The organism is Aphanothece hegewaldii CCALA 016, assembly GCF_003007785.1.
In the GTDB taxonomy this organism is placed as follows: Bacteria; Cyanobacteriota; Cyanobacteriia; order Cyanobacteriales; family Microcystaceae; genus Chroococcus; species Chroococcus hegewaldii.
On sequence record NZ_PXOH01000021.1, the window covers coordinates 1 to 57,671 of the forward strand.

Here is a 57,671-nt window from a genome sequence, read left to right on the forward strand (position 1 = left end):
CTTTGTTTCTCAGGACGGTCTCCTTTCCATTTTTTGACAGGTTAATTAATTTTCTATCCTCAAGTGACAGAAGAGGGCTAAACTCCAGCCCCTTACAAAGTGGGGAATTTAGTCAGCGCAACCTAATATTAATTCTTCAAAGTATGGCTACAATTTGCTCGATAATCTTTTCAGGTGATAAAGAAATATCAATCACTAAAGCGTTTTTCGGTTCTTCAAGGGTGGCAAACTGCGATCGCAACATCTGGGGTTTCATAAAATGATTTGTCCTGTGTTGCATTCGTTCTAAAATCTCTTCGTAACTCCCTTTAAGATAAATCCAAACGAGATCGCTACGATCGCCTTGTAGAAATTCTCGATAACTTTCTTTGAGACTAGAACAAGCAATAATCCCGTTTTGGTGTTGTTCAATGAGCGATCGTAATGTAGATAGCCAAGAATGACGATCTTCATCAGTTAAAGGAATTCCTTGACGCATTTTAGCAACATTTTCGGGAGGATGGAAATCATCGCCATCATAGAAAGGCCAACCGAGTTTTTTACTCAAAAGTTGGCCAATAGTTGATTTACCTGAACCTGAAACACCCATTAGAATACAGATCATAGTTAGAATCTTAATTGTCGGGCAGTTCCATCATCGGTAAAACGTTGTTCCCCTTTATCTACAACATCCACAATGATTTCACGTTCGCTTAGGACTAAAGAACCTTCACGGGGACTAATATCAACAATAACATTGTCTCCTTCTATTGAAACCCGATATTGTGTCGTAGCCCATGCTTGCTGTTGATATTCAAATGTATGACCATCATCTTCATACAAAGTCAACTCACCTTCACCAGGGAAGACTTTTAGGGTCAATTCTGAGGGAATTTCTTCATCAATGTATTGTCTGACAGGATATAGCGGAATAATAGAACCTGCTTTGACATAAAGTGGCATTGTTTCTAAAGGTGCAGCCGCTAGAATATGACTATTACCTTCATAGGATGTACCCGTCCACCAATCATACCAAACACCATCAGGTAGATAGACTGCTCGATATTCTACCCCAGGACGATAGACTGGTGCAGCCATCAAAGAAGAACCTAACAAAATTTGATCGTGTAATTGATAAGTTTTCGGATCATTAGGATAATCATACAGAAGTGGGCGGAAAATCGGCGCACCCGTTTGGGTCGTTTGCCAAAACAGCGTATATAAATAAGGGATTAAACGATATCGTAGGTTTAGATATTCTCGACAGATATCTTCAATACGTTGACCATAAACCCAAGGTTCACGACGGGCTGTAGACATAGCCGAATGCGCCCGCATAAAGGGATACAGCATACCGACTTGTAGCCAACGGGTGAATAATTCTGCGTTACCATTTCCCGCAAACCCACCAATATCGCACCCAACAAACGGAACACCCGATAAACCCATATTAAACAGCATCGGTAAAGATAGTTCCAGATGTTCCCAAGTTGCCTGGTTATCACCCATCCAAACTGAAGACCATCTTTGTATCCCTGCATAACCCGAACGAGTCAGCAAAAATGGGCGTTCATTCGGACGTAAATGTAACAACCCATCATAACAAGCTTGCACCATCATCAAACCGTAAATATTATGGGTTTCTGCATGGGTGACTTGTTCATCTGCAGGCCCCTGTAAACTCTCTAATGGAAACCATACTTTTTGACCTTTATCACCAAAAGGACGGTCTGACATAGAAGGTTCATTCATATCATTCCAGATCCCTGCAACCCCCGCATCGGTTAAAATTTTCTGACTTTCTCCCCACCATTTTCGGACTTCAGGGTTAATAAAATCGGGAAAGAGGGCTTTATCAGGCCACACATAGCCATGAAATAGTTGTCCATCTGGTTTACGGACAAAATAATCGTTTTTCATCCCTTCATCAAATGGGGCGTAGTCTGCTTCTGGTTCGTATTTTACGCCAGGATCAACAATGGGAACGACTTTAAACCCTTCTGTTTTTAATTGACTTAACAGTTGTTCTGCATGGGGAAAACGTTTCGGACTCCAAGTAAAGACCCGAAACCCGCGCATATAATCAATATCTAGGTGAATGACATCGCAGGGTAGCTGACGGTTACGAAATTCTTGTGCGATCTCATGCACCACATCTTCTGAGTCATAACCCCAACGTGACTGATGATAACCTAATGACCAACGCGGCGGTAAGGTCATTCGTCCAGTTAGTTCCGTGTACGTTTGTATTACTTGTGAGGGTTCTGTCCCATAAATGATGTAATAATCTAATTCTGGGCTGCGGGTTTCCATTTTCCAGATCCCCGGTTTAGTGACACCGATATCAAATTGACTCCAATAGGTACTATTTAAGAAAATCCCATAGCACAAATTGGGACGTAATGCCATAAAAAAGGGAATAGCGGGATACATTTCATCGGTGAGAGAATTGTAATCTATACAATCTACTGTCCAATTGGTTTTAATTTCACTGCGTTGGTCAAGTAGTCCTGTCCGTTCCCCAAACCCGTAGAAATGTTCGTCGGGTTCAATCATTTTCCATCCTGCAACAGCCCCAGTATGCCAACCCATCCCAATTTCGGCATCACGGGCAAATGGCTGACCAAGAAGATTGCTACATTCGATCCGCCCTTGGTTGCGTTCAATGGTAACTTTAATCTGTTCGGTTTGAATACTAATATTTTCGGGCGTTTCTGTCACTTCAAAAGGCGTTTTATCCCAGTCGCCATCCTTTTTAGCAACCGCCCAAGAACGTCGCGGCTGAAATTCGCCAGTAGGGGCTAAACGAACTCGAATTAAATTGGGTGCAAGTATACTAATTTTAAACAGTGATTTACCGCAATGGAAATCGATAGAGCGATCTCGAAGAGATCCGCTTCGCGGCGCGCTTTTTTCAATTCCTTTAATGGGTTCGATGACTGACCAAGGTTGTTCGTTTGTTTGTAATTTTCCGAAATATTGTGGCATAAGATCCGTGACTGAATAATAAATTTTTTAAAATGTAATTATTTTACTTGACAAAATACCCTTTTTACCCTTCTAGTAAAGATTGTCCTCCATCGATCCAAACTTCCGTACCTGTAATATGACTGGCATTATCAGAAAGCAGAAATAAAACTAATTGGGCGACTTGTTCTGACTTACCTGGATTTTTTCCAGTTAAAGGGATCTCTCCTTCGGGAAATTCGACGGGTATTTCGACTTTTTCTAAATTTTGCTGTTCGGTATTATCATCGATCTCAGTGTCGATCGCACCTGGACAAATGACGTTAATTCTAATTTTTTTACGGGCTAATTCAACCGCCAACATTTTTGCCATCGCCACTTGTGCAGCTTTTGTACTAGAATAAGCCGTTGCACCCGTATTGCTAAACATCCGCGTCCCATTAACCGACGAATTAATAACAATAGCCCCACCTTGCTGTTTTAAGTAAGGAACTGCATACTTAATTGTTAAAAACGTTCCCGTAAGATTAATAGATATTGTTTTATTCCATTCTTGCGGATCTAAATCTTCAATTGGAGCCCAAACGCCATTAATTCCCGCATTAGCAAAAACAAGATTAATGTGTCCCCATTTTTGATAGATTTGTTCGTAAGCTTGTTGTAATTTTTCGGGTTGAGAAATATCAGCCTCTACCGTTATCGCCTCTCCTCCTTGTTGTTGAATTTGATTAACAGTTTCTTGACTATTTTTGGGAGTGCGATCGATGGTTGCAACCTTAGCCCCTTCAGATGCTAACAATAAGGCTGTAGCACGTCCAATTCCTGATCCAGCCCCACTAATTACAGCGACTTTCCCTTCAAGCTGCATATTGATAAAAGCCCTCCCATTAAATAAGTAGAAACGTGCAATGGCGCGTCTTTACATAGTTTCTGGCTAAACCCTCATTTATGCCTCTATCTTGGGAGGTTTATCGAGATCTACTTTCAGATAGAAACAAAAGTTTTGTAATTCAATTTAGAAAGAATATTAGATAATATTGTGTAATTCCCGATTAAAATAATATTAATGTACTGGACAAAACGCGTTTTTTGGTGAATTCGATACAATTTAGATAGAGTAATGCTTTTTTGGGGAGATTATGACGATCGCAAAACCGATACAATTATCAGAAGAAACCTCATCAGAAAAAATTATATTACCTCTAGATGAGATAGAAAGCGACGAACCCGAATTGGAATCATCCTTACACTTACAACAAATTATTCTGTTACTTCAATGTCTTGAGTGGTTATGGCAAGACAGAAATAATTTCTTTGCGGCGGGCAATCTCTCCATTTACTATATCTATAATAGCCCTGAGCAGCCGACTAAATTGCGAGACTTTTGCGGGCCTGATTTTTTCGTAGTCTTAGATACCGTTAGAAAAAACCGGAAAAGTTGGATGGTTTGGAAAGAAGGGGGAAAATATCCTAATGTGATTGTCGAAATTCTTTCCGATAGTACCGCTAAAGTAGATCGCAATGAGAAAAAGCAACTCTATCAAGATATTTTCCGTTTACCAGATTATTTCTATTTTGACCCTGTAACATTAGAATTTGAAGGATTTACTTTAGTTAGTGGACAATATCAACCGCTAGTACCCAATGAGCAAGAATGGTTATGGAGTGAGCAATTAAAGCTATATTTAGGAGTATACGAATCAAAATTACGTTATTTTACACCTTCTGGCGAATTAGTCCCAACACCCGAAGAAGCGGCTAAACAAGCTCAACAACAACTCGACGCAGAAAGACAAGCGAAAGAACAAGCTCAACAACAACTTGAACAACTTAAAGCACAACTAAAAGCATTAGGCGTAGAACCCAATCTGTAAATGTAAAGTAAAATGAAGTAAAAGTTATCTTATTCTCTTTTTATGCAACAGACCGCCTTGAACCTAATTGCGATCGGTGTCTTTCTCATGACGCTATCAGTGTTTCTCGTGCCTTTACTAAATATTTCGCCGTTTATTCCCGCAGCAGCAACATTAGGGATAATGGGACTCGCTACACTAGATACATTCACGTTTCAGGGGCGCGGTGTAACCTTATTATTAGATCGTTTTGCACCGACTGAGTATCGTCAAAGAGTGATTCATCATGAAGCAGGACATTTTTTAGCAGCTTATTTACTCGGAATACCGATCGCTAACTATAGCATAACGGCTTGGGACGCTCTCAAACAAGGACAACCCGGACTCGGTGGGGTACAATTTGATCGTGCAGCAATAGAAGAAAAAATTCAAGATCCGCTCCAATTTTCTTTACTCATTGAGCGACTGTGTACTGTATGGATGGCGGGAATAGCAGCAGAAAAACTAACCTATGGTTCTTCATTCGGTGGAGAGGATGACACGCAACAATTACAGATGGCTCTAAAATTAGCAGGTGTACCACAATATAGTTATCCTCAGAAAAAAAATTGGGGACTTGTACAAGCAAAAAATCTCATAGAACGTAATCAAACCGCTTATAATGCTTTAGTTCAAGCAATGAGTCAACGCAGTACAGTAGAAGAATGTATAAATGTGATCAAGCAAGTCTAGAATGCAAAATATAACGAACCCGCGTCAACTTACTTTAGTTGTGCTTCGGGAAATTTATCGACGAAATGTTTATACAGATCTTGCATTAGATCTTGGGTTAAAAAAAGCTAATCTAGTGAATGTCGATCGCAATTTAGCCACAGAATTAGTTTATGGTATTGTCAGAAGACAGCGAACCTTAGATGCGTTAATCGATCAACTCGGCAAAAAAAAAGCCATTCAGCAACCGCCAGATCTAAGAATTATCCTGCACATTGGATTATATCAACTACGCTATCTTACGCAAATTCCCGAATCTGCAGCCGTTAATACAACAGTTGATTTAGCGAAAAAAAACGGTTTTACTCAACTATCTGGGGTCGTTAATGGATTATTGCGAGCTTATGCACGTTTAGCAAAACAAGAAGATCCTTTAATTTTACCAGTCGCTCCAGTGCAAAGATTAGGGATATTGTATAGTTTTCCTGATTGGATCATAAAACTATGGCTCGCTCAATTTGGTAATGAAACAACAGAAAGCTTATGTGAGTGGTTTAATCAGTCTCCGTTGATTGATCTTAGAATTAATCCCCTCAAAACGACACGAGAAGAAGTTCAAAGGGCTTTTTTAGCAGATGGAATAAAAGTATCACCGGTTGCCCCTCTTGCACAAGCATTACGATTGATTAGTGGTTCGCGTGGCATTTCTAATTTACCCGGTTTTGAGCAAGGATGGTTTACAGTACAAGATAGTAGCGCACAATTAGTGAGTCATTTACTCGATCCGCAACCAGGAGAGACAATTATTGATGCTTGTGCGGCACCAGGGGGAAAAACAACACATATTGCTGAATTAATGCAAGATAAAGGGATTATATGGGCTTGCGATCGCTCCTCATCTCGTTTAAAAAAGTTACAAGAAAACCAAGAACGATTAAATCTTAAATCAATTCGGATATTAGCCGGAGATAGTCGAGAGTTTACTCAATTTTACGAAATTGCTGACCGAGTGTTACTAGATGCGCCATGTTCAGGGTTAGGTACACTACACAAACGCCCTGATATCCGCTTATTTCAAACAGACGATCGTATTCAGGAACTTTCTGTACTCCAACAAGAACTCTTAGAACAGACAGCCACTTGGGTAAAACCGAAGGGAATCTTAGTTTATGCCACCTGTACCCTAAATGTGATCGAGAATGAAAGAGTTGTCGAAAACTTTTTAGATAAACATCCAAATTGGACAATACATCCTCCGTCTGTTGATTCTCCTTTTGCTGTCTTTGCTACTCAACAAGGTTGGCTAAAAGTTTTGCCTAATCAACATCAGATGGATGGCTTTTTTATCGTTAAGCTAGTAAAAGGACTTGCTTGTGATGAATGACTCAACAAAAACAAAACAACTTTTAAAAATCTTGGTTGGTGTAGCTTGGATTGATGGTTTAATTCAGCCCGAAGAACGAAAATATTTACACAAAAAAGCTGAAGAATATGGATTAGCCGATGATCCTGACCTAAAATCATTACTTTCTGAACTCTTACCCGTACAACCTCAAGAATGCTATCAATGGCTAGAAGAGTATTTAGGTAGTCATCCGAGTATCGATGATTATCAGAAATTACTCGAAGCTATGGGCGCAATGATTTATAGCGATGGAGATGTTCAAACCTCAGAAGCTCAACTATTAACTAAGATACAGCTTCTCGATCCCGCTAATGACACTCCCCAAACTGGTTTTGATAAACTGCTGAAAACGATTCAGAAAGTCTATCGTAAAGCAGTCAGTCAACAACTTTAGTAACAACAGCATCAAAGGATTTAAGGGAATCTAAGCAAAATCAACCCGCTTTCCTTAAGTCCTGCTTATATATATTTAAATCTATCACTATATATATAAATATTGACTATTGTCTATAAATGATTTAGAATTGAAAAAATAAAATAATGTATATTGATTAGGGGGAAAAAGAAATTGATTCAGGCAACCCTACATCAGCTTAAAGTATTCGAGGCAACAGCCCGCCATAGTAGCTTTACGAAAGCAGCAGAAGAACTCTATATAACTCAACCTACTGTTTCTACCCAAATAAAGCAACTTACCAAAGCTGTCGGTTTACCCTTATTTGAACAAATCGGTAAACGTCTCTATCTGACTGAAGCTGGAAAGGAATTATTAAACACTTGTCAGGAAATTTTTGACAAGTTGGACAATTTCGAGATGAAAATAGCCGATTTAAAAGGAACCAAACAAGGTCGTTTACAATTAGGCGTAATTACAACAACTAAATATTTTATTCCTAGGATATTAGGTTCATTTTGTCAACAGTATCCAGGTATAGATATTGCTTTACAAGTAACCAATCATCAGAAATTACAGGAACGGATGAGCAGTAATGAGGACGACTTATATATCCTTAGCCAACTGCCAGAAGATATCGATCTTTATCATCAAGCATTTTTAGAAAATCCGCTAGTTGTTGTAGCCAGAAAAGATCATCCTTTAGCAAATCAGAAAAATTTACCAATTTCCTGTTTACAAGATGAACCTTTTATAATGCGCGAGTCGGGCTCAGGTACTCGCCAAGCTATCCAAAAACTCTTAATTCAAAACGATGTTTCTGTGAAAGTTCGCCTAGAATTGGGAAGCAATGAAGCGATTAAACAAGCAATTAGCGGAGGCTTAGGTATTTCGATACTATCTAAACATACATTAAGTACAGAATCCGCACATGGAGAATTAACGATTTTAGATGTTGAACATTTCCCAATTCAACGAAATTGGTATGTTGCTCATTTAGCTGGAAAACAATTATCAATTATTGCCCAAGCATTTTTGAGTTATTTATTGGAAGCGAGTCAACATATTCCGATTCCCGATCCAACTAAAGCAAGTAATACAAATGGTGTTAGTCAATTAAATCCACCTAACTCATTACTTTTAACTCGTTAATTTTAACCATTACAAATGATGTAGGAATTTGGTCTCTTTTAACCTGAACCAAAGAGGGTTTGGAAACCAAAACCCTACATTTTATCTATTCCCTACTAATCGATTAACATCCAAAATAAAAACAGTCATTGTCTCCGTTTCATGGGAAATTAACATTACATGACTTGCCGCGCCTAAAGTATCACTACGACGGTAAGAATCTGGTAAAACACGAATTTGAGATAAAGCAACATCAATTAAAGTAGGTGTTTGGGCAACCCATAAAGCAAAAGTTTCACCCATTGTTGATGAGACAAGAATCAAATATCCTTTTTGCCCTGGATTCATCGTTTGACTGATTTTAAAAAACTGTTGATGTAAATCAATCACCGTAATTTCTTGATCACCAATGTGAGCGACTCCAAAAGCACCTAAGCCACTCCCAAAAACGGGTGTATAGTTAATAACTTTTTGAATCAGATCAACCGATAATGCTAAAGACAATTTTCCTACTTGAAATAGGAGAAATTTACTTAAAGATTTCGGGCTTTTACTGGCGATAAAATTTATATTACTGATTTCTGACGATTCGTTAGTTGTAAATGTATCCATAATATTAAATATAGGGGTTTAGTCTCCAATAAGTGTAGGGGTTTGGTTTCCAAACCCAAAAGATTGAAATTATAATTTAGTGAAAAGATAAGTTTAAATCCGCCGTTGTTTGAGCAATTAGATTTTTAACAGATGCTAAAAATTGTTGCTCAATATAAGGCTTAGTAAAATAGGCACTCGCTCCTAATTGAAGTGCTAATTGACGATGTTTTTCACTACTACGAGAAGTCAGCATCGCTACAGGAATTTGCATTAATTGATCATCACGGCGACGTTGCCCCAGAAACTCAAACCCATTCATATTCGGCATTTCAACATCACAAATCACTAAATGAATACCAACATTTTGTTGTAATTGTTCGAGTGCTTCTCGCCCATCTCTAGCTTGTAAAACCCGATATCCTGCTTTTTGGAGCGTGAGGGCTAATGTTCGTCGTAAAGCAGCAGAGTCATCCACCACTAATACTGTAGGTGTTTGAGAATAAGAACTAGGTACAGATGCAACGGGAGGAAGATCCGTACTCACTTCGCGTAACTCTAAAGATGCTCCGGGTATAGCCGGGCTAACATCTAAGAATTGTTCAATAAGAGTAATGGCATTCACGACGGGTAATAAAGTACCATCTCCAAGAATCGTACAACCATAAGTATAAAGGGGCGCAGCGATCGCACTACCAAAAGGTTTAATCACAAGTTCTTGCTCACTGACTAACCGACTCACTTCCAGCGCACATAATTGTTGTCCACGACGTAAAATTAATAAAGGAAGTCCCCAATCTTCAGGAGAAGGAACCGTTGCCGCTAAAGCTTTACTGCTCATACTTTCGGGCAAAGGACAACGATACTCGAATAACTCCCCAAGAACATAAATTGGTATAAGATGACCCGCAAACTGTAAAAATCGTTGTTGACCCGATAATTTAATTTGATCATTCTGTGGGACGATAATTTCTTCAATGCTATCTGAGGGAATAGCCACCGCCGTCGAAATATTGCGGGTACTACTTGCATTAATCATACAAACTAATAACTTAGCGATCGTTAGAGTTAAAGGTAAACGTAAGGTAAAAATCGTTCCTTGACCTAGGTTAGACGCTACTGTAACATTTCCTTTAAGAGCTTGTAACTGCGCCCGCACAATATCTAAACCGACTCCTCTACCCGATAATTCGCTCACTTGTTCCGCCGTCGAGAAACCGGGTTCAAAAATCAGATTAGAAATTTTTTCCTTGGATAAAACTGCCGCTTGTTCTTTAGAAATTAAATCCCGCTTGAGAGCCTGTTCTAAAATCTTGTCATAATTTAAGCCACCGCCATCGTCTTTTACTTCAATAATCGTTTGATTTCCTTGATGATAAGCGCGAATTTCAATTAAACCCTCTGCGATTTTATTTCGGACTTGACGAACTTCTGGCAATTCGATCCCGTGATCAAACGCATTGCGGAGTAAGTGCAAAAGAGGATCATACAGTTTTTCAAGAGCAACTTTATCTACTAAAACCCCTGTTCCCGTTAACTTAAGTCGGACATTTTTGTGATATTTCGCCGATAAATCCCGTAAAACACGGGGAAAACGATTTAATACTTCACCTAACGGTAACATTCTCGCCCACATTAACTCATCCCGTAATTGAGTGAGCATTTGTCGTTGAGATTCTAGTGTTTGGTTAGAACCTCTGGCAAAGAGAACAATATCATCAACGGATTCTTCTAACTGGATCATTTCTTCTAATAATCCTTGAACCGTAGAATACAACTTCCCGTAGCGATCCATCTCTAAAGCATCAAAATCCGATTTTTCTGGAGTAATAAAGCCTTTTTCGTTGATTCCTCGACGTTCTGTCCCCGACCATCCCCCATAACGAGTCGTATCAATTAACATTTGATCAGAAACATCTCTGAGTTTTTCCGTAATTTTGCTAAATCGTGCAAACCTGTTTAGCAGTTCTTTCACCGATCCTTGAAGTTGCTCATTTTGTAGCGATAGACTATTACGGTTAATCGCTAACTCACCGACTAAGTTATTCATCCGTTCTAAACGATTAAAATCAACCCTTACCGAAAGGGCTGCGGGTGCTGGCGTTGCATCGGTTTTAACCGTCGATCGATTAGTTGGTGTCTCTTGATTAGATGCGTTAACTTGGACTTTGGGAAGTTCCTTAACGGGTGGCAACTGAGCAAAATCTTGGGCGATCGCAGATATAGCCTCTGTGAGAGATTCGATCGATTCTGCGGTGTCTGCTGTATTTATCCCCAAGAGAGCATCAAGGTTAGGTGAATTTTCTTCGTCGGCAACGGTGACAAAAATCTCTTCTATAACCTGTGTTTCTGGGGTTTCTAGAGGTGTTTCTGGTGGTATTCCAAGAAAAACCTCATCAAGTGAAGGAACTTCTAAGAGGCTTTGAGATGAGCCGAAGACATCTTCTAAACTAAAACTTGCAGAAACAGGGTTAATTAATTCTTGATTTTCGTGATTAGAACCAAAAACATCATCTATAGATATATCTAAAATGGGCTGACTAGAGAAGTTCAGTAAATCGGCCGAAACTTGACCCCCTACGGTGTAATCTCCCGCTAAAATTTCGGCTTGGGCTTGTTGCCAGTTCAAGAGTGCAAGTTCTGTAATGCGATACAATTCTTCTGGATGAGCATTTAAGGCATTCCGAACCGCCTCACCAATGGTGTTAAAACCCGTTAAATTAAATATTTGGGCAAAACCTTCAAAAAGTTCTATAGACCCGTGTAGATGCTCAATTAATTCTTGTTCTGAGCCTTTTTCTAAGACGGATGCAAGGCTATCTAAACGTTGTCTGACATCCACATCAAAAAGAGAAGCGATCAGATCAACGCCTAAATCCGCCGAACTCGGTAAATATTCATCGTTTTGATTTAAAGCATCTCCTAGACGTTCTTCAATTTGGGATAATATGGGTTGGGCAAGAGCGAGTACGCTTTCAGGGTTATGTGTTCCCGTATTGATTTGCTCAATTAAAGGCTCTTTAAGACAATCAAAACCTCTTAAAAGCAAGGTTTCGAGTTCTTCATCTAAAATAACTTCGTCACGATATAAAGCTTTAAAATAATCTTCTAAACGATGGGATAGGGTACGAATGGCCTCAAAGCCAATGCTTGCCGAACCGCCTTTTATTGAATGGGCTGCACGCATGATTTCATGAACTTTCGCGGGTGTGCGGGAATGTCTTAGAGAAAGTAAACCCATTTCAATGACTTGTAATAAATCGGTTGCTTCTTCGATAAAAAAGCGATAGGCCTGATCTCGAAACTCTGGATCTAAAATTGATTCTACTGGCTGTGGTTCCGTGATGGGTGAAATAACTTCTTGGAAGGCTAACAGTTCGTTACTGGGGCTGCCACCTGAATGACGATCGCCACCTAAGACGAGTTGCTGTGCTTCTTGCCAATTAGCGATCGCTACTTCTGTAATAAGTTCTGCTTGTTCGGGATTATTTTTTAAGGCGATTAAAACGGCTTGACCAATACTAGCAAATCCAGGAAGATTGAGTAACTCGGCTAATCCGGCGAACATTCCGACAGTAACTTGTACTTCTCGCCAAATTTCTAAGCCTTTTTGTTCTCCTAAAACCGTTTTGAGGCGTTCTAATTCTTGCGGTACATCTATTTCAAAAATCGAAGCCGTTATATCAATTCCTAATTCAGCCGAACTAGGTAAATAATTTTCCGATTGTTCGAGGGCATCTTTTAAGCGAAGATCGAGGGCGGCAAAAATGGGAGATGCTTTGTCCAGCGCTGCACTTGAATCAAACTGACCCTGATTTATTTGTGCAGTCAGTGGCTCTTTTAGACAATCAAACCCTTGTAATAAAAGGCTTTCTAGTTCCTCATCAATTTCGACACGATCAGGAGACAAAGCCTTAAAATAATCTTCTAAACGATGGGCGATCGTTTTAATCGTGTCTAGTTCTAGACTAGCCGATCCCCCTTTAATCGAGTGTGCCGCCCGCATAATTTCATGTATTTTAGCCTTAGAATAATCTTGTCGGAGATTGAGCAGTTCAAATTCTATAATTTGTAATAATTCGGCTGCTTCTTCCACAAAAAAACGATAAGCTTGGTCACGAATGTCAGAATTAATCATAATTAATATAGATGTCTGAAGAAGAAAGGATTAAATCTTAAATTGACCGATACTACTCGAAAGGGTTTGAGTTGTTTGTAGTAAATGTTCAATGGAAGTAGCTACAGTTTGGGCATAAGACAGAGTTTGGTGAGAGATCGACGCAACATCATTCATTGTCATTCTGACGCTGCCTCCCGTTTCACTTTGTTGTTGTGCCGATGAAGCGATCGCCCCGACTAATTCACCAATCTGTTGATTAGCGGCCATAATTTGGCTCAAAGTGCGGCGTGTTTCATCTAATAACTGACTACCGACGGCTACTTGTTTGGTTCCCGTTTCCATCGTTGCCGCTACTTCGCGGGTTTCGGTTTGAATACTATCAACGATCGCCTCAATTTCGGCGGATGCTTCGGCAGATTGAGCGGCAAGCATTCTAACTTCATCGGCGATCACCGCAAATCCTCGGCCTTCTTCTCCGGCTCGTGCGGCTTCAATTGAGGCTTTCAGTGCTAATAAATGAGTTTGAGCAGCAAAACGACTGATTAAACTGACAACTTTAGAAATCTTTTTCGATGATTCTCCTAAATGTGAGACTTTTTCGGCTGTTTGAGTTACGGTTTCCTGAATCGCCATCATCCCGTCTACGGTTTGATTCATCACTTCTTCGGAGACTTCGACAGTATTTAAGGTTTCTTTGACAGCAAGAAGCGCCAATTGAGCATTATTCGTTACCTCATTGATTGCACCCATCATACTTTCGACACGTTTTACGGTAGACTCGATTTCATTAACCTGTTGATCAGCTTGTTCCGACAAAGCAGAAATCGACTGCTCGGAATCATTAGTCGTTGTAGCTAATTGATGAGTCGTTGATTGAACTTGCGTAACGATTCGCCGTAAGTTTTCGACAATCGCATTATAAGAATCTGCGATCGTACCAATTTCATCTTCAGTTACGGTAGCTCGAATCGTCAGATCACCTTGTCGCACGGGATCGACTTCGAGTAATAATTCAATCGCTCGTTGTTGTAATTGTTCTTTCGCTTTGCGTTGTTCAATGGCTGTTTTTTCTTGTGCTTCGAGTAAATTTGATCGTTCTAAAGCGGCTCCGACTTGAGTCGCAATTTGACTGAGAAAGTCTATTTCGGCATTTTCCCAGTATTTGATCGATCGACACTGATGGGCAATTAATAACCCAAATAATTCATTACCAAAGATAATAGGTGTAACAAGGTTCGCTTTGACGGCAAAAGGTTCTAACTGTTGTAGATGGCAATTCGTCAAACCCGCGTCATAAATATTTGGTGTGGCAACAACACGCCCTTGTCGATATTTTTCGACATATCTTTCGGCAAAACAAGGATCGCCAATTCGTGCATTTAGAGCAACGGGAAAACGCGACTCAACAGATTCGGCGATCACGGTTCCTACCCAGTTCGCATCAAAGCGGTAAACAATAAGTCGATCGACCTGCATCGCTCGTCTACATTCACTCACCACTGTTTGAAAAAGTTCTTCGTTTTCTTGACTCCGCACAATTTTTCGGGTAATGTCTTTTAAACGCTCCGAAAGACGAGTATTTAGGCTGTTTCTGCGCCGTGAGTTTACTCGTTCGAGAATGACTTGTAAATGATTACTCAATTGTTTAAGAAAGTTAATTTCGGTTTCTTGCCATTCTTTAGGTGCATCACATTGATGAACAATTAATAAGCCAAATAAATCTTCTTCGTTCATCACTGGTAATATTACACTCGATTTAACTTGTAATTGTTGCAGTAATCGAGTATGGGCGGGATGAAGTTTTAGATTAGCCACATTGGGCATAACAATCAGACGATCTTGACGATAACCCGCGATAATTTCTTCTGGTATACAAGGATCGTCGATCCGTTTGGTTAGGGTACTTGCCCAAGGTGAGGCGAGGGCTTCATGGGTGACACTGCCTTGACCATCGCGGTAAATTTGATAAATCAAGATCCGACTTGCACCGATAATCTGACGCGCTTCTTTGAGAGCTTGAGTAAATAATTTATCTAAACTGGTTTCGTCTAGTTGTTCGGGTAAGGACAAACGAGACAAAAAGCGGAACATTTCGGCTTGTTCTTCAAGATATTGGTTGTGCTGTTGGATGTTATTAGCCATTTCATTAAAGTTACTGGCTAACTGACCGACTTCATCGGATGAATCAATGTTTGCTCTAGCTTGGTAGTTTCCTGCGGCAAATTCGGCGGTAACCTGTTGTAAGCGTTTAATAGGTCGCGTGATGGCTTGACTAATGCCCCAAGCTAACAGAGGCACTAAACAAAGCATTAGACCCGATAATAGTCCTTGAGTTAATAAACTCGCATTAATGATCCGTTTTAAGGCAATTTCTGGATCACCATAGACTAAAACGGCGACGGTTTCACCTTTTGAGTTTGGTAATGCTTTGGCGGCTACGGTATAGGTATGTTTACCAATTTTTTCGGTTCCTGAAACGACTTTCCCTTTAGCGGCAACGGCTTGATTTAGTAAGGATTGATCCACCAATGGAATATTAGTATTTGAGGAACGCATTTCGTTTTTTTCTAATGAGGTTGCTAGGGCAAATTTTCCCGAACCATAACGCTGATAAACTGCACTATATCCCTCGTCTGTGTAGGTATTTAAGGTTTTTTTAACGATTTCTTCTTTTCCGTTGACGATGTTTCCTGCGACTAATACGCCGATGATTTTGTTGTCCTCTCCTTTGACTGGAGTAAGAGTATAGCGGATCAGTGCGTCTTGATTAGCTAAAGCTTTGGCACGTTCTGGGTTTTCTTTTTGCCATTCCCGCGCTTGTAAGATTTCACTGGTACTCAGTTGTTTGGGTTGTTTGAGGACTTTACTAACGAGTTGATTGGGATTGAATTTTTCCGAGGTACGATCGCTTTTGTTGCCATTGGCTATAATCTTTAAATTTTTGCCGACCAGGGTGGCATAATCAATGTTTTGTATTTTAAGTTCTTGGCGTAAAATTTCTTTTAAGTTTTGTTGTAAATTGGGCGGGAGCGTTTGTCCATTGGCGTTATATTTCGCCGCTTCGATGACGGTGGGATTATTTGCCACTGCCGCAAAACTATACTCCATCGTTTCGATTTGGTTGTTATAGTTAAGTTCTGTAACGGCGAGTTGGGATTTGATTTGGTTTTGCAGTTGCGATCGTAAACTACTATCTAAGACTTTCCATCCTAAAAGGGGAATTCCCGCTAGTGAGAGAAACACCAACAAGGTAATCAGTTGTGTTTTTCGAGTGATGGGCAGATCATGAAATTGCTGGAGCAAAGAGTGATTAGCTGGCTTTGATTTGTCTGGAAATCGAGTCGGATGAGATTGGGGTTTTGAGATGTTCATAGTTAACTAATGGCATTCGGGGGATTGATTATTCTTCAATGGGTAAGTTAATTAAAATACCGCCCATGACATCGCCGACTTGAAAAACTTTGTCGGGGTAGCGTTGTTTATGGACTGGATGGTTATTATGGCAATCGACGCAAGCTTGGGTTACTGCTTTATCGGGATATATAACAGAAAAATATTTTTGACCATCTTTGGTTTGATATCCTTTGTAAAGCAGTTTGGTTTCTAAAACGGTAGCCATTGCTTTTTGTTCAAATTCAGTTTTTGGGGCTTGATTCTCATTGAGATTCCAGGGAGAAATTAAGCCGTAATTAAATGAGCCTTTTTGGGAGGAAAGTTCAGCCCCCATGCGAAAGACTTGGGCGGGTAAGGGAAGCGCGTTATCTCGTTCCCAGTTTTCTGAAGATTGGATCGAATGGGTTTCGCTTAGGCGTTGTACGACATATTTTCCGTAAATCTCTCGCTCTGATTTGAGAATACGGTAAATATAGTCGGCCATCAAATCGGGCGAAAAAAGGGCGGTTTGGCTGACTTTGGGTTCGCCTGAACAAGCTATGACGAGCCAACAAACCGAGAGAGCTACAGCAATTAGAGAAACTATTTTTAAAGCCACTTTCATAAAGTTTTCTCTCACTTGTTGACTTTGAACTGACGTACGCTTTCTTGTAGGGCTAAAGAAACCGAAAGCAGTTTTTTAAAGGAGTCGGAAACCTGAGCCGCTTCTAGTGAGGTTTTATCGGAAACGGAGGCAATTTGAGTCATGGTTTGGGTAACGGATTGGGAGGTGAGTGATTGTTCGATCGCTGCTTTGGCAATGGCTTCGACTAATTCGTTAATCTGTATACTGACGGCGGTGATTTGATTGAGACTTTTTCGGGTTTCATCGACGAGTTTTGTTCCGAGTACGACTTGTTCGGTTCCGGATTCCATTGCGGCTACTACATCGTTGGTTTCTGCTTGAATGCTGGCCACAAGGCTTTCAATTTCGGCGGTGGCTTGGGCGGATTGACGGGCAAGCGATCGTACTTCGTCGGCTACCACAGCGAAGCCTCGACCTTCTTCCCCTGCGTGGGCGGCTTCAATTGAGGCATTCAAGGCGAGTAGGTTTGTCTGATCGGCAAAACTACCAATTAGGTTGACGACTTTAGAAATTTTCTGAGAAGATTCTCCCAAACGCTTGACTTTTTTCGCAGTTTCTGCTACTGTTTCTCGAATTGCCATAATCCCATCAACGGTACGGTTCATGGCGATTTCTCCGGCTTCTACGGTTTGGGTTGCTTGTTGTACGGCGATTTCGGCTTGTCCAGCATTGGTGGCGACGGCTTGGATCGAATCGGTCATCAGTTGAATTCGTCCTAAAGCATCGGCGATATTATGGGCTTGTAGGCTTGCGTCTTCACTGAGGGATTTTACGGAAATTTGGTTATCATTGGTGGTGGTGGCTAATTCTTGTGCGGCTGTTTGCACCTGAGAAACGATTTTCCGTAAGTTTTCGATGGTGGCGTTATAAGAGTCGGCAATCGTACCAATTTCGTCTTCAGTCACATTAGCCCGAATGGTTAGATCGCCTCGACTCACGGGATCAACTTCCATCAAAAGTTCTAAAGCTCGTTTTTGCATTTGTTCTTTAGCCAGACGTTGTTCGACTTCAGCTTGTCTTTGTTGTTCGAGTAATACAGTTCTTTCGAGCGCTAGTCCGACTTGAGTGGCAACTTGAGCAAAAAAGTCGATCTCGCTTTGCTGCCATTTGCGAGGGGCTGAACATTGATGGGTCACTAATAATCCGAGTAGTTCGCCTTTGTGTAAAATGGGTGCAACCATGTTAGCTTTTACTTCAAAGGGTTCTAATTGTCCTATGTGACATTGGGTTAAACCCGCTTGATAAATATTGGTTGTGGCTTGCACTCGCCCTTTACGGTATTTTTCGACGTATCTTTCGGCAAAACAAGGATCGTTGATTTCTGCATTGATGGCAGGGGGAAACCGAGGATCAACAGACTCGGCGATGATTTGTCCGCCCCATTTTGGATCAAAACGATAGACGATCGCGCGATCGCTTTCTAGGGCTTTTCGTAGTTCTTTGACGACGAGATCAAGGACTCCCTCTGAGTTTAAAGCTGTGGCAATTTTCAGGGTAATGTCTTTGAGCATTTGGGAACGTCGGGCATCTTCGCGGCGGGCGATTTGGATTTTTAGACGATCTAGGTTAATACTTAATTGTTCGACGACTTGCTGAGTAAATTTTAGTTCTCTGACTGTCCATTGATGGGGTTCTCGACAATAATGTACGACAAGCAGCCCATATAATTCACGTGAATAGACAATTGGAACTACTAAATTAGCTAAAACTTGCAAACGTGCTAATAATTGTTTATGGTCTGGGTGAAGATCAACTTTAGATACATCGCTCATGGTTTGAATTCTTCCCTGGCGATATGCTTCGAGTAATTCTTTGGGAATACAGGGATCGGTTAAAGCTTCTGGCAACGCACTCACAAAACCATTTTCTAATGATTCATAAACAATTTTGCCACTATTATCGGGATTGAGACGATAAATCACGACTCGATCGCAACTAAGCTGTAAACGTAATCCTTCTAAAGCTTTATTAAAAATCGGTGTTAGGGCTTCTTCGGTTTCGATACTGTCGGCTAACATGGTACTGCTAATCTCGGTTAGAAGATTGGCTTGTTGTACCGATAGGGCTTGTTCTTGTACTAAGGATTTTAACTGTTCGGCCATAGCGTTGATGCTATTGCCTAGAGTAGAAAATTCATCCTCTCCTTTGACTTCTACTTGTGTATCTAATTCACCTTGACCAATTTTTTTGACGGCAGATGCGATCGCTCGGATCGGGCGTGTTGCTTTTTCGGCTAAAATTCCCGCGCTTAGAGCTACTGCGGCGGCGGTGGCAGTCCCTAATAATGGTATTAATAATAACCATTGTCCGGCGGCAAAAGCTTCATTTTTATTTTGTGTAACGGCAAGTCGCCAACTGAGCTTATATTTGTCTTGTAGTTCTTGGGGTTGGGTATAAGCAATTAAGGATTCTTGCCCGTTTTGAGTTTCGATTAATGTTCCAGTGGGTAGGGCTTTCTGTTGTCGTAATTGATTGTAAATGTTCGGAAATTCTTTACTGAGTGTTTTTCCAATATTTTTTGATTGATTTGTTGCAGCAATTTCGCCATCTGAATTTATTAAATAGTAATGCTCCATCCCCCGATCAATTGTATTACTAAATAGTTGATCGAGGTTTTTTAGAGGAATGTTACCTTTAAGAACACCGATCATTGTTCCCGTATTTTGATCTACTACTGGAACAGCTATATTAAAACTAGAGCTTTCTGCGGTTTTATTGATGCGAGGTTCACTAATATAAGGACGTTTTGTATTGATAACGGTTTGGAAATATTCTTCATTGTCTTGTTTTCTTATTTTTGTTCCGCTTGTTTGCGCGATGGGATTACCCTGTAAATCTAATAAAACTAATGTCTCATAAGAGGGATGAATTTCTCGATAACGGTTTAATGTATTATTGCGGATTTCTGTTGTTGTATTCGCGCTAATTTGTGGATTTGTAAATATATCTTGTTGGGCTAATCCCACTAAATCACTATAACGATTATTAATAAAGTCTTGTAGTTGTTCACTTAATCCGATAACATTGGTTTCCATGTTATTACGGACTTGTTGATTAAGCAGATTATTTCCGACGATGTAAGCACTGGTTCCGACTAGGACAACGGGAACTAATCCAATCAACAAAGAAGCGATCGCCGCTTTGGACTTTAAGTCTCTTTTTGCGCCTAAAAACCGCTCAAGAGGTGAGTTTGGCTTGTTTTTGGGCTGTTCAGGGTCAACGTAGTGAGGATAGGTCTGATTAAGAGACTGACTTGCTCTTGATCTTGAGTTTAGCGTTAACTGATCACTGGTTAATGAACGTGAAGAATTAACGGAATCTGACGATGAACTGGTCGAATAAGATGGATCAGGTGTCTGCTGGGGTGATGTCTGAGTCATGAAGTCAACCTAAGAGAGAACGCGACAAGAATTAGCGTTTTTTGCTGTTTCAGTCTTATTGTTCCCGTTATATCCCTCAAACTAACAGGTAATCTGTAGAGAAGTGTTAAGCTTTCATCACTCATCCAACAGGGAACTTACAATTATGGTATTGGGTCCCATTCTTCTAGAACGATACAGGGCTTTTTGGGCTTCGTGTTCTAAAAAACTACTGTTGATTTCAATTTCAGGAATGATGCAAGCAACGCCTACATTAACAGTAATTGAGCCTAAAATTTCTTCATTGACAATTAATTCGATGTTTTGGCGAATTCGCTCCGCTACTTTCGTAGCTCCTGGTAAAGAAGTTTCGGGTAAAATAATTCCAAACACGTTATCATCATAGCGAGCGACATAATCAGATGCTCTTTGAACACAATTTTTGATAATGGGTGCTACTTGTTTTAAATAATCATTTCTTGCAAATTCATCAAGACTATTCTCGTAAGTTTTAAAAAAAGCCACGTGACACAAAATCAGAGCGATGGGTAACTTATTTCGGGTCATGCGTCGCCATTCAATTTCTAGAGTCTGATTAAATCCTCGGCGATTTCCAGTTTGAGTATATTGATCAATATAACAATTTTCTTGTAAACGTTGATTGTCTTCTTCTAGTCGTTTGAGTTGATTATCCATTAAATTGACTAATAGTAGTTGTCTGTGAAAATATTGCCGGTACAATTCACAACGGGGAACAACTCCACCTTCAACGATTTTAATCAGTCCTAAACTCTCTAAACAATAGACAGTAACAGTTTCTAATTGAACGGGTTCTGTTGATGTAACGATCAAAAGCCAACAGTTTAAAAGTTCAGGATGAGATTGTAATATAACTAAATAATTCTGTAAGTGTTCTCGATAAATTCCTTTAGAGGTTGAAGCTTCGGTAATAAGTGTTTCTAAACTCATGCCACGCCAACAAATATAATACAAAGCGAGACGAACTAAATAAGGATGTCCGCCAATTAAGGTCATTAAAATTTGTGAATATTTAGTGCCTGTTGCATTATTCCAATCTAGCCCATGTCGTTTGGCTAATTCTTGAATTTGAGGCAGTGTAAATTCAGGTATAGTAATAGGTAATCCCACATTAAAGGGTGATTCATGAAAGCGCAATGGCACATAGATCTCTGTTGAATGAACTAAGATCATGCGTAATTTTTGCCAAATTTCTGATTGTCTAGATTGTTCGTACCAATAACGCAATAAAGATAAAAAATTTGCAGCTAACTCCGAATAAGCTAAGATGTGATGAATATCATTAAATGAAATGACGAGGGGATTTTCTAAGTTTGATAAGATATAGTGTTGTAGATAATAACTACAGTTGACTTTGCTACCAATATCATCGTCCCAGTATTCGTTTAATTTTGGTTTAAGGTTCAGTTGACGACTAATGACTGTACAGAACCAACGTAATAATTTATCTAAGTTTTCAAAGCGGGTTTGATCAATTTCTCTAAAGTCAATTTGAATAGTATGATAGTTAACTATTTTAGCTTGTGCAATTATTCTTAATAAAAGAGAACTTTTCCCCATTTTAGCAGGAGCTTTGAGGCGGATGACTCCTCCTGGTTTATGGACTTCCATAAAAGCTAATTCTTCAACAGGAGGACGTTCCACATAAAAATCAGAGTTTAAAGGAACCGGTCCATAAGGTGACTCTGGCGTATTTTTTTGCTGTCTTGATGAGATATTATTCGGTGTATCAAGATATTGCTGTTGTTCTTCAGTTAATGAACGATTTTTGAGCTTATAAGAAAAATTTGTTTTAGTAATAGGTTCGCCAAAAAGTAGCGAAAGTTCTTGCCACAGTCCAGAAGCAATATTTTTGAGATAGGCATCTTGATAATGTAGAGCGCTCGCCATCTCCGCATAAGTCCGCCCCTCCCACGCTAAACGTAAAACTTTATCTTGTAAAGGCGTTATATTTCTGAGTTGAGAGTTGTCTAATAACCGAATTACCTCATCTATTGTCATGCAGTAAGGTGTTGCTAGTGGTTCCGAGGAAATCATAGAAGCCTACTATTTAATAGTTTAGAAAAGTTTTGACGTTTTCTTTTTTGGTATTCTAAATAACGATTTTTTGTGGCTAGGAAAAAATCTAGTTGACTTTTTTAAAAATAAAAACTTACTTAGTACACTTGACAAATTTTAAATTTTTTGCATTACTCTACTACAGGATAACAGAAAAATCTAACTTTGTCACTATTTCTAAAGAAATAATTAAGATTAGGTTAATTAGTGATGACTGATGAAGCGATTGCTTACCGAGAAGAAAAGATTAAGATCTAAAAAAAGCTTTTACACCAAACACGATGCCCTTACCCCGTCTTTTCCTACTATTTCTCGGTTTATCTCTGATTTTAGGGATGATTTTGTGGTTAGTCAACTCAATTTACCGACTTTATATATCAATTGCTTTTACTGCGCCGTTATTCGCCAATTTACTATTGTTGCTGATTATCGCCTTACTGGGACTATTAATCTATATTTTTATATACTATTTTTATCTCGCGCCCAAACAAAAAAAATCGCGGCGTAAGTCTCGTCTTTCTCCTACCTCACTTCCTCCCCTAGAAAAAACCGAAGCAGCCGAAGAAAATCTTAAAGCAGTTCGTCAGCAAGTACAACAAATTCAAGATCAAGTATCACAAGAGGTATTACTCAAACGTTCTCAGGAAATCGAGGCTAACTTAAAAAGAGGTGAATTACAAGTCGTCATTTTTGGTACAGGTTCGGCGGGCAAAACCTCCTTAGTAAATGCTTTAATTGGGGAAATGGTGGGAAATGTTGAGGCAACAATGGGAACTACCGAAGTCGGCGAAACCTATCGTTTAAAATTAAAAGGATTAGCCAGAGAAATACTGATTACGGATACACCAGGAATTTTAGAAGCGGGTATTGCTGGAACCGAACGAGAAAAAATAGCCCGTCAACTGGCCGCCGAAACCGATTTACTATTATTTGTAATTGATAATGATTTACGACAGTCGGAATATGAACCCTTACAACATCTTGCGGCAATAGGAAAGCGATCGCTGTTAGTATTTAATAAAACCGATCTTTATCCCGATGAAGATCAAGCCATTATTTTAAAACAAATACGAGAAAGACTTAAAGGAATCATTCCTGCTGCTGATATTGTCCCTATTGCCGCCAATCCTCAACCGATTCAACTAGAAAACGGACAAATATTAACACCCGAACCCGAAATTATTCCCCTCATTAAACGATTAGCTACTGTTTTACGGGCAGAAGGTGAGGATCTGGTGGCGGATAATATTTTATTGCAATCACAACGTTTAGGGGAAGAAGCACGAAAAATTATTGATCGACAACGACGTAGACAATCTGATCAAATTATCGATCGATATCAATGGATAGGCGCGGGTGTAATTGCTGTGACACCATTACCTGTCATTGATTTACTGGCGACGGTTGCTGTTAATGCCCAAATGGTGATAGAAATTGGACAAGTTTACGGTTGCGATCTTAATAACGAAAGAGGAAAAGAATTAGCACTCTCTCTGGGTAAGACTTTGGTTAGCTTGGGTGTGGTGAAAGGGGCTGTCGAATTACTCGCTAGGGCATTACAAACGAATATTGCCACTTATGTCGTAGGAAAAGTGATTCAAGCGGTTACGGCGGCTTATCTGACGCGAATTGCGGGAAAAAGTTTTGTTGAATATTTCCGTCATGATCAAGATTGGGGTGATGGGGGCATTTCTGAGGTGGTACAGCGACAGTTTCAGTTAAGCAAGAAAGATGAATTTATTAAAGCTTTTGTCGTGGATGCCATTAATAAAGTTGTTAAACCGTTTACAGATGTTTGGAATTCAGATGAGGATGAAGAAGAGGAAGAATATATCCAACCCCAAATTACACAGCCACGGGTTTCTATACCAGAGGATGACTGGTAAAGAAAAAAAATTTTGGTTTAGGGTATTGGCAATTTTCCATTCTTGTATTATATTTGTAATTATCGAAAAAATAGTAAACACGCGCCGTCTTTTAGGAGTAACAGTCTTCTATCATGAACACGATTCAAGCCATATATACCCGTCTGCGGAAAGCCACCCTCGAACATCTAGAGATGTGGTTGGGCTTTACCGTGTCAGGCGAATGGCTTGGAGTATTTAAGCTTGGAGTATTTAACTTTAGACTAATTAACCTAGAAGGCGAGGGCTGCGAAGATGATTTTAAAGGCGAGATTAATATTAACCAGGATAATCGACCTAATCCGATTAGCGCTCGTTCCCATACAGTTCAATTATTTTTAGCCAAAAGACTATTAGCCAAAAACATAAGCGGGAGGTACAGAAACAGATTAACTGTACCTATATAAAACAAAGTAACTTAACCCTTTACTTAACCCGCTTTCCAACAAGATAAGCGGGTTTTTTAGTTCTATGTACGATGGGATAAAACTGTGATTCAAAACACTGAACCCTTACAACAATCGGTAGTCGTTTTTTCTTCTAACTACCTTCCAATGACAAGAGTAAATATTAAACGGGCAATTGTACTTTTAGTCACTGGAAAAGCCGAACCGATGCACTTAGAAACGGATATTTATTGGGAAGTGCGATCGCCTAATTTAATCTTACAGGTGCCAGCTTGTATCCGTCTTTTGATTCAAGGAACGGAACGGCTTTGGAAAGTTCCCCCAGTCAACCGCCGAGAATTATTACGCCGAGATAAACATCAGTGTCAATACTGCGGCAGTAGGAAAAAACTGACGATCGATCACATTTTAGCGCGATCTAAAGGGGGTAAAAATACTTGGGATAATCTGGTAATCGCTTGTGAAAGTTGTAATACTCGTAAAGGCGATCGTACCCCACAACAAGCAGGAATGATCCTACACACCACCCCAAAAGCCCCAAGTCACCCTGCTGTGATGTTTGCCGAAGCTTTTTGGCGCAATCAATCGGAGATAAAATTATAAAGAGGATTGGTGATGTTAAAACTGACTTATACTACAAACGGCTTTCACTTAGAGCATTTAAGCCAGTCTATTGAAGAATGGGTTAATACACGTGTATTGCTTGCCATGCGTTCTGGAACAGGTTTATCAGTTGAACCTAGTACCGCTTGCTTTTTACTTCCCCAAAATCTAGCAAATTTAGATACCTTAGAAGAGATGGGCGAAGATACTTTATCGGTATCAATGTGCGATGCTGACTCAGTTGAAATCAGTTTAGAGGGAACTTGGTTAAGCTCGAATAATGAGAGTGAAGAGGGTTTATTTGTTTGTGTAATGGATGAATCTGCCGAGATTTTCCTCTATCAACTGTGGAAAACTGCTCAATATCAATTAACAGTTAATAGTTAATAGTTGTTATTATGTAAGGGTTTGGAGACCAAACCCTTACCATTAAAAACACAACTATTCATGTTTTTTATCATGATGGATTTCTTTGACAAACTGCCTCGCTGGTTACAAATTGGGATTATTTTTCCCATTGCTTTTCTTAATAGTTGGTTGTTGGTTATATTAATTGGTTATTTAGAGCCATTAATTAGTATTTTTGTGACTGCGACTATTTTGGCTTTTTTACTTGATTTTCCCGTGAGAATTTTACAAGATAAAGGAATCCGCCGAGAGATCGCAGTTAGTTTAGTTCTTCTCATTTCGGTTCTAGCTTTAGTACTTTTAGTCGTAATTTTAGTGCCATTAATTGTTCAACAATTGAATGAATTAATCATTAGCTTACCAAGTTTACTAGAAGCGAGTCGAGAAGAATTACAAAGTGCCGAACATTGGACAATTATTCAAAATCTATCCATTAATGTTAAAGAATCAATTGATCAATTAGTAAATCAATTTTCTCTAGTTCTACAATCTTTGAGTTCTAATCTACTAAATTTTATTGTAGGAACGATCGGCAGTATTGCAAATGTGGCATTTGTTCTGATTCTAACAGTTTTTTTGGTACTCACAGGTGAACAGGTTTGGGATGGAGTTTTTAGCTGGATACCCACACCTTGGAATACTAGATTAAGGGAATCTTTGCAACAAAGATTTGAAAATTATTTTGCTAGTCAAGCAATTTTGGCAGGAATTTTAAGTATTGCTCAAACGATTGTATTTGGTATTTTAAATGTGCCTTATGCGGTTCTTTTTGGGGTTTTGATTGGCGTTACTACTCTGATACCTTATATGAGTGCGGTGACGATTATTATTATTAGTTCTATTTTAATGTTACAGCAGTTTAGTTTAGGATTACAAGTTTTAATCGCTGCTTTTGTTGTTGGTCAAATTAATGATAATATTGTCGCACCTCGTTTGATGGGAGGGATGACGGGATTAAATCCAGTTTGGATTATTATTTCTTTATTTATTGGGGGAAAAGTTGGCGGAATTTTGGGTTTATTGATTGCGGTTCCCTTAGCAAGTGTTATTAAAGGTACAACGGATTCATTAAGAGATTCTAATGCAAAAAATCAAAATTTAATTATTGAAACGGTTAAAAATACGTTGGAATAGGTTTAAAGTAAAGTAATAATATCAATCTAATTAATTGCTCATAGTTATGTTTAAGCAAAAAGTAAAAAAAGTAGCTTTAAATTAAAATTAATAAGTCTTGTGTAGCACATTCGTCAACAGTATTGATTTCTGATTAGGTTATGGCAACTTTTTTATTAACTTGGAATTCAAAAAGATGGCATTGGAACGATTTTACAGAAATGGTGCAATTAGTACAGTCGGGTCAATTAGTAACTACCCGTTGGAGTTGTGGTAATTCCAAACGTCTTAAAAAAGGTGACCGAGTATTTTTTATTAAACTTGGTCAGGAACCTAAAGGAATTTTTGCATCGGGCAGCGTTGTTCAAAATTCTTATGAGGATTTACATTGGCATCAAGAAAAGGCATCCCTTGGAGAAACTGTCATGTTTGTTCATGTTCGGTTCGAGACATTACTAAACCCTGAAATCACTCAGATTCTCCCACGCCAATCACTCAATCTAAAACCATTGGCGGCAATGCACTGGGATACACAAATGTCAGGGATTCAAATTCCTGAAAATATTGCTTTAGAGTTAGAAAAGCTCTGGCTCAATTTTGTCAATTCTGAAAAATTTAGCTCTCCTGAAGAAGTTTCACAAGATAAAACTTATTATGAAGGTGCAGTACAGCAAATAACGGTTAATGCCTACGAGCGTAATTTTAAAGCTCGACAAGAGTGTATTAAGCATTATGGTATAAATTGCTTCGTTTGTGGTTTTAATTTTGGTCAAGTTTTTGGAGATTTGGGTGACGGTTTTATTCATATTCATCATCTGCATCCACTATCAGAAATCAAGAAAGAATACAACGTTAATCCTATAGAAGATCTGCGTCCTATCTGCCCAAACTGTCATGCAATGATTCATCGGCGTTCCCCTCCACTAAGCATTGAGGAGATTCAGACAATTTTAAGTAAATCTAAAGGTTAATGCTCATTAATGAGGACAACAAAACGTAAATTTTAACTTTATAAATAGGACATTTAGCTTTAATTTATTCACAAAAAGCTAACTAATTTATAATCACATAATTGGTATTAGCTACCAAGCGAGAAAGAAATCTTTATGAACATGGAATCTAAAAATAATTATTCAGATCAAGAAATAGAAGATATTTCGGACAATTTGGAGAACTATGATTTAAACCAAGCTGTCAGAGGGAAATTTTATGATAAATATCAAGCTTTAAAAGGAAAAGTCCCCGTCACTATTCAAACTCAAGAAGGGGAAAAAAAAGTCATTTTACACACGATTAAGACTCAAGGTATTCTCGATCTCGCGGGTAACTTAAAAGCTAAGATAATGTCTGACTTGCTTGCTGGTGAATACGAAGTAACTATCATTATTGAAGAATTGCAAACAATGACATAGATTTTTATCCTAGCTTAGTAGTCCCAATAACGGGCTAGATATTTTCTTAAGAATTAGATTGTTGTAACTCGTCTAAACGGGCTAAAACTTCTGCGCTATGAATAGCAGGTTGTACACCTAAAAATGTGGCTCTTAAAATACCATCTGGATCAATAATATAGGTATGACGTAATGACATAAAACCTAACCAAGAACCATAAGATTTACTCACTTTTCCTGTAGTATCTGCTAATAAAGGAAATTTTAAGCCTTCAGAATCACAAAATTCTTCATGAGATTCTGTATCATCGGCACTTACTCCCAAAATTTGGGTATTTTTGGCTTGATATTTGCTTAAATCTTGTTGGAAACGACGCGCTTCTAAGGTACAACCAGGGGTAAAATCTTTCGGATAAAAATACAAAACGACCCATTGTCCCCGATAATCGGATAAAGATATCTCACCGTCTCCCGTATTGGTGGATAATGTAAATTCGGGCGCAGCTTCGTTTATTGTGGGTTGAGTTCCACCTAATGCGAATGCAACGGAATTAGAAGAGAAAAACGTTAGAATAGCGATCGCAATTGTTACAACAATACTCAAAAACTTTCTGCTTAACATAAAATATCTCAAAAATACAATATCTGTTACATAAGTTTACCTTAAATTGGGTCGCTACCTTTGGCTAATATAGCTGTACCATAAGCCGCTTCCGTTTGAAGAGATGAAAAAACAGGTACTTGTAAATGACGCTGACGAATTTTACACCAAGTCTTATTTTTTGCTCCGCCACCGGCTGTATAAACTTTTGTTAAGTGTGTTGCGCCGAGTTCTTGTAATTTTTGGTAGCCTAATGCTTCCAGACGCGCCATACTTTCTAATAACCCGTGTAAAAATTCTACAGGATTTTTAGGACGAGGCTCTAATTTGGGTGGTAGTGAAGGATCATTAATGGGAAAGCGATCGCCTAGACTTAATAGAGGATAATATTCTAAAGGACTTTCTTGTGTTGCATCAATTTTTTGAGAGTGTGTTTCTAATTCTGTATTCGTGAAAAAATGCTGTAAAACTGCGCCACCCGTATTCGATGCACCACCCGTTAACCATAAATTGCCCAGACGATGACTATAAATACCAAACTTGGCGTTTTCGATACGAGTCTGACTGAGTAATTTTAGAACCAAAGTTGAACCTAAAGAAGTCACCGCTTCACCTGGATATTTTGCACCACTAGCTAAAAATGCGGCAATACTATCCGTTGTACCCGTACAAACCACACAAGACGAGGGTAAACTAAATTGGTGAGCAATATTGTGTGTAATTGTATCTAGGGGATATCCAGGGGAGAAAATTTCCGGCAAAAGGGAAAAACAAGATAATTCTTTGAGCCAATCAGGATAAGATAGAGTTTCTACGTCATAACCTAGTTTCAAAGCATTGTGATAATCACTAATTCCCAGTTTGCCATGTAATAAAAAAGCTAACCAGTCTGCTTGATGTAGAAAATAACTCGCTTGAGATAAAAGGTTTTGTTTTTGCCACCAAAATAATTTACTTAGACTGGAGGTTGCACTAATAACGGTATGATTAAAAGGTGCAATTGATTTAATTTCATCCTTTACAACTTTGCCACGAGCATCATTGTATAAAATGGGTTCATCAATCGGATGACCGAATTTATCGCATAAAATTACTGTAGCAGATGTTCCATTAATTGCGATCGCTTGTATTTTTTTTCTCATTTCTAACGGTATTGCTACCAAGAGAGCAAATAAAGCATCTTGCCACATCTGAGCTAAACTTTTAACTTTAGTGAGCAAAAATAGCTCGTTTTTTTGCCATTGAATGATTTCTGCTTCATCAATAATAATTGCTCTTGCGCCGGATGTCCCGAAATCGATGCCTAAATAAAGACTCATAGACGTGGACGGATTCCATAATTTCGATAATAACAATAATCTTTTAAAATTTTATCGTGATCGAAACAAAGTTTAGATGGAATCTCCCATAATTGAAAAATCCGAACCGTTTTTGCATCATCTAAAGCGGTGGGTTCACCTTTTGCAGTAGCGATAAAAACAATACTCAGAGTATGTTGACGTGGATCACGATTTGGGTCAGAATAGACGTAAAATTGTTCGACTAATTCCACTTCTAAATTAATTTCTTCCATTGCTTCTCGAATTGCTGCCGTTTCGACTGTTTCTCCATAGTCGATAAATCCTCCTGGTAATGCCCATCCGTAAGGCGGGTTCTTTCTTTCTATTAAAATAATTGGACGATGAGGCTGATCTAACAATTCAATGATAATATCAACTGTTGGAGTGGGATTTCGATAAGTCATGTTAAACCTTACCCTAAATATTATGAATCAAAAAAATAAAATTATTACTATTATAGGGTCAGGAGTGTGGGGAACTGCATTAAGTAAATTAGTTTCTCGAAATCATCATCATTGCAGACTTTGGTCGCGTCGTAGTTTAGAAAATTTAGAATCTGTTATTCATGATGCTGATGTAATTTTATCAGCCGTTTCGATGCAAGGAGTACGCCCAACAATTGAAGATTTACAATCTTTAGAAATTTCCCAAAAAACTATTTTTTTATCTGCCACAAAAGGGTTAGATCCCATCACAACTCTTACTGCTTCCCAAATTTGGCAAAGTGCTTTTCCTAATTGTTCTCATGTGGTTTTATCGGGACCGAATTTATCTCCAGAAATTGAACAAAATTTACCCGCCGCGACGGTTGTTTCGAGTCATGATACTCAAGCAGCAGAAGCCATACAATTAATTTTTTCATCGGATACTTTTCGCGTTTATGTAAATTCTGATCCCCTAGGAACTGAGTTAGGTGGAACGTTAAAAAATGTGATGGCGATCGCATCTGGTGTTTGTGATGGATTAAACTTAGGAACTAATGCAAAAGCGGCGTTATTAACAAGAGCTTTACCCGAAATGATTCGCGTCGGAACTTCAAGAGGAGCTAAACAAGAAACGTTTTTTGGGTTATCAGGTTTAGGAGATTTACTGGCGACTTGCAATAGTCCTTTATCCCGTAATTATCAGGTGGGATACCGTTTAAGTCAAGGGCAAACCTTAGAGCAAATTATCACTGCTTTAAAAGGAACCGCAGAGGGTATTAATACCACCGAAGTTTTACTGAAAATTGCTCAAAAACAAGATTTATATGTCCCAATTACCTATCAAGTATATCGTTTACTCAAAGGTGAAATTACCCCACAAGAAGCCGTCAATAATTTGATGAAGCGAGATTTAAAAGCGGAATTTTATGAATAGCATATCTTTTCAGAAAACGCATCTGTAGATTCAACCTTTTTCAAAAATTACTTAAATAAGATTCTATAGCTTATAAATTACTCTCAGTAATTCCTCGTTATTTATATTTTTTTCATAAATTCTATTTTTTTTGTATCAAATGTTACATTTTTGCTATTATCAATTTTAAATAATCGCTATAAGATAAAAATTAAGCACAATTAAAAATTGGAATAAAAACTATTTTCTTCTCCAAGCTTTTGATTGTTGGTGATTCTTTCTATATTTTATAAACCAGCATCATGTAGTTAATAACTCTAAGAAAAGAGTCAATTTTTCTATGCTTTTTATTCATAATTTGTTCTTTTTTGTCGTCGCTTGCCCTTATTGATGAATTTTATTTAACTCATTACTCATTCATTATTTAGGATAAAAAACCATGTCATATTTTATCAAAGACGCTTTAACAGGAAATTTAGAACAAAATTTAACAGCAAATAAGCCCTTAGAGAGATGGATAGAGAGTGAGCATTCGCGCCATCATTCCCATGATGATGATGAAGTCCATGACTATCCAATAGATTTAAACCCTTCTACTATTGCACCAACTCGTCCTTTATTGCTACCAACTCGCCCTTCATTACTTAACAGCGAACCTATCTTAGCTAATTCCTTAAGTCAAGATCGAATTAATGGTTTACTATCGGCTTATAAGTGGAATAATATCCCAAGTTCAAGAGAACTGACTTATAGCTTTTATGAATCTTCGGTTTGGGGTGGCTCTTACTATGGTACTCAAACAGGTGTTACAGAAGTTAGTGAAGCGGTTAAAACCAATGTTCGACAACTCCTCAGTTGGTTAGAAACAGTTATTAATATAGACTTTCAAGAAGTAACCGAAACCTCTACAAGTAGCCCAGTAGGAACATTACGCTATATGTTATCCAATGGGCCAGGATATGCTTATTGTTATTATCCGTCAACCAATCCTTTAGGGGGAGATGTTCATTTAAAGCCATCTTATCAAAATACTTCAGATACTAACGGATTTGAGCAACCGGCGGGAAATCATGGTTATATGACCTTAATTCATGAAACTTTACATGGACTTGGTTTAAAACACCCCCACGATGGCACAGCTTTACCCACTGTTGAAGATAATACCGCTAATACAGTAATGTCTTATCGCTTTACGGGAAACTCGGCAGGAACCGCGATGGCTTATGATATAGCGGCGTTACAATCTTTATACGGAACAAAAGCGAAAGAAACAGGGGACACATCCTATCAGTTTACGACTCGTATTGATCAGTTTTCTCTTAACGGTACTTTATCGATCGACACATCTTATCTCACTAAACAAACCATCTGGGACACCGCCGGAAGTGATACTCTAGATTTTACAAACCTCGCCTTTGAAAATTTGGGTTATCGCTTCGATATGAACGAGGGCGGCTGGTTAACGGCAAACCGGGCTTATCGTTTTCAACAGTCTATTAATGACTATAACGTGACTGGGGGAAGCATTCAAAGCACTTACTATGATTTTGGCACATCGATCGCTTATGATGTCACCCTCGAAAATCTTATTAATTCCACAAGTGCTGATACAATTTACGCCAATGGTGCAGCAAACACATTTCAAGGCTATACAAAAGGAAGATCCGTCGGCGCAGATATTCTCTGGAATACTAATAGTAGTGACAGCTTAGATTTATCCACTTACACCGTTAATGAAGTCACTCAAACCCAAAACGGTTCGGACTTAATCTTAGGATTTGGGAGCAATGGCTCAGTTACCGTCAAGAATTATTATAGTGGCTCTCAACTGAATATTCTTTATAAACAGATCGTCGTTCTACCCACAATTACCCTAGACATAGCCCCCGGTAGTGTCACCGAAGATGGTACAGATAATCTTATTTATACCTTTACTCGGACTGGAAACACCACTAACGCTTTAACCGTTAACTTTAGTGTGGGAGGTACAGCCACTCTAAACACCGACTATACTAGCATTGGGGCTAATAGTTTTAATGCGACCACAGGAAGCATTATTTTTGCGGCTAATGCCTCTACGACAACTTTAACGATCGATCCCACACTAGACAGCCTCGTTGAAGATCCCGAAACCGTCCAACTTGCTTTAACCAGTAGCAACAATTACACTATTGGTACACCCGCAAGCATTACAGGAACGATCACTAACGATGACGGCGACGGGCTAGATAATACACTCATCGGCGGTAGCGGTAACGATTCCCTCAATGGTGCGGCAGGAAATGACACAATCATCGGTAATAGCGGTAACGACTCCCTCAATGGTGGTAAAGGCATCGATAGCCTAAGCGGTGGTTTGGGTGACGATAATTATACAGTTGACAATTTAGCTGATGTGTGCATAGAAAATTCTGGAGAAGGCACAGACACAATAAAAACGCCCTTTAGCACTAACCTCACTGGCACCAACATAGAAAGGCTGACATTAACGGGTACAGGTAACGTAGATGGAACCGGAGATAGTAATAATAACATCCTCATCGGCAACACGGGTAACAATATTCTGACGGGTGGCGGTGGCAATGATACTTTAACTGGTGGTGGGGGCAATGATACTTATGTTTTTGCATCCCTGGCTGATGGAATCGATCGCATCACCGATTTTAACGTAGTTAATGATCTGATCACCCTATCCGCATCAGGTTTCGGCGGTGGGTTATCGCTTGGTAGCCTAGATGCTTCACAATTACGGGTTGGTGCGGGGATCACTTCGGCAAATAGTGCGACACAAAGAGTGATTTTTAACACGACGACGGGAGCATTATTCTTTGATGCCGATGGCAATGGAGCGATCGCTACTTCTACTCGGTTCGCTACTCTTTCTGCTAATCTTGCCTTAATAGAGACTGATTTCCTCGTTGTATAAAGACTCGTTCTTTTAATCGTGATAAGTGTTTTGGCTCTTCAAGACACTTTCATTTTTTATTAACTCTTTCTTTTACCACAAAAAGGATGGTAATATAATAGATTGCAGCATTTATCTAAAACTTAAACGATCGCAATGGCCTTAACACAAACCAAAAAACAAGAATTAATGACTCAGTTCCAATCCCACGAAACCGACACCGGATCTGCGGATCTGCAAGTCGCTTTACTCACGGAACGAATTAGCCAACTTACCACCCATTTACAGACTAATCCTAAAGATCATGCCTCAAGACGGGGACTGCTCAAAATGATTGGTCGTCGCAGAAACTTATTATCATATATTCAAAATAAAGACCAAGAACGTTATCAAAACTTAATCCGCACCCTTGGGATTCGCCGTTAATTTATTTTTACCATACCTGCTATGCCCTCGGAACCAAAAAGGGATCGTTTACCATTTGAACCCAGTAGAAACAAGAAGAAAACCCCAAAACAGCCGCCAGATCCGGTTATCGCTGCCAAGAAGGAAGAAGCCAGTTTAAAAGCCATTCCCGAAGTAGTGAGCCAGCGCATGATTAAGCGGATGGCCTTATTTTCGGGGATTCCTACCGCCCTAGGAATGTCATCATTTTTTATCTTTTATCTGGTTGTCAGTCGTGGCTGGTTCAAAATCCCCAACTATGCTGTCTTTGCCGTAAGTCTAGGATTGTTCGGGTTGGGCGTTCTTGGATTAAGCTACGGCATTTTTTCAACCTCATGGGAGGAAAATAATACCGGAAGTTGGTTAGGTTGGGAAGAATTTAAAATCAACTTTGGCCGTACACTAGAAGCATGGCGCTCAGGTAAAAAAGAAGCCAACGGCAACAGCTAATTTATCTAAAATCGCAATAAGAGCGTGAACCCAGTCAGTATAAGAGAACGTAAGCAATGATAGTTGTCATGAAAGTTGGTTCCCCAGAACCCGAAATCAGTCGCATAAGTGCAGAATTTCAAAGTTGGGGACTAAATCCCGAAAAAATTGTCGGTAAACATAAAGTTGTGTTCGGTTTAGTCGGAGAAACTGTCGATTTAGACCCCCTACAAATCCAAGAAATTAGCCCTTGGATTGAAAATGTTTTACGCGTTGAACAGCCTTTTAAACGGGCAAGTCTCGAATATCGTCACGGTGAATATAGCGAAGTCATCGTCAGCACACCTAATGGAAATATCCCCATCGGGAAAAATCACCCCGTTAGCATTGTTGCGGGTCCCTGTTCCGTTGAAAATGAAGAAATGATCGTGGAAACCGCCAGACGAGTCAAAGCGGCAGGCGCACAGTTTCTTCGAGGTGGAGCATATAAACCTCGTACATCTCCTTATGCGTTTCAAGGACATGGAGAAAGCGCATTAGGTTTATTAGCGGCAGCCAAAGAAGCAACCGGACTGGGTATTATTACAGAAGTCATGGATGCAGCCGATCTAGATAAAATTGTTGAAGTTGCTGATGTGATTCAAGTTGGGGCGAGAAATATGCAAAACTTTTCGCTTCTCAAAAAAGTTGGCGCAAAAGACAAACCCGTATTAATTAAACGTGGAATGTCCGCGACTATCGATGAATGGCTGATGGCGGCTGAATATATTCTTGCTGCAGGAAATCCTAATGTTATTTTGTGCGAACGAGGAATAAGAACCTTTGATGGTAAATACACCCGCAATACTTTAGATTTGTCGGTTTTACCCGTTTTACGCGCTCTTACTCACTTACCGATTATGATTGATCCCAGTCATGGTACCGGTAAATCGGATTATGTCCCGTCGATGGCAATGGCATCTTTAGCCGCAGGTGCAGATTCTTTAATGATTGAAGTACATCCAAACCCCGCTAAAGCACTATCAGATGGACCACAATCTCTTACACCCGAACGCTTCGATCGACTGACTCAAGAATTAGCAGTAATTGGTAAAACGATCGGTCGTTGGCCACAACCACAAATGGTTTTAGCTTAAGCTTATTTTAGCCGAAAATTACAAGATTATAAGCGGTGTTGGGCTTTTGTCGTCTAATACCGCATCTTTTTTGATTATATTGATTTCCTACCGAAGAAGAAATCTTCCAGTGAGGCTTAAAGCTATCACCACAAGATTTAAGCTGATTAATAATAATTTTATGATATGATAGATTATAGACGTAAGTATGGTTTCACTGCTATTAAACAGCCGTAAAACTAGGCGTTTGATTAATATATCTGAATCAATATTTTTTGTCTGTGTCTGTCTATTTATTTATTTTTCGCACAATTTTCTATGAAAAAAAATAAAAGCGATTAAGGTTTAATTAACTCCTCACACACTGCTCAATCACTTTCTATATAAGTTTTAGTTGTTTTTCTCTTTCTTTTGATATGTTATTCTTCTTAAAGCGTACAAAATATGGATAGTTAAAGTTGAATTTTTTGATTCAACTTCAAAACTATTAAAAAGGTGATGTGAAAAACAATCAGAACATGGACAAAAAACATGATTCAATATTTTTAAAACAATTTACATCATTAAATTACTTAATTTCTAAACCTGAAAAAGTCCACCTAAAAATATAGAGGTAAAGCACGTGATTTTCGTTTCGCTGCCTTCTCCTAGACGGAATTCAAGTACTGTAAGTTTTGCTTCAACTCTCTATCTGTGTCCAATTTTGGATTTATTATTATCTAAAATCCCTATTGAATTACAACCAGAGATTAGGCTAGGATTACAAGAGGCGTTAGTCAATGCCGCTAAACACGGAAATAAACTTGATCCCAGTAAAACTGTAGTCGTCAAGTTTGTCATCACCAAAGAAAGCTATTCATGGATTATTTCAGATGAAGGAGTCGGTTTTAATAGTGCTAAATGTGAATATGAACTGACTGATTATCCTGAATTTCCCACAGATGAAGCAGAAAGCGGTCGAGGTTTATGTATTTTACACGAAATATTTGACCAAGTTCAGTGGGCTTATGAAAAAGGAACACAGGTCAAACTCTGTAAAATTATTAAAAAAAATAAACGTCAAACGGTATCTGTTTAATGTTTAGTTTAATGTTTCCCATGCGTCGGACAAGGAGGCGCAGTAATCGATCGATCTAGCCATCCTGCAGCTTGATTAAGATGTGTTAAAGCGGCTTCGGGTTGATCTTTAAGTAAAAAGACCAAAGCTGAACCGATTTGTTGTCCAGCTTGTGCTTTACGGTTTGCTTTCAAACGATGCCAATCATTCGGTGTAATCGATAAACGGGCGGCTATTGCTTGCGCTAATTCGAGTGTACTATACTCATCAAGGCTTTGTGAAGGAGAAGAGGTAGCGGGAATCATATAAAGTTTTGCTCAAAGTTGGTGAAAAGGTCACTATTATCTACTATATATTAGTTAATCTGACCTTACTGTGATGAATTAATTAACTTCATGTCTGATGAGATTTCTAACCTATTCGATGGCGATGACGCAGAATTTGAGCAAGCAATTTTGGACTTAGACAAGTCTTTGATGACACTTAAACAACGATACAGCCAAGTTAAACAAGATTTACAACAACAAGTTCAACTCAAAGAACAATTAGAAACCGTTGTACAAGAATGGCGCACTCATCAACAGCCAGAATTAGAAAAAGAAATCATCGATCTTCGAGATCAAATACAAGAATTATCCGTTGCCCTAGAAAGTGCCTTACTATCAAGTCAGGATTTCCAACGCTTATTCTGGAAAGGGTTAAAACAGGGATTACTAAATGAGGTCTTTTGGCAAGTAATACGGTTTGGCGGTTTAGGGATCGTCATTGGTTGGTTACTTAAATCTTATACGCATTAAAAAGATTTTGAACCATTCTCGAATGATTTTAGTCTAAAAACCTGCAATGACTGAGTAAGGGTGAATTCCTCGTGATAGCTGATCACCGAACGGGAACAAGCGATAGCACATTAGTCTTACAATGTCAACAAGGCGATGGCAAAGCTTTTCAACAACTTTATCGACGTTATCAGCCACGAGTTAGCTCAACTCTGTATCAATTGTGTGGTAGCGAGATGTTAGACGATCTCTTGCAAGAAGTATTTTGTCGTGTCTGGCGAGGATTACCAAAACTGCGTCAACCGTCTTATTTTTCCACTTGGCTCTATCGAATTTGTTGGAATGTAGCCACCGATGGACGACGACAGTTTGCTAAACGTCAGTTGGAAACCTCTTTTCCCTCGACTGAGCCTGAAGATACTCTCGCAGTAGAAGAAAACTTATCGCGTCCCCAAGATACACCCGACTTATTGCAATTGCATTATCAAGATCTTGTACAAAGAGGACTTAAAACACTGAGTCTAGAGCATCGTGTTGTTTTAGTATTACACGATTTAGAAGATTTACCCCAAAAAGAAATTAGTAAAATCTTACAAATTCCGACGGGAACCGTTAAATCTCGTTTATATTATGCTCGCAATGCAATTCGTCAATATTTGCAGCAACAAGGAGTTGTCCTATGACTCACTTTCCTCCTGATGATAAACCATTGATTCAATTTTTGAAACAATATCGACCAGTAGCCCCAAAAACAGCAACTTCAGTTGAAAAACAGTTAATGCAATGGGTAGCACAAAAACCTCATTTATCATCAAAAAAACACATTTCTTTATTTTGGGTGATTCCTAGTGCGATCGCTGCCAGTATCTTAGCAACTTGGCTCGGTGGGCAACAAACCCAGACATCTTTTGAAATTACGGCTCAGAGTAAGGAATTAGAATCATTTGTTATTGATAGTTGGAATAGCTCGCTTAAAGAGTTATCCGATACGAATTATGAGACTAATCTTGAATCATGGTTAATTTTAGAAGAAACAGAATCAAATTCAAACAACATAACTTATTACAAATAAACAAGAATTATGCTCATGTTTAAACATTCAATCATTGCAAGTTTATCAATGCTAACATTGGTTGTCGGAAGTTCGTCAGTTGTCGCTTATCCTCAATTTGAGTCCAATTCACTTTTAACACAAAAATATGCTCAAGCTGGAGGAAGTCCCCAAAGATCTAGAAGACATACTGATGTTTTTGAACAACTTAATTTAACTGAACCGCAAAAACAGCAAATTTCATCCATTCGCCTAAAATATCGTGACAGAATGGAGCAAACATCTAGTAAAATTCGTAGCACTCAACAAGAATTACAAAAACTGATGGCGAGTAATGCTTCTCGTAACGACATTCGCGCCAAACACGCCCAAGTAGGAGATTTACGCCAAGAACTCGATAATTTACGTTTTGAAAGTATGCTAGATATTAGAGATGTTTTAACGATTACGCAACGTCAACAGTTAGACCAACTTATGGAACAACGTCGAACCAGAATGGATAAACCTCCACAACCTCCCGCCGCCATGTAGAATAATGGGCAAATCTAGCGGTATTTTTTGTCGTCAAAGCAACATTTCAAATATAGTACATCAAACCTTGTTGTAGATACGTGGCTTTCCTTTGATATAAATCTTGCAACGTACATTTTTCTAAAATCGATTGTGCCGCTAGGTTTGCTTCTTCCCAACTATCTCGAATTAGTTTCATTTCTATGGTAGGTAAATTTAAATCGTCTTTAACTTGACGATCGCCTTCAATAATAGAGACAATTTCTAACAGCGTAATTTGACTAGGATGACGAGCTAAAATGTAGCCTCCTTTCGAGCCACGCTGACTTTTAAGTAAGCCACCTCGACGCAAACTGGCTAAAATTTGTTCTAAATAACGTTCAGGTATCGGTTGCTTGGCGATTATTTCATTAACGGTTATCGGCTTTTCTAAATTGACTGGGCAAGCCATTTCAAGCAATGCTAGGATCGCGTATTCAACCTTGGAGGGAAGTTCTAAAAGAATGTACTGATTGAGTTCCAATTTTGTATCTAAAACAACATTTGTTTAGTATAGTTTCTTTGTTGTCTAATTAATCTTTGCTCTTGTTTCAAAGAATTCTTAGATTGATGGTATAAAGAACAGTATCTAGATATACTTATTGTACTTTGCACCCGAATAACTTTGCAATAAGCTCGTTGAAAAATTTTACACTTACTCTAAAAACTCTTTTTCATAATTGGGATCGTGAGTACCTAGTAACTTATCCCAAAACGTGAAATAAAGCCCGTAGTGTACCCGATACTTACGATGATGTATTGAATGATGCGTTGGCCCAATTAAGCATTTACCAAACCAATGACGGAAAAACGAGGGAGGAAAAGGATCAAAACCGAGATGTGTCACTACAGCCCAGACTGTCATCGTCATCAGTAAAGCAATTAAAGTTATAAAATGAAGTGGCATCAGAAAAACGATCCCAACAAAGAAAAGCCCTTGTAAAATAGCTTCTGGTAAATCGAAAGCAAAAGATGTCCAAGGAGTCGGATCACCAGAGCGATGATGTCCATGATGTAGCCATTTAAAGAGTCGTGGGTGATGAAAGCCTCGATGGAGCAAGTAAAAATATCCATCTTGGAGAATGAGAACTACAACAAAGCTAAACCCTAAGTACCAGAGTCCATATTGGTCTAAAACAGAGTATAAGCGCGTTAACCCTGAATCGTAAGCCGAGATAATAAACGCGGCGCACAGAGCGAAAAACACCGCAGAAAACAACGCCAGTTCCGCATCCTGTTTTATGGACTTCCATCGAGGAGGAAAAGAACGTAAATTCCGCTTAATGAAAGGCTTTCCTAAATTAGAATAGAAAAACCAATAGGAACCACCAGCAATAAGAAAGTAGCGGACAATAATAATCCCGAAAAATGCTAACCAATAAATACCGAGCTTTTCTAAAATCAAGAAAAATTTGTGCAGTTAATAAGTTTACAGTTTGAAGCTTATCAGATTTATGGGCTTTGATGCTCTATCGGAGGCAATGTTGATAAAAATTATCGCTTTAATTTGGTTAACGATCGCTGATTATTTTTATCCATCTTAATCGCTCTTGATTCTATCTTAAATTCAGGAATGTCTCTGAGTTGGCTTTCCTCTAAATTGTATTGTTCACATACTAAACTTAAGCGGATACCAGTGCTACTGACTGGGTTGACGGAGTGGGTGAGATCCCCTTGGAAAAATAACAGAGTATTAATTTGAGGGCGAATTTGACCAATCTGACGTTTATGATTTCGTAAGACCAATTCTCCACCCTTTAAGTCAGTTGGAACTTGAATATAAAGAACACTGACAACAGCAGGCGGCTCAATAGTTTTACAATAGGAACGTAAAGAGCGATCGATGTGAGGATCAACCCGTGAGCCTGTTTTTAGGAGCAGGGGATTAAGATAGAAAGCATTACAATCATTCTGTAACGCTTGCTCTAAATAGGAACTAAAATAGGGGAAACGTTGTACGACAGTTGGAAAATGCGATCGCCGAAACACCACAGAAAAACCTTTCGTTTCCACAAAGTCACGATTTAGATTATTGACAGCAAAATAAGGACAAGATAAAATCTGCCCTTGCAACTCATTTAAATAATCCTGAGAAAAAGCTTGTAAACGTTGGTGATAGAACATTAATCTTAACGGGGCTTTTTAGCTTAAGCAAACCCTCATTGATTTATGGTAACTAACGAGAGGTACTTTGTATTTGGTCAAAAATAGTACCATCATTAAAAAATTTCTTTTGAATAGTGTCCCATCCGCCAAATGTTTGAACGGTTGAGAGTTTATTGACTTTAGGAAACTTACTCGATACTTCTTTAGAAACAGTCGTATTAACGGGACGAAAACCTACTTTAGCAAATTCTCGCTGTGCTTCTGGCGTATAAAGAAATTTTACAAAGGCCTCGGCAACCGGTCGCGTTTTATGTTTATCTACATTTTTATCAACAACGGCTACAGGTGCATCAATGGAAACATTAACAGCAGGAATTGTATATGAGAAATTGCCTTCGCCTTTTTGTTTCGCTAAAATCACTTCATTTTCATAGTTAATTAAAACATCGCCTTGGCCTTGTTTAAAAAAAACATCACTCGCTTCTCGTGCATCTTTTGGCAATACGGGAACATTTTTATAGACCTGAGTGACAAATTGACGGGCTTTTTGTTCATTTCCTCCAGTTTGGGTGACTGATCCCCATAAGGCTAAGAAATTCCAACGCGCCCCCCCAGAGGTTTTCGGGTTAGCGGTAATTACTTGTACCCCTGGTTTGACGAGATCAGACCAAGTGTTGATTTTTTTCGGGTTGCCTTGACGAGTTACGATCGCTGCAACCGAACGAGTTACGATCGCATTATTCGGGGCTTCTTTTTCCCAACCTGGTTTAATTAAACCTGCTTTTTCAATTTTTTCTACATCTAAGGCTAAGGCTAAAGCGACAACATCCGCTTCTAGTCCATCAATGACAGCCCGTGTCTGGGAACCTGAACCACCAAAACTCTGACGAAACACGACTTCTTGATTATGCTCTTTTTTCCATTTAGCCGCAAATTGGGGAATGATTTTTGAGTAAGCGGCTTGAGTAACAGCATAAGACACGAGAGTCAGTTCGACTGTTTTTGGCTTTTGCGCTATTAATTGCTCAGATGATAACTTGGACGAGGCTAACACAGGAAGAATGCTAAATCCGACCCCTGCTAAGACTGCAAATGTAAGCGGTTTTAATGATTGGGTTAGGGTTTGTAACTTGTATTGTTTCATAGTCATAGTAAATCTCCGCTTTAAAGTACACTAAGTTGATAGACAATATGTTTTATATACCGATTGAATCATTGCACACATAGAGAATAAAAGCAAGAGGCTAAAAATATTATTTTTTGGCTGATTAGTGTCAGTTGTGGAGCAGAACAACTATTTTGAGCTTGATAAAAGAAAGAAAACTCAATAAACTGAAGGGTTTTGAGCGGCAGACAAAGGCTTATGGTTTCCTGTTAAAATCTGTTAAGATGGACAGTAAGTATACTGAAACTAAGTTCATGACTTCTTTGATTGCAGTCGAAAAACAAAAATTAGAAAACCCTCCTCTAAAGCTTCATTATTTGGGCGATCGCGTTTTACGTCAGCCCGCGAAACGGATTGCGAAAGTCGATGATAGTGTCCGAAAATTAGTTAAAGAAATGCTGCAAACCATGTATAGTTCTAATGGAATTGGTTTAGCAGCCCCACAAGTAGGCGTTAATAAACAATTGATTGTGATTGATTGTGAACCAGATGAGCCCGCTAAACTTCCTCTAGTTTTGATTAATCCCGTTATTAGCGGTTACAGTAAAACCCTGTGTAAAGGCGAAGAAGGTTGTTTAAGTATTCCAGGGGTTTATTTAGATGTAATTCGTCCCGAAGCGATCGAAGTTAGTTTCAAAGACGAACAAGGACGACCCCGCAAAATTCAAGCTAATAATTTATTAGCCCGTGTTATCCAACACGAAATGGATCACCTCAATGGGGTAATGTTTGTTGATCGAGTAGACAATGACCTCGCTTTAACCGCAGAATTACAAAAACACGGTTTTTCTGTAAATGCAGTTAAACCCGTTGCTTAATCATCTCGCCAAAGAGGAGTAATCCAAAGTGACCCCGAAAAGTGGTGTATTGTTAATGGGCTCTTGTGTAGCTGCGATCGCGGCCGTCGGTAGTATATTCGAGTTATCGTCAGGATCTCCCGATCTTGGCTCAACGATCACAAGCATAATTCTTGTTGCTTCTATTCCCTTGACGGGGCTATTTTTTTGGGCAGCAGTACAAGATACAAGAGCTAACATGAAGTAAACGAACAATGATAGTTATTCCCTGACGGCTTGATTTTCTAATTGTATTAAAATTTCTTGAGCGATCGCCATAGTTAATCTACCCTTATCGATTTGGGATCGCTCTTCCCAGGTAATTTCTTTAAGATCCTGAAATCCCCGCATTGACCAGACAAAAGGACGTGCAAAAACCTGTAAATCTTCATCAGACCAACTTGCTAAAAGGGGTTTAACGCAAATAATTAGACGTTCTAAAGATTCCATCGGTTCGGATAATAGCAAGCATTTAGCACGCTCTAACAAAGTTTCTAGCCATTCAGACGGCAACAAAGATGTATACTTCTTTATGAAAAAAGCTTCTACATTTTGAGCATCGATCGTTTGCCAACGCTGGTGTAAATCTCCGAAAAATTGTTCCGCTTGATTTGATAATTCGTCTTCTGGCAAATCATCAAATAATGATGCTGTTTCGTCGAGATCTGTCCAATCAAACTCCGTGTTTGGTGTAGTTGGATACAAAGAATCAATTAAATCTTCAGTTTGAAGAATCATTTCTAGTAATTCCTCTGATAATTTTTGGGGAACAGATGAGTTAGACATGAAGTAGCTCTAAGGGAGTTCATGAACGTTCTGTTATGGATTACTACATTGTTATTAAGTTGAATTCCATAAAGAATCAGAACTTATTTAAAAACAATCCATAAAAAATCAGACTTTTTTTGGGAAAACTGATCTTAGAAGCGATCGTTATCAGGAACTAACATGTTATTACTATTATTTTATCTGGGTAATGAGATTTATGGACTCGATAGCTCCCAAGTTGTAGAAATCATCCCAAGGGTCAATCTAAGACAACTTTATCAAGTCCCCGACTACGTGGCAGGATTATTCAACTATCGAGAAAAATTTGTCCCAGTCGTCGATTTATGCCAACTGATTCAAAATAAACCTAGTCTCTCATGTTTGAGTACTCGCATCATTATTGTGAACTATCCAACCAGTACAAATTGTGTTCAATATCTGGGACTCATGGCCGAAAAAGTTACAGATACTTTACAAACAAACCTAACTTGGAATGATACGAATAATAGTACTTATAAGTCATGGGGAAAACTCATTAGAGAAGAACAGGAAACCATACAACTGCTCACAGTAGAATCATTATTCCCCGAACCCGAACAAAACTGGCTTCTTGAAGGCGCAAGTCAAAAATAAGAGAGCAAATTGGGAAAACTAAAACTAGAAAAGTGCTTATTAAAATTCCAATTAGGTTAATCTATTATGAAAATGCGCCGCTCAATGACCATTGAATCCAAACTCCTCAGCTTACTGATTTTTTCGGCTGCCGTTATGGGGTTAGGAGCTTTTATCACTTGGTTAGGAATGTCTAATCCTTATGCAGAGATCAGAAAGCAAGCGACGGAAAATGAAGCCATTCTACAAGATATTGAAGATCAACTGAGTAAATACCAACATGATTTGAGAGAATACAATACGATCGTAGAAAACGGATTTAGTTTATCTCGTCAACCCAACTCGACGGAATTACAAAAAATTATTGCTCAACATCGTCAACAAATAGATCAACTCCAGAGTCAAAATACAAACGTTTATCAAGAAGTATTACAACTCTCGAAAAATTCGGCTTTACTCGCTCAACGTAACCCTCAAAATGTCGTAACAATTGTTTCCATTATTTTTATTGTTGGTATTATTATCAACCTCATTTTAGGCTTTTTGATTACCCGCAATATTACAAAATCTTTAGGTCAAGCCGTAGAAATCGCCGAAAAAGTCTCAGCAGGAAATTTAATTACACAAGTCGAAGTAACTGCCGATGATGAAATTGGACAATTACTCGCAGCTTTAAAAACAATGATCGAGAATCTCAATTCATTAATTTCTAAAGTTCAACAATCAGGCACACAGATTACTAGCTCATCAACACAAATGGCCGCATCTAGAAAACAACTTGAAACCACTTTAACCGAACAAATTGCCTCAACAAATCAAGTCACTGCGACTGCTCAAGACATCGCTAATACCTCTGAAGAATTAGTTAAAACAATGGAACAAGTAGCCCAATCAGCCCAAAGTACCGCTCACTCAGCAAGTCAAGGACAAAATGATTTAGTCCGCATGGAAAAAAATATGCGTCAATTGTTGGATGCAACAACATCGATCGCTTCTAAACTTGGGATTATGAGCGAAAAAGCACATAATATTAATAGCGTAGTTTTAACCATTACAAAAGTTGCCGATCAAACCAATCTTTTATCCTTAAATGCCGCAATTGAAGCCGAAAAAGCGGGAGAATATGGCGCAGGATTTGCCGTTGTTGCCCGCGAAATTCGCCGTTTAGCCGATCAAACTGCTGTGGCAACTTTAGAAATTGAACAAATGGTTAAAGAAATGCAATCTGCGGTGTCTACGGGGGTTATGGAAATGGATAAATTTAATAAAGAAGTTACAAATACTGTAGATGATGTTGGACATATTAGCCGACAAGTTGCCCAAGTTATTGAACAAGTACAAAGTATTACACCTCGTTTTGAAGTAGTTAGTAAACGCATGGAAGAACAAGCACATAGCGCACAACATATTCGAGAAGCGATGGAAAAATTGAGCGAAGGATCAGAACATACAGCTTATTCATTACATGATACCAATCATGTTTTAGAAAAATTAGATGATGCAGTTAGAGTTCTTCAATCCGAAATTTCTGTTTTTAAAGTGCAAGCTTGAAGATATATAAACAACAGCATCAACCTAAATTTATGGAAAAAAATATCGAAGATTGCTGGAATAAAATTGGTGTTTCGGGTGATAGTTCTTGTTCGCTATTACCAGAAGTAATTCACTGTCGTAATTGTTCAGTTTATGCGGCTGCGGGTCGTACTTTACTACATCGGGAATCGCCAGTCGGGTATATTGAAGAATGGACACATTTAGTGTCTCAACCTTTACCCAAACGAGCCAAAAAATATACAGAAACAACAACTTTTAGTCAAAAAATTGAGCATAAGTTAGATTTATCTTGCGTTCTCATTTTTCGCTTAGAAACAGAATGGTTTGCTTTACCAATTGGCGTAATTAAAGAAGTTACTTCACTATGTACGGTTCATACATTACCCCATCGTAGTAATGATATTTTATTAGGTGTTGTTAATATTAGAGGAGAAATTTTAATCTGTGTTTCTTTGAGTAATCTTTTACAGCTTAAACCTGTTGCATGGAAAAATTCATCACTTTCTAAAAATAATGCCAGTCCAAAAACTTATCAACGCATGGTAGTTACAGAAATCCAAGATAATAGATGGGTTTTTATTGTTGATGAAATTTATAGTGTACAACGCTTAAAAACTGATGATCTTTCAAATGTACCCACAGTAATTACAAAAACTCCTGATACTTATACCCAAAAAATTATTCAATTAGAGGATAAAAAAATTAATTTTGTTGATTCAGAAATGCTGTTTTATGAGTTGTTGTTTTATACTTTCTCACGTCCTTAGTCAAGTTTGATAAAATTACAAATACAAAAAATATGTCAGAAAATAACTTGAATTTAACTAATTTTTCGATGCTAGAATTATTTAATATTGAATTGGATAACCAAACAGAAATATTAAATGATAACTTATTAAATTTAGAAAATTATCTGAAAAAAAATCAATTATATTCCACTTCAGAAATAATCCCTTTACTAGAATCTTTAATGAGGGCTGCTCACTCGATTAAAGGAGCCGCCAGAATCGTAGAAATTGATGAAGTTGTAAAATTAGCTCATTTAATGGAAGATTATTTCTCAGCAACCATTTCTCAAAATATTATTCCGCAAACACAACATATCGATCAAATATTAGAAGGCGTGGATTTATTACAAAAAATTAATCAAGAAGAAAATTTAAAATTATGGATCACTAAAAATCAAGATAATTTTGATCAAATCAAGAGTAACATTAGCCATTTATTAGAAAATCAAGTAAATGAACTATTAACGCCGTTAATAACAGAAAAAAATAACGAGAACTTTTCCGAAAATAACGAACAAAAACCGTTAAATTTAGATGATGTTTTTCCCGATGAAGAAGAAGATTTAGAATCGGAATCCCCAACACAAGGTGATTTATATATTTATCAACAATCAGAAGAATTAAGTAATTTAGAAAATAGTACATTTTTAAATTCTCAAATTTCAACATTTAAAACTTCAGAGATTTTTACAAATCAAGCAGCACCAGAAAAAGATCGTTATATTAGAGTCAGTTCAGATAACCTAAATCGTCTGATGGGTTTAGCAGGAGAAGCATTAGTTGAAGCAACAGCTTTGGGGCCTTTTACTGATTCTTTAATGACTCTAAAAAAAAGCCAACTAGAATTATCTAAATTATTAGAAAATTTACAATATACTTTATTGATTAAATGTGCTTTAAATAAAGAAACAGAAAATTATTTAAAAATTATTAAACAAAAAGAGCGAGAATGTCGAGAAATTTTAAACGATCGCCTAAATACATTAGAACAATTTACCTATCGTTCTATTAATTTATCAGATCGTCTTTATCGAGAAGTAATTAACTCTCATATGCGCCCATTTGCTGACGGAATACAAGGATTTCCGCGAATGGTTCGAGATATTGCTAAACAATTAAATAAATCAGTTAAATTAGAAATTATCGGAAAAAGTACCCCAGTTGATCGAGATATTTTAGCTAAATTAGAAGTTCCTCTAACTCATCTTTTAAGAAATTCAATTGCTCACGGTATTGAAGCACCAGATATCAGAATTCAAAAAGGCAAAACTATTGAGGGAATTATTCGTCTAGAAGCGGCTCATCGTTTTGGAATGTTATCAATTAATGTATCTGATGATGGTGCTGGAATTGACTTAAATCAGCTAAAAAACCGTATATTAGAAAAAAAATTAGTCACCCCAGAAATGGCTCAACAATTATTTGAAACAGAATTAATAGAATTTATTTTTTTACCAGGGTTTACTACCGCTAATGAAGTGACCGAAATTTCTGGGCGTGGTGTAGGTTTAAATATTGCGAAAACGATGGTAGAAGAAGTTGGCGGAAATATTCAAGCGATTTCTAAAACAGATAAAGGAATGAGTTTTCATTTTCAACTTCCTTTAACTTTATCTGTGATCCGAACACTATTAGTAGAAATTTCGGGCGAAGCTTATGCGTTTCCTCTAACTCGAATTGAGCAAGCGGTTAGAGTGAATATGAATGAGATATTTTATGCTGAAAATAAACAATATTTTACTTTAAATGGGAAAAATATCGGTTTAGTACGAGCCGATCAAGTTTTAGAATTACCGCCCTCTAAGTTTTCCTCAGATTCTTTTTCTATAGTTATTGTGAGTGATCAACACAATTGTTATGGTTTAATAGTAGATCGATTTTTAGGGGAAAAAAATTTAGTAATCAGACCTCTCGATCATCGTTTAGGAAAAGTTCAAGATATTAGTGCAGCCGCTTTATTAGAAGACGGTTCACCTGTTTTGATTTTAGATGTTTTAGATATTATTCATTCTGTTGATAAAATTCTCACAACCAGTTATTTAGCACAAGCTAACTATGAACCCGAACTATCATGGACACAACTAACTTTCAAAATATTAGTTGTTGATGATTCGATTACTGTTCGAGAAACCGAGAAAAAACTTTTGCAAAATTATGGCTATCAAGTTGATTTAGCGGTTGATGGAATAGAAGCATGGAATATGATTATTTGTGGAAAATATGACTTAATTATTAGTGATGTAGATATGCCGAGAATGAATGGAATTAAGTTAGTTCAACAAATCAAAAATCATCCCCTGTTTAAAGAAACACCTGTGATTATTATTTCCTATAAAGATCGAGAAGAAGATCGTTTACAAGGATTAGAAGCGGGTGCGGATTATTATTTAACTAAAGAAAGTTTTCAGGATGATACTCTAATTAAAGTTGTAAAAGAATTGCTCGAAAAATAGAATAATCATCCATCATCTTACTTACTAGGTGTAGGAATAGGTTGAAGCATATCGGGTGAGAGTTGTTTATTTTGCTCTTGTTTTAGCATAACGATCGCTTGTTTTAATTTTTCATCTTGGGGATAAATTTTAGCTAATTTTTCCATAATTTCTATCGCCCCTGCTAAATCATTCGTCACAATTCGCATTTGTGCTACAGCTTGTAAAAGACGAGGATCATCAGGATTTTTGGCGAGATTTTTTTCTAACTGTTCTTTAACTTTTGTCACCCCAGTAACATTATTTGACATCGCGTAAGCTTGTGCTAAAGCTTGTAAAACTTGGGGATTATCGGGATACATTTGAGATAATTTTTCTAAATGAGGAATTGCGCCTTGATAATCACCCAATTTCATCTTAGTATCGATGACACCTTGCAAAGCTCTTAAATTATCAGGTTCTCGTTTTAAAACTTGCTCATATCCTTGAGATTCGGCTTGTAATTGTTTAAGATCTAGATTGGCTGGTGCATTAGGATTATTATTAGGTTGAACTGCTTCAGGAGACTTACCGAATAAACCCGCTAGAGGAATAATCATTAAACTTAAAAAAGCGAGACCAGAAGCAATAATTAAGACTTTTTGCAGATAATTTGGTTTTTTTTGATCAGCCATAAAGAATTTAGATATTTTTAATAAATTTTAATATAATTCAAGATCAAACTAAATTGAGTTATAGACATTGTATATCTCCACCAATCGAACCCCAATAATCCAATTGCAAAACTACAAACACAAATTGCTGTCAAGATCGTACAAACCTGCCAATTATTATAACCTGCTTCTTGGAGTTCTAAACGACCTAAAATAGCAGCATTCAGCAAAAGCAAGAATTCAGCAAAGTAATTAAAAAAACAAATAATCAAAGCCAAAGCTAAAGACCAGATTAGAACAGCTATAATGGCTGTGATATCCGACTTAAAGCAACTGCCGAGTAAACCTAAAAGCGATCGATCAAAAATCGTTAAACCGAGGGTTAGAGTTAAAATAAGGAGTAAAGAAAGTCCATAAAGTAACTTGTGAGCGATCCTTTCATCGAGAAAAATATTAAACTTTTCGAGTAGTCGTCCGTCGATGAGCCAACGATTCCAAGAATCACTTTCTTGAGCAATAGTCCAGCCAAAAACACTATAAATAGCTGGCATAAGGAGTAACAAAATTATCAAACGCCAAATCGGTTTATTTTTGTAAAAAAGCATAAGATTTAGCCTCCTTTTAAAGAGCAAAGCCTGAATTCTGAAAGAGATTTTGCTTCACCCCTTTTCAGACTTCAGACTTTTGAGCATTAATGTCACTTATGACATGGTTTGAATGATGTAGTCAAAGTAAGGGCCAGCTTCATCAGCATCTTCTTTACTCAATTGAGAAAGAGCCGCATCTTTAAGACAGCGAATTGCTTCAATCATTCCCGTTACAGGCACATTGAGAGAATTGTACATTTCTTTCGCGCCAATTAAGCCACTTTGCTCGATCGGGCCTTTATCGCCTGCGAGAATGCCATAAGTGACTAAGCGTAGATACCAGCTATAGTCTCTAAGACATTGATTGTATTGACGCTGACCATAAGCGTTACCACCAGGGGCCCGATAGTCGGGACGTTTGCGGAATAACTGCTTTTGGGCTTCATCTACAATCTTTTTGTCATTTTCGGCGAAAACTTCAGCAATACGAATCCGTCTTGCGCCCGTTTGTAAAAATTTCTGGATACCTTGTAGTTCTCCACTACTTGGATATCGCAGATCGTCGTCGGCTTTGAGAATGACTTGACTAACTACGCTCATAATATCAAGGTGAATTTGCTAACATAATGTAGTTTAGCTAAAAACAGGGTCTAACCGCGAGTTCTTCATCTACCGCAAAGTTAGATTAATATAAAAGCATCGATTGACTTTAAATGAACAGAATTTATTCGTAAAGTTTGATTACAATTTCCATATTCTTAAATTGATTAGGAGCTAGTCGTGAGTCCAGAAACTCTTTTAGAAAATCCATCCTTGACAAAAAGCCTTAATAGTGCATCATTAACAGAAACTTTTGATACCTATGTAATGAACACTTACAGCCGATTTCCGATCGCCATTACCAAAGGTCAAGGCTGTCGTTTATGGGATACCGAAGGCAAAGAATATCTTGATTTCGTCGCAGGAATTGCCACTTGTACTCTAGGTCATGCTCACCCCGCTTTAATCGATGTGGTGAGTCAGCAAATCCAACAACTTCACCACGTCTCTAATTTATTTTATATTCCCGAACAAGGCGACCTAGCTAAATGGATTGTCGAGCATTCCTGTGCTGATCGGGTTTTTTTCTGTAACTCAGGTGCAGAAGCGAACGAAGCAGCAATAAAATTAGTTCGTAAATACGCTCATACGGTTTTAGATTTCCTCGAACAACCCGTTATTTTAACCGCTAAAGCCAGTTTTCATGGTCGGACTCTTGCTACCGTCACCGCAACAGGACAACCAAAATATCAAAAAGACTTCGCGCCTTTGGTTCCAGGCTTTGCTTATATTCCTTACAATGATATCGAAGCGGTGGAAAATGCGATCGCTGATCTCGATGAAGGAAACCGTCGTGTTGCTGCCATTATGCTAGAACCCCTTCAAGGTGAAGGCGGCGTGCGTCCGGGTGATGTAGAATATTTCCATAGACTGCGCCAAATTTGCGACCAAAATAATATTTTATTAGTATTCGATGAAGTACAAGTCGGAGTCGGCCGAACGGGCAAACTTTGGGGTTATGAGAATTTAGGCGTTGAACCCGACATCTTTACCTCAGCAAAAGGGTTAGCAGGTGGTATCCCCATCGGTGCCATGATGTGTAAGAAATTCTGTGATGTTTTTGAACCTGGTAATCATGCAAGTACATTTGGCGGAAATCCCTTTGTTTGTGCCGCAGGTTTAACAGTGCTACAAACCATTGAAAAAGACCATCTTTTAGAAAATGTACATGATCGTGGCGAACAATTACGCACTCGTTTAAGAGCGATCGCACAAAAATACCCGACTTTATTCAAAGAGGTACGCGGTTGGGGATTAATCAACGGAATGGAGATCCATGAAGAAGTTTCTTTAACCTCACCAGATATCGTCAAAGCAGCCTTAGAATTCGGTTTATTATTCGCTCCAGCAGGACCAAAAGTCTTACGCTTTGTTCCTCCTCTTATTGTCTCAGAATCAGAAATCGATTTAGCCGTCAATCTTTTAGAACAAGCGATCGAAAAAGTCACTCACTCTTAATTATTCCTTTGTTATCAGTCATCGGCTCTGTACCAATTGACTGATAACAGAAATTTTTTTAATTTGACTCACCCTTTAGAAGCATTAACGGATTAAGATATAAAGCAAAAACAAATAAAAATATCTTGGAGCCAACTATGCTTAAGCTGAGTTCCGCCCAAGCTGAACAATTTAAAAGCATCGGGGCCTATCTTCGCTCAAAACGATTAGAAAACACTTTATCTTTAGAAGACATTGCGGCGATAACCATGATTCGCTTACCTTTGTTGCAAGCGTTAGAAACAGCGAATCTTGAGCTATTACCAGAATTAGTCTATGTCAAAGGATTTATCCGTCGCTATGGAGAAATTTTGAAAATTGATGGACAAGCCTTAGCCAATCGTATCTCGGACGTTCCTGAACCTGAAGTTATCGAAACACCACCAGCACCAAAAACGGTACAAGAGCCAAAAACGGTAGCTGTTACACCTAAAGTTGTGGCATCACAGGAACATTCTAAGCCAGTTCAAAGCCTTCCAACATCTTTTTTATCTTCTAAGACACTTCCTTATGTTTTATTGGGTTTAGGGGCAATTTTCCTCGCTGGTCTAGGCTATTATTTCTTACGTCCCCAACCATCAACTCAAACCACGACACCGAAAACAGCCCCTAGTGTGGTTAATCCTTCTCCTGCTGTTGTTGTTCCCCCTCCTCCTGCTTCCCCTTCTCCCGTTCCCGTCCAACCAGTGGCTCAACCGAGTCCCTCTCCCGTGCCTTCTGCCACTCCCTTATCGGTTACAGTAAAACTAGAAGAACGCTCTTGGCTAGAAATTTTTGTTGATGGTCAACTGGGTTATCGGGGTACTCTTGAAGCCGGAGAACAAAAAACTTGGACAGCGAACAAAGCTTTTAATATCAAAGCGGGTAATGCTGGAGCGGTCAAAATTTCGGTTAATGAAAAACCGGCTCAACCATTAGGCAAACTCGGAGAAGTCAAAGAAATGACCCTAACAGCAAATGCTAACTAATCTTGTGGCAATCGGAGCAAGCATTGTTTTTATTTTCTTGTCCTAACTAGACTTGGCACCTTTATGCGAATTTTAATTGTTGAAGATGATCCCCTAATGCAGCTAGGATTACAACAAGCTTTAAGCAATCATGCTGAATTTGAGATCGTCGGTTTAGCAAAAGATGGTTATGCTGGGGTCAAAATGGCTTTAGAACTCAAACCCGATTTAGTAATTATGGATCTGGGTTTACCTCGTCTTGATGGGATTGCTGCAACTAAAACGATTAAAGAACAATGTCCAGATATTCGGATTGTGATTTTAACATCTCATACTCTAGAAACTGAAGTGATTGCCTCTTTGTCTAGTGGGGCTGACGCTTATTGTATCAAAGGTTCTAGTTTAGAGCGTCTAGAAACGGCAATTTTTACGGCGATCGATGGTGCTACCTATCTAGATCCCCAAATTGCTCGTTTAGTGGTCGAAAATTTGAAACAACCCACACCCCAAGCCAATTTTAAGATTGGTTTACTTTCGAGCCGAGAAATGGATGTTTTAAAATTAATTGTTGAGGGTAAAAGTAATCTCGAAATTGCTGAGAAATTGTATTTAAGTCCGAATACGATTAAAACTCATGTGCGGGGAATTATGAATAAATTAGCAGTTGACGATCGCGTACAGGCTGCCGTTGTTGCCTTGCGATCAGGAATTGTTTAATTTAATAATACAATTTATGCAAACACAATACTCTACCTTAGTCGATCTTCTACGCTACAGATCCCATGAACAAGCCGAACAAATTGCTTATCGTTTCTTACAAGATGGCGAAACGGAAAAAACAGCCATAACCTATCAAGAATTGGATCGACAAGCAAGAGCGATCGCAGTTAAACTCAAAACACTCAACCCAATTAGCCCAACAGCCGTTATTATTTATCCCTATGAAGCAGGTTTAGAATTTATTGCCGCGTTTTTTGGCTGTTTGTATGGGGATGTTATTGCGGTTCCCTGTCATCCTCCGATGAACCGTCATGCTTATTATGATCTACAACTTCGTCTAGCATCTTCTCAAGCAAAAGTTATCCTCACACACAAAAGCTTACTCTCTAAATTACAAAGTCAACTCACTTCACCTGATATTCATTGGTTAGTTACCGATGATTTATCTTTAGATATAGCTTCAAACTGGACACAACCTAATATTAATTCTGATACGATCGCTTTTTTACAATATACCTCTGGCTCAACGGGACAACCTAAAGGCGTAATGATTACTCATGATTGTATAATGCACAATCAGCAAATGTTAAAACAGGCTTTTGGACACAATGAAACATCCGTCGGTGTGGGTTGGTTACCTTTATTTCATGATATGGGACTCATTGGCAATGTGATCCAAGCTTTGTATGTCGGTCGTCCTTCGATTTTTATGTCGCCTGTTGCGTTTATTCAAAAACCTATACGCTGGTTACAAGCCATCTCACAGTACAAAGCTACTACCAGTGGCGCACCGAATTTCGCTTTCGACTTGTTGTGTCGTCACGTAAAAAGCGAACAGCGATCCCGTCTTGATCTTAGCAGTTGGGATGTAGCTTTCTCTGGGGCTGAACCGATACGAGTTGAGACAATGGATCGATTTTATGAGTTTTTTTCGCCTTGTGGGTTTCGTCGAGAAGCTTTTTATCCTTGTTATGGGATGGCAGAAGCTACGTTATTAATTTCGGGTGGTCAAAAAAATGAATTACCGGTAATTAAATATGTTAATGAAGCAGCCATAGAAGAAAATAAAGTAATAACATCTAACCTAGAAAAGAAAGGTTATCGAGTAATGGTAAGTTGTGGCCAAGCATGGCTAGATGAAAAAATTATTATTGTTGATCCTCATACTTTAATACCCGTTAAAGAAAACCAAATCGGCGAAATTTGGGTATCGGGTTTAGGTTTAGGAAAAGGTTACTGGAATGAACCTGAAAAAACTGCTAATACGTTTCATGCTTATACAAAAGATACTCGTGAGGGGCCATTTTTGCGGACAGGAGATTTAGGCTTTTTACAAAATAAGGAATTATTTATTACAGGTCGTCTTAATGATGTATTAGTCTTCTGGGGTTTTAACCATTATCCCCAACATATCGAAGAAACTGTCGAAAATTCTCACCCTGCATTTAGAAAAAACTGTAACGCTGCTTTTAGTGTAGAAGTAGAAGGAGAAGATAGACTTGTTATTGTGCAAGAAGTAGAACGAACCTATCGACAATCTATCGTAATTGATGATCTTATTGAGTCAGTAAGATGGGCAGTTTTCGATAAACATTTTGTTGATATATACGCTTTTATTTTAATCAAAACGGGTAGTATTCCCAAAACTTCTAGCGGCAAAATTCAACGTCATTTGTGTAAAACTAAGTTTCTTGATGGTAGTTTAGATACTGTTGGTGAGTGGTATTCTCCGCCAAATAACGCAACTGATATGACTTCGATTTTAAAACGCTATTTTAACCCGAAGACACACCTTAAAAGGTATTTAAAGCTTGCTAGAGGTAAGATTAGACGGCTATTCCTATGAAAATTGCAATCATTAGTTCTGGGTTTCTTCCTGTGGTTGATGGAGTGACAGTTACTCAACTTTATCGACTGCAAAAATTGAGTGAATATGGACATCAAGTTATATTATTCTGTCCTGACTATAGTTCACTAGCTACAGTTTATCCTAACTGGAAAGATTATACGGGTCAGATTTATTCTGGTGTTAAGATTATTAATCTTCCAAGTACACCATTTGCTGGCTTAGATTTCGAGCGAAATGTTAGTCAATCATCATATAAAATTGTTTTGGACGAGTTAGAAAAATTTCGACCTGATGTCATTCATATTGATGAACCCGAACGTTTATGGCTAGGTTTTTTTAAAGTTCCAAGTATTGATTATGCTAAACGAATTGGTACTCCCTGCATTAGTTTTTTCCATACCAATTTTGTTGAATATTTAGAAGATTATTTACCGCTTCCATTTCCTTTAATTAGTGGTTTACAATTTATTATGAAACGTCATCGGCGAAGTATTTATAATT

54 protein-coding genes (1 of these 54 running past the window's edge) are annotated in these 57,671 nt (G+C 38.4%); 33 read left to right on the forward strand and 21 right to left on the reverse strand.

Going from position 1 to position 57,671, the window contains the following annotated elements; all coding sequences use genetic code 11:
• Window positions 1–136: 136 nt before the first annotated feature.
• The 3 genes from C7H19_RS16895 to C7H19_RS16905 form a co-directional block, all read right to left on the reverse strand.
• Entirely contained in the window at window positions 137–604 is a 468-nt protein-coding gene (locus tag C7H19_RS16895) for a gluconokinase (RefSeq protein ID WP_106458100.1), read from the reverse strand.
• Between the two features lie 2 nt (window positions 605–606).
• Window positions 607–2,967 (reverse strand): glycoside hydrolase family 31 protein, encoded by a 2,361-nt coding sequence (locus tag C7H19_RS16900; RefSeq protein WP_106458101.1) that lies wholly within the window; start codon window positions 2,965–2,967, stop codon window positions 607–609.
• Window positions 2,968–3,031: 64 nt separating this feature from the next.
• Window positions 3,032–3,814 (reverse strand): SDR family oxidoreductase, encoded by a 783-nt coding sequence (locus tag C7H19_RS16905; protein ID WP_106458102.1) that lies wholly within the window; start codon window positions 3,812–3,814, stop codon window positions 3,032–3,034.
• 271 nt (window positions 3,815–4,085) lie between these two features.
• On the opposite strand from C7H19_RS16905, the gene C7H19_RS16910 reads away from it, so the two are divergent.
• From C7H19_RS16910 to C7H19_RS16930, 5 genes are all read left to right on the forward strand, one after another.
• Entirely contained in the window at window positions 4,086–4,820 is a 735-nt protein-coding gene (locus C7H19_RS16910; RefSeq protein ID WP_106458103.1) for a Uma2 family endonuclease, read from the forward strand.
• A 42-nt stretch (window positions 4,821–4,862) separates the two neighbouring features.
• Window positions 4,863–5,531 carry an ATP-dependent Zn protease gene (locus tag C7H19_RS16915; protein ID WP_106458104.1) on the forward strand — a complete coding sequence of 223 codons (669 nt, stop codon included), beginning with the start codon at window positions 4,863–4,865 and terminating at the stop codon, window positions 5,529–5,531.
• A gap of 10 nt (window positions 5,532–5,541) precedes the next feature.
• Window positions 5,542–6,894, forward strand: a complete 1,353-nt coding sequence (locus C7H19_RS16920; protein ID WP_219907676.1) for a 16S rRNA (cytosine(967)-C(5))-methyltransferase — start codon at window positions 5,542–5,544, stop codon at window positions 6,892–6,894.
• Window positions 6,887–7,309: a tellurite resistance TerB family protein gene (locus tag C7H19_RS16925; protein WP_106458106.1), complete on the forward strand. Its 423-nt coding sequence runs from the start codon at window positions 6,887–6,889 to the stop codon at window positions 7,307–7,309. The genes C7H19_RS16920 and C7H19_RS16925 overlap by 8 nt, the downstream gene beginning before the upstream one ends.
• A 174-nt stretch (window positions 7,310–7,483) precedes the next feature.
• Window positions 7,484–8,461 carry a LysR family transcriptional regulator gene (locus C7H19_RS16930; RefSeq protein WP_106458107.1) on the forward strand — a complete coding sequence of 326 codons (978 nt, stop codon included), beginning with the start codon at window positions 7,484–7,486 and terminating at the stop codon, window positions 8,459–8,461.
• An 81-nt stretch (window positions 8,462–8,542) separates the two neighbouring features.
• Here C7H19_RS16930 and C7H19_RS16935 read toward each other — a convergent pair whose 3' ends face one another.
• The 6 genes from C7H19_RS16935 to C7H19_RS16960 form a co-directional block, all read right to left on the reverse strand.
• A complete protein-coding gene (locus C7H19_RS16935; RefSeq protein WP_106458108.1) occupies window positions 8,543–9,052 on the reverse strand; it encodes a chemotaxis protein CheW in 510 nt (169 codons plus the stop codon).
• A 76-nt stretch (window positions 9,053–9,128) separates the two neighbouring features.
• Window positions 9,129–13,169: a hybrid sensor histidine kinase/response regulator gene (locus tag C7H19_RS16940; protein ID WP_106458109.1), complete on the reverse strand. Its 4,041-nt coding sequence runs from the start codon at window positions 13,167–13,169 to the stop codon at window positions 9,129–9,131.
• A 30-nt stretch (window positions 13,170–13,199) separates the two neighbouring features.
• Entirely contained in the window at window positions 13,200–16,523 is a 3,324-nt protein-coding gene (locus C7H19_RS16945) for a GAF domain-containing protein (RefSeq protein WP_106458110.1), read from the reverse strand.
• Window positions 16,524–16,551: 28 nt separating this feature from the next.
• On the reverse strand, window positions 16,552–17,148 hold the full coding sequence (locus tag C7H19_RS16950) for a Tll0287-like domain-containing protein (RefSeq protein WP_106458111.1): 597 nt from the start codon (window positions 17,146–17,148) through the stop codon (window positions 16,552–16,554).
• Window positions 17,149–17,159: 11 nt separating this feature from the next.
• Window positions 17,160–20,549 (reverse strand): methyl-accepting chemotaxis protein, encoded by a 3,390-nt coding sequence (locus C7H19_RS16955; RefSeq protein ID WP_245927589.1) that lies wholly within the window; start codon window positions 20,547–20,549, stop codon window positions 17,160–17,162.
• A gap of 117 nt (window positions 20,550–20,666) precedes the next feature.
• Window positions 20,667–22,604: an AAA-like domain-containing protein gene (locus C7H19_RS16960; RefSeq protein WP_106458112.1), complete on the reverse strand. Its 1,938-nt coding sequence runs from the start codon at window positions 22,602–22,604 to the stop codon at window positions 20,667–20,669.
• 302 nt (window positions 22,605–22,906) lie between these two features.
• On the opposite strand from C7H19_RS16960, the gene C7H19_RS16965 reads away from it, so the two are divergent.
• The 7 genes from C7H19_RS16965 to C7H19_RS16995 all read left to right on the forward strand — a co-directional run bounded on the left by C7H19_RS16965 (window position 22,907) and on the right by C7H19_RS16995 (window position 28,472).
• Window positions 22,907–24,511, forward strand: coding sequence for a YcjF family protein (locus tag C7H19_RS16965; RefSeq protein ID WP_106458113.1), 1,605 nt, complete (start codon window positions 22,907–22,909; stop codon window positions 24,509–24,511).
• A 113-nt stretch (window positions 24,512–24,624) separates the two neighbouring features.
• Entirely contained in the window at window positions 24,625–24,936 is a 312-nt protein-coding gene (locus C7H19_RS16970; protein ID WP_106458114.1) for a hypothetical protein, read from the forward strand.
• 84 nt (window positions 24,937–25,020) lie between these two features.
• Complete coding sequence (locus C7H19_RS16975) at window positions 25,021–25,539, forward strand: HNH endonuclease (RefSeq protein ID WP_106458115.1); 519 nt, start codon at window positions 25,021–25,023, stop codon at window positions 25,537–25,539.
• A gap of 12 nt (window positions 25,540–25,551) precedes the next feature.
• Complete coding sequence (locus C7H19_RS16980; RefSeq protein WP_106458116.1) at window positions 25,552–25,926, forward strand: alr0857 family protein; 375 nt, start codon at window positions 25,552–25,554, stop codon at window positions 25,924–25,926.
• A 72-nt stretch (window positions 25,927–25,998) separates the two neighbouring features.
• Complete coding sequence (locus tag C7H19_RS16985) at window positions 25,999–27,081, forward strand: AI-2E family transporter (protein WP_106458175.1); 1,083 nt, start codon at window positions 25,999–26,001, stop codon at window positions 27,079–27,081.
• Between the two features lie 140 nt (window positions 27,082–27,221).
• Window positions 27,222–28,031 carry an HNH endonuclease gene (locus tag C7H19_RS26480; RefSeq protein ID WP_106458117.1) on the forward strand — a complete coding sequence of 270 codons (810 nt, stop codon included), beginning with the start codon at window positions 27,222–27,224 and terminating at the stop codon, window positions 28,029–28,031.
• A 135-nt stretch (window positions 28,032–28,166) separates the two neighbouring features.
• Entirely contained in the window at window positions 28,167–28,472 is a 306-nt protein-coding gene (locus tag C7H19_RS16995) for a hypothetical protein (protein WP_146136539.1), read from the forward strand.
• Between the two features lie 46 nt (window positions 28,473–28,518).
• On the opposite strand, the gene C7H19_RS17000 is transcribed toward C7H19_RS16995, so the two are convergent.
• From C7H19_RS17000 to C7H19_RS17010, 3 genes are read right to left on the reverse strand one after another with little or no spacing between them, the layout of a single operon-like run.
• Window positions 28,519–29,073: a peroxiredoxin gene (locus tag C7H19_RS17000; RefSeq protein WP_106458119.1), complete on the reverse strand. Its 555-nt coding sequence runs from the start codon at window positions 29,071–29,073 to the stop codon at window positions 28,519–28,521.
• A gap of 41 nt (window positions 29,074–29,114) precedes the next feature.
• Complete coding sequence (locus C7H19_RS17005; RefSeq protein ID WP_106458120.1) at window positions 29,115–30,371, reverse strand: FGGY-family carbohydrate kinase; 1,257 nt, start codon at window positions 30,369–30,371, stop codon at window positions 29,115–29,117.
• Complete coding sequence (locus C7H19_RS17010) at window positions 30,368–30,796, reverse strand: NUDIX domain-containing protein (protein WP_106458121.1); 429 nt, start codon at window positions 30,794–30,796, stop codon at window positions 30,368–30,370. Before C7H19_RS17010 ends, C7H19_RS17005 begins: the two co-directional genes overlap by 4 nt.
• Before the next feature lie 22 nt (window positions 30,797–30,818).
• Between C7H19_RS17010 and C7H19_RS17015 the strand changes: the two genes are divergently transcribed.
• From C7H19_RS17015 to C7H19_RS17040, 6 genes are all read left to right on the forward strand, one after another.
• The gene (locus tag C7H19_RS17015; protein ID WP_106458176.1) at window positions 30,819–31,751 is read left to right on the forward strand and encodes an NAD(P)H-dependent glycerol-3-phosphate dehydrogenase; all 933 of its coding nucleotides are present in this window, start codon (window positions 30,819–30,821) and stop codon (window positions 31,749–31,751) included.
• 418 nt (window positions 31,752–32,169) lie between these two features.
• Complete coding sequence (locus C7H19_RS26840) at window positions 32,170–34,656, forward strand: M10 family metallopeptidase (protein ID WP_106458122.1); 2,487 nt, start codon at window positions 32,170–32,172, stop codon at window positions 34,654–34,656.
• Window positions 34,657–34,791: 135 nt separating this feature from the next.
• On the forward strand, window positions 34,792–35,061 hold the full coding sequence (gene rpsO, locus C7H19_RS17025; protein WP_106458123.1) for a 30S ribosomal protein S15: 270 nt from the start codon (window positions 34,792–34,794) through the stop codon (window positions 35,059–35,061).
• Window positions 35,062–35,082: 21 nt separating this feature from the next.
• Window positions 35,083–35,529 carry a PAM68 family protein gene (locus tag C7H19_RS17030; protein ID WP_106458124.1) on the forward strand — a complete coding sequence of 149 codons (447 nt, stop codon included), beginning with the start codon at window positions 35,083–35,085 and terminating at the stop codon, window positions 35,527–35,529.
• 56 nt (window positions 35,530–35,585) lie between these two features.
• Window positions 35,586–36,644 (forward strand): 3-deoxy-7-phosphoheptulonate synthase, encoded by a 1,059-nt coding sequence (aroF, locus tag C7H19_RS17035; protein ID WP_106458125.1) that lies wholly within the window; start codon window positions 35,586–35,588, stop codon window positions 36,642–36,644.
• Window positions 36,645–37,245: 601 nt separating this feature from the next.
• Window positions 37,246–37,701 carry an ATP-binding protein gene (locus C7H19_RS17040; protein ID WP_106458126.1) on the forward strand — a complete coding sequence of 152 codons (456 nt, stop codon included), beginning with the start codon at window positions 37,246–37,248 and terminating at the stop codon, window positions 37,699–37,701.
• 8 nt (window positions 37,702–37,709) lie between these two features.
• On the opposite strand, the gene C7H19_RS17045 is transcribed toward C7H19_RS17040, so the two are convergent.
• Window positions 37,710–37,985, reverse strand: coding sequence for a DUF6439 family protein (locus C7H19_RS17045; RefSeq protein ID WP_106458127.1), 276 nt, complete (start codon window positions 37,983–37,985; stop codon window positions 37,710–37,712).
• 90 nt (window positions 37,986–38,075) lie between these two features.
• On the opposite strand from C7H19_RS17045, the gene C7H19_RS17050 reads away from it, so the two are divergent.
• The 4 genes from C7H19_RS17050 (at window position 38,076) to C7H19_RS17065 (ending at window position 40,038) form a co-directional block, all read left to right on the forward strand.
• Window positions 38,076–38,477, forward strand: coding sequence for a sll0565 family protein (locus tag C7H19_RS17050; RefSeq protein ID WP_106458128.1), 402 nt, complete (start codon window positions 38,076–38,078; stop codon window positions 38,475–38,477).
• Between the two features lie 71 nt (window positions 38,478–38,548).
• Window positions 38,549–39,139 (forward strand): sigma-70 family RNA polymerase sigma factor, encoded by a 591-nt coding sequence (locus tag C7H19_RS17055; protein WP_106458129.1) that lies wholly within the window; start codon window positions 38,549–38,551, stop codon window positions 39,137–39,139.
• Window positions 39,136–39,528: a hypothetical protein gene (locus C7H19_RS17060; protein WP_106458130.1), complete on the forward strand. Its 393-nt coding sequence runs from the start codon at window positions 39,136–39,138 to the stop codon at window positions 39,526–39,528. Before C7H19_RS17055 ends, C7H19_RS17060 begins: the two co-directional genes overlap by 4 nt.
• 15 nt (window positions 39,529–39,543) lie before the next feature.
• Window positions 39,544–40,038: a Spy/CpxP family protein refolding chaperone gene (locus tag C7H19_RS17065; protein WP_181280648.1), complete on the forward strand. Its 495-nt coding sequence runs from the start codon at window positions 39,544–39,546 to the stop codon at window positions 40,036–40,038.
• 46 nt (window positions 40,039–40,084) lie between these two features.
• Here C7H19_RS17065 and C7H19_RS17070 read toward each other — a convergent pair whose 3' ends face one another.
• The 4 genes from C7H19_RS17070 to C7H19_RS17085 all read right to left on the reverse strand — a co-directional run bounded on the left by C7H19_RS17070 (window position 40,085) and on the right by C7H19_RS17085 (window position 43,306).
• Window positions 40,085–40,540: an RrF2 family transcriptional regulator gene (locus tag C7H19_RS17070; RefSeq protein ID WP_106458132.1), complete on the reverse strand. Its 456-nt coding sequence runs from the start codon at window positions 40,538–40,540 to the stop codon at window positions 40,085–40,087.
• Between the two features lie 171 nt (window positions 40,541–40,711).
• Window positions 40,712–41,461 (reverse strand): sterol desaturase family protein, encoded by a 750-nt coding sequence (locus C7H19_RS17075; RefSeq protein ID WP_219907673.1) that lies wholly within the window; start codon window positions 41,459–41,461, stop codon window positions 40,712–40,714.
• 89 nt (window positions 41,462–41,550) lie between these two features.
• Window positions 41,551–42,180, reverse strand: a complete 630-nt coding sequence (locus C7H19_RS17080) for a 2OG-Fe(II) oxygenase (protein ID WP_106458134.1) — start codon at window positions 42,178–42,180, stop codon at window positions 41,551–41,553.
• Window positions 42,181–42,232: 52 nt separating this feature from the next.
• Entirely contained in the window at window positions 42,233–43,306 is a 1,074-nt protein-coding gene (locus C7H19_RS17085) for a sulfate ABC transporter substrate-binding protein (protein ID WP_219907674.1), read from the reverse strand.
• Between the two features lie 275 nt (window positions 43,307–43,581).
• On the opposite strand from C7H19_RS17085, the gene def reads away from it, so the two are divergent.
• Both def and C7H19_RS26485 read left to right on the forward strand, forming a co-directional pair.
• On the forward strand, window positions 43,582–44,145 hold the full coding sequence (gene def, locus C7H19_RS17090) for a peptide deformylase (protein ID WP_106458136.1): 564 nt from the start codon (window positions 43,582–43,584) through the stop codon (window positions 44,143–44,145).
• Window positions 44,146–44,173: 28 nt separating this feature from the next.
• Complete coding sequence (locus C7H19_RS26485) at window positions 44,174–44,371, forward strand: hypothetical protein (RefSeq protein WP_106458137.1); 198 nt, start codon at window positions 44,174–44,176, stop codon at window positions 44,369–44,371.
• A gap of 14 nt (window positions 44,372–44,385) precedes the next feature.
• On the opposite strand, the gene C7H19_RS17100 is transcribed toward C7H19_RS26485, so the two are convergent.
• Window positions 44,386–44,949 carry a hypothetical protein gene (locus C7H19_RS17100; RefSeq protein WP_106458138.1) on the reverse strand — a complete coding sequence of 188 codons (564 nt, stop codon included), beginning with the start codon at window positions 44,947–44,949 and terminating at the stop codon, window positions 44,386–44,388.
• A 162-nt stretch (window positions 44,950–45,111) separates the two neighbouring features.
• Between C7H19_RS17100 and C7H19_RS17105 the strand changes: the two genes are divergently transcribed.
• The 4 genes from C7H19_RS17105 (at window position 45,112) to C7H19_RS17120 (ending at window position 50,338) form a co-directional block, all read left to right on the forward strand.
• Window positions 45,112–45,564: a chemotaxis protein CheW gene (locus C7H19_RS17105; RefSeq protein WP_106458139.1), complete on the forward strand. Its 453-nt coding sequence runs from the start codon at window positions 45,112–45,114 to the stop codon at window positions 45,562–45,564.
• Between the two features lie 84 nt (window positions 45,565–45,648).
• Window positions 45,649–47,094 carry a methyl-accepting chemotaxis protein gene (locus tag C7H19_RS17110; RefSeq protein ID WP_245927591.1) on the forward strand — a complete coding sequence of 482 codons (1,446 nt, stop codon included), beginning with the start codon at window positions 45,649–45,651 and terminating at the stop codon, window positions 47,092–47,094.
• 32 nt (window positions 47,095–47,126) lie between these two features.
• The gene (locus C7H19_RS17115) at window positions 47,127–47,864 is read left to right on the forward strand and encodes a chemotaxis protein CheW (RefSeq protein WP_106458141.1); all 738 of its coding nucleotides are present in this window, start codon (window positions 47,127–47,129) and stop codon (window positions 47,862–47,864) included.
• A 32-nt stretch (window positions 47,865–47,896) separates the two neighbouring features.
• Window positions 47,897–50,338 (forward strand): hybrid sensor histidine kinase/response regulator, encoded by a 2,442-nt coding sequence (locus tag C7H19_RS17120; protein ID WP_106458142.1) that lies wholly within the window; start codon window positions 47,897–47,899, stop codon window positions 50,336–50,338.
• A 17-nt stretch (window positions 50,339–50,355) separates the two neighbouring features.
• Here C7H19_RS17120 and C7H19_RS17125 read toward each other — a convergent pair whose 3' ends face one another.
• From C7H19_RS17125 to C7H19_RS17135, 3 genes are all read right to left on the reverse strand, one after another.
• On the reverse strand, window positions 50,356–50,991 hold the full coding sequence (locus tag C7H19_RS17125; RefSeq protein WP_106458143.1) for a tetratricopeptide repeat protein: 636 nt from the start codon (window positions 50,989–50,991) through the stop codon (window positions 50,356–50,358).
• Window positions 50,992–51,008: 17 nt separating this feature from the next.
• Window positions 51,009–51,575: a hypothetical protein gene (locus C7H19_RS17130; RefSeq protein WP_106458144.1), complete on the reverse strand. Its 567-nt coding sequence runs from the start codon at window positions 51,573–51,575 to the stop codon at window positions 51,009–51,011.
• A 96-nt stretch (window positions 51,576–51,671) separates the two neighbouring features.
• A complete protein-coding gene (locus tag C7H19_RS17135) occupies window positions 51,672–52,157 on the reverse strand; it encodes an allophycocyanin subunit alpha-B (RefSeq protein WP_106458145.1) in 486 nt (161 codons plus the stop codon).
• 180 nt (window positions 52,158–52,337) lie between these two features.
• On the opposite strand from C7H19_RS17135, the gene C7H19_RS17140 reads away from it, so the two are divergent.
• The 5 genes from C7H19_RS17140 to C7H19_RS17160 all read left to right on the forward strand — a co-directional run.
• Window positions 52,338–53,615 carry an aspartate aminotransferase family protein gene (locus tag C7H19_RS17140; RefSeq protein ID WP_106458146.1) on the forward strand — a complete coding sequence of 426 codons (1,278 nt, stop codon included), beginning with the start codon at window positions 52,338–52,340 and terminating at the stop codon, window positions 53,613–53,615.
• A gap of 137 nt (window positions 53,616–53,752) precedes the next feature.
• Window positions 53,753–54,622, forward strand: coding sequence for a helix-turn-helix domain-containing protein (locus C7H19_RS17145; protein ID WP_245927593.1), 870 nt, complete (start codon window positions 53,753–53,755; stop codon window positions 54,620–54,622).
• A 63-nt stretch (window positions 54,623–54,685) separates the two neighbouring features.
• Window positions 54,686–55,318 (forward strand): response regulator, encoded by a 633-nt coding sequence (locus tag C7H19_RS17150; RefSeq protein ID WP_106458148.1) that lies wholly within the window; start codon window positions 54,686–54,688, stop codon window positions 55,316–55,318.
• Between the two features lie 16 nt (window positions 55,319–55,334).
• Window positions 55,335–57,167, forward strand: coding sequence for a fatty acyl-AMP ligase (locus tag C7H19_RS17155; protein ID WP_106458149.1), 1,833 nt, complete (start codon window positions 55,335–55,337; stop codon window positions 57,165–57,167).
• A protein-coding gene (locus tag C7H19_RS17160) for a glycosyltransferase (RefSeq protein ID WP_106458150.1) crosses the window boundary here: on the forward strand, window positions 57,164–57,671 show its 5' end (the start). The gene runs 728 nt beyond the window's last position; the window shows 508 of its 1,236 coding nt (coding positions 1–508); it begins with the start codon at window positions 57,164–57,166; its stop codon lies beyond the right edge, outside the window. The genes C7H19_RS17155 and C7H19_RS17160 overlap by 4 nt, the downstream gene beginning before the upstream one ends.

Coding starts and splice junctions, on each gene's coding strand:
- C7H19_RS16895 (WP_106458100.1), bottom strand. CDS start 604: ATGATCTGTATTCTAATGGGTGTTTCAGGTTCAGGTAAATCAACTATT.
- C7H19_RS16900 (WP_106458101.1), bottom strand. CDS start 2,967: ATGCCACAATATTTCGGAAAATTACAAACAAACGAACAACCTTGGTCA.
- C7H19_RS16905 (WP_106458102.1), bottom strand. CDS start 3,814: ATGCAGCTTGAAGGGAAAGTCGCTGTAATTAGTGGGGCTGGATCAGGA.
- C7H19_RS16910 (WP_106458103.1), top strand. CDS start 4,086: ATGACGATCGCAAAACCGATACAATTATCAGAAGAAACCTCATCAGAA.
- C7H19_RS16915 (WP_106458104.1), top strand. CDS start 4,863: ATGCAACAGACCGCCTTGAACCTAATTGCGATCGGTGTCTTTCTCATG.
- C7H19_RS16925 (WP_106458106.1), top strand. CDS start 6,887: ATGAATGACTCAACAAAAACAAAACAACTTTTAAAAATCTTGGTTGGT.
- C7H19_RS16935 (WP_106458108.1), bottom strand. CDS start 9,052: ATGGATACATTTACAACTAACGAATCGTCAGAAATCAGTAATATAAAT.
- C7H19_RS16940 (WP_106458109.1), bottom strand. CDS start 13,169: ATGATTAATTCTGACATTCGTGACCAAGCTTATCGTTTTTTTGTGGAA.
- C7H19_RS16945 (WP_106458110.1), bottom strand. CDS start 16,523: ATGAACATCTCAAAACCCCAATCTCATCCGACTCGATTTCCAGACAAA.
- C7H19_RS16950 (WP_106458111.1), bottom strand. CDS start 17,148: ATGAAAGTGGCTTTAAAAATAGTTTCTCTAATTGCTGTAGCTCTCTCG.
- C7H19_RS16955 (WP_245927589.1), bottom strand. CDS start 20,549: ATGACTCAGACATCACCCCAGCAGACACCTGATCCATCTTATTCGACC.
- C7H19_RS16960 (WP_106458112.1), bottom strand. CDS start 22,604: ATGATTTCCTCGGAACCACTAGCAACACCTTACTGCATGACAATAGAT.
- C7H19_RS16965 (WP_106458113.1), top strand. CDS start 22,907: ATGCCCTTACCCCGTCTTTTCCTACTATTTCTCGGTTTATCTCTGATT.
- C7H19_RS16970 (WP_106458114.1), top strand. CDS start 24,625: ATGAACACGATTCAAGCCATATATACCCGTCTGCGGAAAGCCACCCTC.
- C7H19_RS16980 (WP_106458116.1), top strand. CDS start 25,552: ATGTTAAAACTGACTTATACTACAAACGGCTTTCACTTAGAGCATTTA.
- C7H19_RS16985 (WP_106458175.1), top strand. CDS start 25,999: ATGATGGATTTCTTTGACAAACTGCCTCGCTGGTTACAAATTGGGATT.
- C7H19_RS26480 (WP_106458117.1), top strand. CDS start 27,222: ATGGCAACTTTTTTATTAACTTGGAATTCAAAAAGATGGCATTGGAAC.
- C7H19_RS16995 (WP_146136539.1), top strand. CDS start 28,167: ATGAACATGGAATCTAAAAATAATTATTCAGATCAAGAAATAGAAGAT.
- C7H19_RS17000 (WP_106458119.1), bottom strand. CDS start 29,073: ATGTTAAGCAGAAAGTTTTTGAGTATTGTTGTAACAATTGCGATCGCT.
- C7H19_RS17005 (WP_106458120.1), bottom strand. CDS start 30,371: ATGAGTCTTTATTTAGGCATCGATTTCGGGACATCCGGCGCAAGAGCA.
- C7H19_RS17010 (WP_106458121.1), bottom strand. CDS start 30,796: ATGACTTATCGAAATCCCACTCCAACAGTTGATATTATCATTGAATTG.
- C7H19_RS17015 (WP_106458176.1), top strand. CDS start 30,819: ATGAATCAAAAAAATAAAATTATTACTATTATAGGGTCAGGAGTGTGG.
- C7H19_RS26840 (WP_106458122.1), top strand. CDS start 32,170: ATGTCATATTTTATCAAAGACGCTTTAACAGGAAATTTAGAACAAAAT.
- rpsO (WP_106458123.1), top strand. CDS start 34,792: ATGGCCTTAACACAAACCAAAAAACAAGAATTAATGACTCAGTTCCAA.
- C7H19_RS17030 (WP_106458124.1), top strand. CDS start 35,083: ATGCCCTCGGAACCAAAAAGGGATCGTTTACCATTTGAACCCAGTAGA.
- aroF (WP_106458125.1), top strand. CDS start 35,586: ATGATAGTTGTCATGAAAGTTGGTTCCCCAGAACCCGAAATCAGTCGC.
- C7H19_RS17045 (WP_106458127.1), bottom strand. CDS start 37,985: ATGATTCCCGCTACCTCTTCTCCTTCACAAAGCCTTGATGAGTATAGT.
- C7H19_RS17050 (WP_106458128.1), top strand. CDS start 38,076: ATGTCTGATGAGATTTCTAACCTATTCGATGGCGATGACGCAGAATTT.
- C7H19_RS17060 (WP_106458130.1), top strand. CDS start 39,136: ATGACTCACTTTCCTCCTGATGATAAACCATTGATTCAATTTTTGAAA.
- C7H19_RS17065 (WP_181280648.1), top strand. CDS start 39,544: ATGTTTAAACATTCAATCATTGCAAGTTTATCAATGCTAACATTGGTT.
- C7H19_RS17080 (WP_106458134.1), bottom strand. CDS start 42,180: ATGTTCTATCACCAACGTTTACAAGCTTTTTCTCAGGATTATTTAAAT.
- C7H19_RS17085 (WP_219907674.1), bottom strand. CDS start 43,306: ATGAAACAATACAAGTTACAAACCCTAACCCAATCATTAAAACCGCTT.
- def (WP_106458136.1), top strand. CDS start 43,582: ATGACTTCTTTGATTGCAGTCGAAAAACAAAAATTAGAAAACCCTCCT.
- C7H19_RS17100 (WP_106458138.1), bottom strand. CDS start 44,949: ATGTCTAACTCATCTGTTCCCCAAAAATTATCAGAGGAATTACTAGAA.
- C7H19_RS17105 (WP_106458139.1), top strand. CDS start 45,112: ATGTTATTACTATTATTTTATCTGGGTAATGAGATTTATGGACTCGAT.
- C7H19_RS17110 (WP_245927591.1), top strand. CDS start 45,649: ATGACCATTGAATCCAAACTCCTCAGCTTACTGATTTTTTCGGCTGCC.
- C7H19_RS17115 (WP_106458141.1), top strand. CDS start 47,127: ATGGAAAAAAATATCGAAGATTGCTGGAATAAAATTGGTGTTTCGGGT.
- C7H19_RS17120 (WP_106458142.1), top strand. CDS start 47,897: ATGTCAGAAAATAACTTGAATTTAACTAATTTTTCGATGCTAGAATTA.
- C7H19_RS17125 (WP_106458143.1), bottom strand. CDS start 50,991: ATGGCTGATCAAAAAAAACCAAATTATCTGCAAAAAGTCTTAATTATT.
- C7H19_RS17130 (WP_106458144.1), bottom strand. CDS start 51,575: ATGCTTTTTTACAAAAATAAACCGATTTGGCGTTTGATAATTTTGTTA.
- C7H19_RS17135 (WP_106458145.1), bottom strand. CDS start 52,157: ATGAGCGTAGTTAGTCAAGTCATTCTCAAAGCCGACGACGATCTGCGA.
- C7H19_RS17145 (WP_245927593.1), top strand. CDS start 53,753: ATGCTTAAGCTGAGTTCCGCCCAAGCTGAACAATTTAAAAGCATCGGG.
- C7H19_RS17150 (WP_106458148.1), top strand. CDS start 54,686: ATGCGAATTTTAATTGTTGAAGATGATCCCCTAATGCAGCTAGGATTA.
- C7H19_RS17155 (WP_106458149.1), top strand. CDS start 55,335: ATGCAAACACAATACTCTACCTTAGTCGATCTTCTACGCTACAGATCC.